The 57,671-nt window shown below is 59.6% G+C and carries 30 protein-coding genes, 1 pseudogene and 1 riboswitch (2 of these 32 cut by a window edge); of the genes and pseudogenes, 25 read left to right on the plus strand and 6 right to left on the minus strand.

Annotation, left to right across the window (positions count from 1 at the left end):
* Together E6C55_RS13535 and E6C55_RS13540 are read left to right on the plus strand one after the other, a co-directional pair.
* Positions 1–5,117, plus strand: partial view of a BNR-4 repeat-containing protein gene (locus E6C55_RS13535; protein WP_136370329.1) — the 3' portion only. Its footprint begins 118 nt before the window's first position; 5,117 of the gene's 5,235 nt are visible here — the last part of the coding sequence; the start codon falls outside the window, past its left edge; it ends in the stop codon at positions 5,115–5,117.
* Positions 5,118–5,130: 13 nt separating this feature from the next.
* Positions 5,131–9,123, plus strand: a complete 3,993-nt coding sequence (locus tag E6C55_RS13540; protein ID WP_168735630.1) for a glycosyl hydrolase family 95 catalytic domain-containing protein — start codon at positions 5,131–5,133, stop codon at positions 9,121–9,123.
* A 58-nt stretch (positions 9,124–9,181) separates the two neighbouring features.
* Here the strand turns inward: E6C55_RS13540 and E6C55_RS13545 are convergent, their stop codons facing one another.
* Positions 9,182–11,341: a transglutaminase domain-containing protein gene (locus E6C55_RS13545; protein ID WP_168735631.1), complete on the minus strand. Its 2,160-nt coding sequence runs from the start codon at positions 11,339–11,341 to the stop codon at positions 9,182–9,184.
* Positions 11,342–12,263: 922 nt separating this feature from the next.
* On the opposite strand from E6C55_RS13545, the gene E6C55_RS13550 reads away from it, so the two are divergent.
* From E6C55_RS13550 to E6C55_RS13570, 5 genes are all read left to right on the plus strand, one after another.
* The gene (locus E6C55_RS13550; RefSeq protein WP_136370332.1) at positions 12,264–13,238 is read left to right on the plus strand and encodes an Rpn family recombination-promoting nuclease/putative transposase; all 975 of its coding nucleotides are present in this window, start codon (positions 12,264–12,266) and stop codon (positions 13,236–13,238) included.
* Positions 13,239–13,482: 244 nt separating this feature from the next.
* Positions 13,483–14,379: an ABC transporter permease gene (locus E6C55_RS13555; RefSeq protein WP_136370333.1), complete on the plus strand. Its 897-nt coding sequence runs from the start codon at positions 13,483–13,485 to the stop codon at positions 14,377–14,379.
* A gap of 12 nt (positions 14,380–14,391) precedes the next feature.
* Positions 14,392–15,270 carry a carbohydrate ABC transporter permease gene (locus E6C55_RS13560; RefSeq protein WP_136370334.1) on the plus strand — a complete coding sequence of 293 codons (879 nt, stop codon included), beginning with the start codon at positions 14,392–14,394 and terminating at the stop codon, positions 15,268–15,270.
* A 38-nt stretch (positions 15,271–15,308) separates the two neighbouring features.
* Positions 15,309–19,115, plus strand: coding sequence for a glycosyl hydrolase 53 family protein (locus tag E6C55_RS13565; RefSeq protein WP_168735632.1), 3,807 nt, complete (start codon positions 15,309–15,311; stop codon positions 19,113–19,115).
* A 172-nt stretch (positions 19,116–19,287) separates the two neighbouring features.
* Positions 19,288–20,331: a glycoside hydrolase family 53 protein gene (locus E6C55_RS13570; RefSeq protein ID WP_136370336.1), complete on the plus strand. Its 1,044-nt coding sequence runs from the start codon at positions 19,288–19,290 to the stop codon at positions 20,329–20,331.
* Positions 20,332–20,567: 236 nt separating this feature from the next.
* Here E6C55_RS13570 and E6C55_RS13575 read toward each other — a convergent pair whose 3' ends face one another.
* Both E6C55_RS13575 and E6C55_RS13580 read right to left on the minus strand, forming a co-directional pair.
* The gene (locus E6C55_RS13575; RefSeq protein WP_136370337.1) at positions 20,568–21,152 is read right to left on the minus strand and encodes an LOG family protein; all 585 of its coding nucleotides are present in this window, start codon (positions 21,150–21,152) and stop codon (positions 20,568–20,570) included.
* A gap of 38 nt (positions 21,153–21,190) precedes the next feature.
* Positions 21,191–22,081: a LysR family transcriptional regulator gene (locus tag E6C55_RS13580; RefSeq protein WP_136370338.1), complete on the minus strand. Its 891-nt coding sequence runs from the start codon at positions 22,079–22,081 to the stop codon at positions 21,191–21,193.
* Between the two features lie 181 nt (positions 22,082–22,262).
* Here E6C55_RS13580 and E6C55_RS13585 point away from each other — a divergent pair, with 181 nt between their 5' ends.
* Genes E6C55_RS13585 through E6C55_RS13600 form a run of 4 tightly spaced genes read left to right on the plus strand, consistent with a single transcriptional unit; the run spans position 22,263 to position 27,190 of the window.
* Positions 22,263–23,393, plus strand: a complete 1,131-nt coding sequence (locus tag E6C55_RS13585; protein WP_136370339.1) for an extracellular solute-binding protein — start codon at positions 22,263–22,265, stop codon at positions 23,391–23,393.
* A 3-nt stretch (positions 23,394–23,396) separates the two neighbouring features.
* The gene (locus E6C55_RS13590) at positions 23,397–25,106 is read left to right on the plus strand and encodes an ABC transporter permease (protein WP_168735633.1); all 1,710 of its coding nucleotides are present in this window, start codon (positions 23,397–23,399) and stop codon (positions 25,104–25,106) included.
* The gene (locus tag E6C55_RS13595; protein ID WP_136370340.1) at positions 25,103–26,395 is read left to right on the plus strand and encodes an ABC transporter ATP-binding protein; all 1,293 of its coding nucleotides are present in this window, start codon (positions 25,103–25,105) and stop codon (positions 26,393–26,395) included. The genes E6C55_RS13590 and E6C55_RS13595 overlap by 4 nt, the downstream gene beginning before the upstream one ends.
* Positions 26,396–26,401: 6 nt before the next feature.
* The gene (locus E6C55_RS13600; protein ID WP_136370341.1) at positions 26,402–27,190 is read left to right on the plus strand and encodes a metallophosphoesterase; all 789 of its coding nucleotides are present in this window, start codon (positions 26,402–26,404) and stop codon (positions 27,188–27,190) included.
* 1,459 nt (positions 27,191–28,649) lie between these two features.
* On the opposite strand, the gene E6C55_RS13605 is transcribed toward E6C55_RS13600, so the two are convergent.
* Both E6C55_RS13605 and E6C55_RS13610 read right to left on the minus strand, forming a co-directional pair.
* On the minus strand, positions 28,650–29,966 hold the full coding sequence (locus E6C55_RS13605; protein WP_136370342.1) for a glutamate-1-semialdehyde 2,1-aminomutase: 1,317 nt from the start codon (positions 29,964–29,966) through the stop codon (positions 28,650–28,652).
* 349 nt (positions 29,967–30,315) lie between these two features.
* Complete coding sequence (locus E6C55_RS13610; protein ID WP_136370343.1) at positions 30,316–31,356, minus strand: LCP family protein; 1,041 nt, start codon at positions 31,354–31,356, stop codon at positions 30,316–30,318.
* Between the two features lie 223 nt (positions 31,357–31,579).
* Here E6C55_RS13610 and E6C55_RS13615 point away from each other — a divergent pair, with 223 nt between their 5' ends.
* The 7 genes from E6C55_RS13615 (at position 31,580) to E6C55_RS13645 (ending at position 44,916) form a co-directional block, all read left to right on the plus strand.
* Complete coding sequence (locus E6C55_RS13615) at positions 31,580–32,602, plus strand: ABC transporter ATP-binding protein (protein WP_136370409.1); 1,023 nt, start codon at positions 31,580–31,582, stop codon at positions 32,600–32,602.
* Positions 32,595–33,389, plus strand: coding sequence for an ABC transporter permease (locus E6C55_RS13620; protein WP_136370344.1), 795 nt, complete (start codon positions 32,595–32,597; stop codon positions 33,387–33,389). The genes E6C55_RS13615 and E6C55_RS13620 overlap by 8 nt, the downstream gene beginning before the upstream one ends.
* Positions 33,390–33,404: 15 nt before the next feature.
* Positions 33,405–34,190: an ABC transporter permease gene (locus E6C55_RS13625; protein WP_136370410.1), complete on the plus strand. Its 786-nt coding sequence runs from the start codon at positions 33,405–33,407 to the stop codon at positions 34,188–34,190.
* A gap of 62 nt (positions 34,191–34,252) precedes the next feature.
* A complete protein-coding gene (gene bcp / locus E6C55_RS13630) occupies positions 34,253–34,729 on the plus strand; it encodes a thioredoxin-dependent thiol peroxidase (protein WP_136370345.1) in 477 nt (158 codons plus the stop codon).
* Between the two features lie 239 nt (positions 34,730–34,968).
* Entirely contained in the window at positions 34,969–39,744 is a 4,776-nt protein-coding gene (locus E6C55_RS13635) for an S-layer homology domain-containing protein (RefSeq protein WP_136370346.1), read from the plus strand.
* A gap of 332 nt (positions 39,745–40,076) precedes the next feature.
* Positions 40,077–41,597, plus strand: a complete 1,521-nt coding sequence (guaA, locus tag E6C55_RS13640) for a glutamine-hydrolyzing GMP synthase (protein WP_136370411.1) — start codon at positions 40,077–40,079, stop codon at positions 41,595–41,597.
* A 184-nt stretch (positions 41,598–41,781) separates the two neighbouring features.
* The gene (locus E6C55_RS13645) at positions 41,782–44,916 is read left to right on the plus strand and encodes a hybrid sensor histidine kinase/response regulator (protein WP_230986677.1); all 3,135 of its coding nucleotides are present in this window, start codon (positions 41,782–41,784) and stop codon (positions 44,914–44,916) included.
* Here E6C55_RS13645 and E6C55_RS13650 read toward each other — a convergent pair.
* Positions 44,913–46,190, minus strand: a complete 1,278-nt coding sequence (locus E6C55_RS13650; RefSeq protein WP_136370348.1) for a vWA domain-containing protein — start codon at positions 46,188–46,190, stop codon at positions 44,913–44,915. The two genes, E6C55_RS13645 and E6C55_RS13650, sit on opposite strands and share 4 nt — an antisense overlap.
* 109 nt (positions 46,191–46,299) lie before the next feature.
* Here E6C55_RS13650 and E6C55_RS13655 point away from each other — a divergent pair, with 109 nt between their 5' ends.
* The 7 genes and pseudogenes from E6C55_RS13655 to E6C55_RS13680 form a co-directional block, all read left to right on the plus strand.
* Positions 46,300–47,166 (plus strand): AraC family transcriptional regulator, encoded by an 867-nt coding sequence (locus tag E6C55_RS13655; protein ID WP_136370349.1) that lies wholly within the window; start codon positions 46,300–46,302, stop codon positions 47,164–47,166.
* A gap of 80 nt (positions 47,167–47,246) precedes the next feature.
* Positions 47,247–48,239, plus strand: coding sequence for an L-glyceraldehyde 3-phosphate reductase (mgrA, locus tag E6C55_RS13660; RefSeq protein ID WP_136370350.1), 993 nt, complete (start codon positions 47,247–47,249; stop codon positions 48,237–48,239).
* A 360-nt stretch (positions 48,240–48,599) separates the two neighbouring features.
* Complete coding sequence (locus E6C55_RS13665; protein WP_136370351.1) at positions 48,600–48,944, plus strand: hypothetical protein; 345 nt, start codon at positions 48,600–48,602, stop codon at positions 48,942–48,944.
* A 67-nt stretch (positions 48,945–49,011) separates the two neighbouring features.
* Positions 49,012–49,112, plus strand: a riboswitch (purine riboswitch).
* A gap of 141 nt (positions 49,113–49,253) precedes the next feature.
* Positions 49,254–50,648 (plus strand): NCS2 family permease, encoded by a 1,395-nt coding sequence (locus E6C55_RS13670; protein ID WP_136370352.1) that lies wholly within the window; start codon positions 49,254–49,256, stop codon positions 50,646–50,648.
* A gap of 217 nt (positions 50,649–50,865) precedes the next feature.
* Complete coding sequence (locus E6C55_RS13675) at positions 50,866–53,943, plus strand: BTAD domain-containing putative transcriptional regulator (RefSeq protein ID WP_136370353.1); 3,078 nt, start codon at positions 50,866–50,868, stop codon at positions 53,941–53,943.
* Positions 53,944–54,163: 220 nt separating this feature from the next.
* A pseudogene (locus tag E6C55_RS35390) lies at positions 54,164–54,400 on the plus strand (S-layer homology domain-containing protein); the annotation flags it as partial.
* Positions 54,401–54,484: 84 nt separating this feature from the next.
* Positions 54,485–57,671, plus strand: the 5' portion of a protein-coding gene (locus tag E6C55_RS13680; RefSeq protein WP_230986678.1) for an InlB B-repeat-containing protein. Its footprint extends 3,161 nt past the window's final position; 3,187 of the gene's 6,348 nt are visible here — the first part of the coding sequence; it begins with the start codon at positions 54,485–54,487; its stop codon lies off the right edge, out of view.

Below are 57,671 nucleotides of genomic sequence, written 5' to 3' on the forward strand. Positions count from 1 at the left end.
AGACGGTATTATACCGGGATGGCTTCGAGGACGGATTCGGCGATTGGACGGCGGCATACGGAACGCCGTCGTCCAGTGCGGTGCGCACGCATAACGGCGCAAGCAGCTATGCAATGGACGAGGATCGCGACGGCCTGCAGCGCGTGTGGTCCTCGCCCGTGAACGGGGTCGCCGTCGTCTGGTTCTACGACAACGCGTCCGATATGTCGTTGCAAGCGGCGGCGTTCGCCGATCAGAGCACGACGAATGTGGCGCTCGGCGTCTTCAGCGCAACATCTGCGACCCATTATGTCTACCGGGTCGGCTCGGCCTTCACCGCCACGGATGTCGAGCGGACGACGGGGTGGCACAGCTTCGTCTTCGATTATACGTCGGGAACGGATGTTAAGCTGTATATCGACCGCAAGCTGGTGCAGCAGAGCACTTCGGCAACCGCGTTGACCAGAATCTCGCTCGGCGATTTCTGGGACAGCCACACGGCTGCAGGGTCGTACTTCGACGATGTGTCTATTCTGGCGGCGCTGCCATGGGAGCCTGCGCAGCTAACGCCGGCGGCGACGGCCTCCGCGCCGGAGCTGTGGCTGAATGAAGGCTTCGAGGACGGCTTCGCGCGATGGACAACGAAGCATGGCACGCCGTCGGCCGATACTTCGGTCTATCGCAGCGGCTCGAGCAGCTACGAGCTGGATGAGGACAAGGACGCCATCGAATTCAGGACGGCGGCCAAGCTGAATAAGGTTGCGGTCGTCTGGATGTACGACGATCTGGCCGTAACGCCCCGGGCAATGGCCTATGCCGACACCTATACGTCGGCCCTCTCGATTATCGGTCTAGGCTTGAACGCGGAGCTGTCGACAAGTCATTACGTCTATCGGATCGGCACGCAAGAGACCGTGTCAGCCGTCGCTCGGACGACGGGCTGGCATAGCTTAGCCTTCGATTATCGTTCGGGGTCGGGCGTCAAGCTGTACATCGACGGAACGCTTGTTGTCTCGGGAAGCGAGGAGACCGGCTTCAAGCGGATTGCCGTCGGAGATTATTGGGAAGACGGCCGGGCGGGCGGGGTCCGCTTCGACGATGTCACGGTTCAGGATTGGCTGCCCGGAGAGACGCCGAAGGTTACGGCCGCCATCGATCTCGAATTTAGCGACAGCTTCGAGAATGGATTCAACAGTTGGACCGCCGCCGCCGGAACGCCTTCCATGAGTCAGGCGCAAGCGCATGCGGGCAGCCGCAGCTACGCGCTCGATCAGGATACGGATGTCATCCAACTGTCGTTGTCCGCTGTTGCCAATCGGGCGGTGACGGTCTGGTTCTATGACGATGCCGCCGATACGTCGGCCCAGGCGCTTGCGTTCGCGGACGGCAATGCCAGCAGTGTGGCGCTCGGCGTCAACACGCCGACTTCGACGAGCCAATACATCTATCGCATCGGCAGCGTCTATACGGCTTCGGGCATCGCTCGGACGACGGGCTGGCACAGCTTCGGCTTCGATTACCGCTCCGGCAACGGCGTGACGCTGTATATCGACGGCGCTGTCGTCATTACGTCGACCGCCGAGACGTCGTTTAAGCGGATCGCGCTTGGCGACTACTGGGCCGGCAGCACAGGGGCGTTCTATTACGACGACGTAAGCATCGGAACCAGCTTCGAATGGGAGACGGCCGCGAGCAATCCCGGCGCGGGCTTCGCCGAGGACTTCGAACAGGGCACATCGGCGTGGACGACGCTGTACGGAACGCCGGTCGTCGCCCCGGGGAGGGCTTATACGGGCATTCGCAGCTACGTGCTGGATGAAGATCTTGACGCCGTGGAGTACGATCTGCCCGCTGCCGTACAACAGACGGCTGTCATTCGCTTCTACGATCCCGGCTCGGGAGATTCCCAAGCGATGGCTTATGCCGACGGTCCGCTTGCGCAGATCGGCTTGGGGCTGGATACGTCAGTCAGCGCCGGCGAATATGTATTCCAGGCCGGAGGCCTTACGGCGACCACGGGGATCTCCCGCACCGCGGGCTGGCATAGCCTGGGCTTCGATTATCGTTCCGGAGTCGGCGTGACGCTCTACATCGACGGCAACGAGGTTGCCGCCCGTACGGAAGAGAGCTCGCTGCAGCGCATCGCCTTGGGCGACTTCCAAGTCGGCACGGTCAGCGATGCCAGCTTCGACGCGGTGCAGATCGGGGATTATCTCCCTTGGGAGACGTTCCTGGACAGCTTCGAGCAGGGCTTCGGCGCCTGGACGACGGTGTCCGGTACGGCATCGACAAGCACGGCTCACGCGCATTCCGGAGCTTCCAGCTATGCGGTCGATCAGGATACGGATGTCATCCAGATCAGCTTGTCCGGATTGCTTAACAAGACGGCGCTTGTCTGGTTCTACGACGATGCCGCCGACACCAGCGCCAGCGTAATGGCGTTCGCGGACGGCAACTCCTCCACGGTGGCGCTTGGCGTCAATACGTCGACCTCGCCCACCCAATATGCGTATCGCATCGGCAGCACGTATACGGCTTCCGGGGTAACTCGCACGACGGGGTGGCACAGCTTCGGCTTCGATTACCGCAGCGGTACGGCGGTTCGGCTGTATATCGACGGACAGCAGGTTGCCGACTCGACGGCGGAGAAGTCGTTCAAGCGGATCGCATTGGGCGATTATTGGACAGGCAGTACGGCTGCCGTGTATTTCGACGATGTGCGGATAAGCGATTATTTTCCATGGGAGACGGCTGCTGCTCCGTACGCTCCAAGCGCGGTATCCGTTGCGGACGCGTTCGGCTTCGAAGCGGAAGGGGCATGGAACAGCGAAGCGTATGTGCTGGAGGACAACCCGACGTTCAAGGAATCGCAGCTAATCGTTTCGCAGACGGGCAGCTTGTCCGAGCTGAACGATGGCGTGTCGCTGTCGACAGAGTACGTTGAGCAAGGCACGTATTCGGGTCGCTGGGCGAACCATCCGTATTACCCGACGATCTCGACCCGCGACGTGCCGCCCGACTGGTCCGCGTACAACTCGGTGTCCTACTCGGTCTACTCGGAAGAGGCTACGAACGAGACGGTGACGATGCTCGTGTTCTCCGACAATCCGGCGACCTATTGGAAGGAATTTTATTCTTATACGTTCCATGTCGACTGGACGGGATGGAAGTCGTTCGAGCTTCCGTTCGCCGCATTCTCGGCATACGGTGATCCGGCCGGCTGGAATTCGGTTCAAGCGATCCACTTCTCGACCAAAGCGTTCGATGCGCAGCCCAACCCGAATACGGTGCTGTATCTGGATGATATAAGCTTGCACGACCGCTCCGAGGGCGAGCTGATCACCCTTCTGGCGGGACTCGGCGGAGCTCCGAACGACACCGTTAATTATATCGTTCGGTATCCCGAGAATGCCGGCTTCGAGAATATGCGGCTGGACGACTACCTGCTGTATGTCCGCAATACGCTGGAGTATCCTTCGGCTTCGCCGGGTAGACAACTGGAGCTGGCTTCGGATAATGAGGCTTTGCTGCTGAAGTATGGGACGGTATCCGCTGCTGTGTACGCCCCGGGGCAATTCGTCGATACGCAGAGCCGAATCGCCACGGTTCACGACATGGTTTTCGACGAGTCGGTCATGAATCACCCCTATAGCGAGCTGGAGACGGCGTCCCCCGATCCGATCCTCTACGAGCCCTATTGGAGAACAGAGCGGGCGTTATACGGCTACTATCCGAAGTTCAACCCGAATCAGGTGAGCATTGCGCCGGACGGCAGCCGCTATATCAAGGTCGGCAACAGCCGCATCGAGACCTACAACCAGGAGAAGGATCTGTGGCTGGAGTTGAACATCGATCCGGTGTACGAGAGCTACGCAAGCGAGGAGCTTGGCTGGTCGCAATTCCGCCATCGCGACGATGCCGCCTACAATGACGTCAATATTCGGTTCGACAATGACGGCGATGCCTACATTCTGGCGGTCATTCAACGAATTCTGGACGACGGCAGCCGCGGCGAATTCGCCAGCCTGCTGCTGCACTCCCGCGACGGAATGAAGACCTGGCAAGTGTATCGATTGCCGCAGAAGTTCGCCAAATTCGAGAATATGGAAGCGAACAATCAAGCTGCGCTGGATCGGCCGCCCGTCATCACGATGCATAACGGATTCGTCAATACGAACGATCAGGGCGCTTATCTGCTCCTTCCCTCGAAGAACGTTGACGGTACGCTTGATCTATCGGAGCAGATCAAATATGCCGAAGGCGTCATCGATACGTCGACCAAGCACTCCGGTGATTCGAACATCGCCGTGACGCGCGGCGGGAAGGTATATCTCATCTACGGGGTGATGGAGCTTGAGAACGCGCCTCCCATTCCGGACAATCATCCGGCCAGCTCGGTAAGCTGGACCAAGGGTTCGACGACTTATTACAGCAAGAACGGCGTTCCTGAATACGCGGTCGTTTACGATTTGCAAACAAAGCAGCTCTCATCGCCCGTATTCGTCGGCTTCGGCGGCAGCGCCCTCGACAACCACAACTGGCCTGTGCTCAGCGTAGACAGCGAGGGAACGCTGCACGCCTTCTTGAACGGCCATCATGATCCGGTTATGTATGCGGCTTCGACGTCCTCGGAGGACATCTCGTCCTGGACGATACCGGAGATGGTGGGAACGGCGAACTCTTACGCTTCGACGGTCATCGACGCGAACGATACGGTGTATTTGATAGCCCGGGATTCGGCCCGAGGGTACAAGTTTGATCTGACACTGTACCGCAAGAAGGCCGGGCAGTCTTGGGAGCCGGTGAAGTTCCTCGTACAACGAAGCCGCTCGTTCTATGAGGTGTGGAATCAGAAGCTCTCGCTCGACCCGTATACCGGACGATTGTACCTCACCTACTACAGCCAATCGCGGCAAGTTCAGATCTACAAGGATGAGTACGATGCGTTCCAATACATGTGGCCGGACAGGCAGATGCTGACGGACCCTGCCGGCGTCAATACGCCCTCCGGGACGACAGGCACGGCGACCAAGCAGTATCAGACACTGAACCTCAAACCGTCCGAGCCCGTGACGCTTATATCGGATGATGGCGGCGATACATGGCATCTGGCGGTATCCGAGGATTTCGCAGAGTAAGGGAGTGAACGAGATGGGCAATCTGGCGCTGGCGCCGATCTTTACGTCCCATATGGTGCTGCAGCGGAACAAGCCGGCGCCGATATGGGGAAGCGGAACGGAAGGGCGCAGGGTTACGGTAAAGATGCAGGGGCAGGCTGTCGCAGCGGTCGTTGCAGCCGGACGATGGCAAGCGGTGCTTCAGCCGCTTGCCGCCGGCGGACCGTTCGAGCTGGCCGTGTCGGACGGCGAGGAAGAGATCGTGCTGAACGATGTGCTGGTCGGCGAGGTGTGGCTGGCATCGGGACAGTCGAACATGGAACAGCCGATGCTGGTTGTGGAAGGCGGGCTGGAAGCGAGCGAGCAGGCGAATGATCCGCTCGTCCGTCTCTATACGACGCCTCGGCGTCCGTATCCGGGGGCGCGCATCTGCGGTTGGCACTTCGAGCCAAGCTTCTCGGACGATGCCTCATGGGAGCCGTGCTCGTCGGACAACGCTGCGCACTTCTCGGCCATTGCATTGCGTATGGGGCTGAGGCTGCGGGAAGCGCTGCAGATGCCGATAGGCATTATCAGTTGCAACTGGGGCGGCACGTCGGTGCAGGCGTGGATGAGCGAGGAGGCTCTGCAGGCGTCCGGAGATGCCGGACGGCGAACGCTGGAGGAGTACAGGATGCTTGCCGCCTCGCTCGATGCCGACGATTATGAACGGCAGTTCGAGCAGTATCTGCGGGACATGGCCGATTACATTGAGGAAGCGGGCGATGTGCGGGAGCGGGTCCGGTTGTACGGTCTTGAAGGCTATCACCGCAAATCGGGGGTCGGAAGAGCGCTGCCGATTCCGCCGATGGGGCCGAGATCGTTCCTGCGGCCATGCGGCGTCTATGGCACGATGCTGCGGGAGACGGCTCCTTATGCGGTTGCGGGCGTGCTCTGGTATCAAGGCGAGAGCAATGCGAACGAGCGGGAGGCTGCCGAATACCGGGGGCTGCTGGGGGCGATGATGCGTCACTGGCGGGAACTATGGAACGATTCGCAACTGCCGTTCCTCGTTGTGCAGTTGCCGGGATTCGCTGCCGGAGGCGAGGCGGACGGCCGGGTATGGGCGCAACTGCGGGAAGCGCAGGCTTTGGCGGTATCCGATACGCCGGGGACTGTGCTTGTGGTCGGCATCGATAGCGGGGAAGCGGACAATATCCACCCGATCGCCAAGTTCCCGCTTGCCGACCGCGCGGCGAATGCGGCGCTTGGCAGCGTCTACGGACTGCCGGTTGCCTGGCGAGGTCCGAGGTTTGCAGGGACGCAGCTTGCCGGCGCTGCGATCGTGTGCGAATTCGAAGACATGACGGGCAGGCTGGTCGGGCCGGAAGCTGCGCATCGGGCGCTGCGCGGCTTTGAAATTCGCAGCGGCGACGGCGTATGGCATACAGCGGATGCGCATATTGACGGCGACAACCGGGTTGTTGTGCGACATGCGAACGTACCCTTGCCTGACGCAGTCCGCTACGCTTGGACGAACCTTCCGCCCCATGATCTGAAGGATGAAGCCGGGTTGCCGGCGGCTCCGTTTCGCGCCGAAGTTGGGCTGGCGAGCGACAAGTCGCTTGTGCTCCGATACCGTCAGCCGGCCGCCGAGTGGACGGAGGCGCTTCCGCTTGGCAATGGGCGTATCGGCGCAATGGTGTTCGGCGGGATCGGCCGCGAGCGCATTCTACTGAATGAGGATACGCTGTGGTCGGGCTATCCGCGCGATGACTTGAACGAGAATGCTCATCGGCATCTGGAGCCGATTCGGCAGCTAATTCGGGAAGGACGGTATGTTCAAGCCGAAGCCGAGTTGGAGCGCCATATGCTGGGCGGTTGGTCTCAATCGTATCTGCCGCTTGGCGAGCTTGTGCTCGAGTGGGATGACGACGCGGACGAAGGCGAAGCGCATGAGTATCGTCGCGAGCTGGACTTGCGAACGGCGACGGCAAGCACCGTCTTGGTCAATGGCGGCTCGATTCATCGCCGCGAGATGTTCTGCAGCGCTGCGGATGGTGTGTTAGCCATTCGTATCGAATATGACGGACCGAGCGGCCTGAATCTGCGCATCGGCCTGGGCAGCGAGCTGAGGCATAGCCGACGCATGGACAAAGGCCGGTTAGTGCTGGAGGGCGAATGTCCGAGCCATGTCGAGCCGGATTATGTTGCCGATTGCCAGGACCCGATCCGCTATGAGCCGGGAAGAGGCTTGCGATTCGCCGCTGCGGTCCGGGTCGAGACGGTCGGCGGCAGCCGCGCGGAGACGGCTGAAGGCGAGCTGCTTATCGCAGGAGCCAATCAGTTGACGATTTATGTAGCTGCGGCTACGAACTTCGCCGGATTCCGTACGCAGCCTGCAGCTTCGCTGGCAGATCCTCTGCGATTATGCGAGGAAGCGTTGACGTCCGCAGGGCGCCATACGTACGAGAGCTTGCGTGAGCGGCACGTACGCGAATTCCGAGCGCTGTTCGGACGAATGGATATACGCCTCGGCGCCGCGTCGGCCGATGCCGGGGAAGCGGAGTCACTGGCGACGGACGAGCGCTTGCGGCGACTGGCAGCGGGCGCGGACGACCCCGGTCTGTATGCACTGTATGTACAATACGCCCGCTACCTGCTGATTGCCTGCTCGCGTCCGGGAACACAGCCTGCGAACCTCCAAGGCATCTGGAATGCCAGCATCCGTCCGCCTTGGAGCAGCAATTATACGATTAATATTAATACGCAGATGAATTATTGGCTCGCAGAACCGGGCAATCTGGGCGAATGCCATGAGCCGCTGTTCGATATGCTGGAAGAATTGGCCGACAGTGGACGGCTAACGGCCGAGGTTCATTATCGTTGCTCCGGTTGGGTTGCGCATCACAATGTCGATCTCTGGCGCAAGAGTACGCCTGTGGCGGGCAAAGCGAAGTGGGCGTTCTGGCCGCTTGGCGGAGCGTGGCTGTGTCGGCATCTGTGGGAGCATTACGCGTTTACCGGCGATGCCGGATTTCTGGGGGAACGGGCTTATCCGATTCTGAAGGAAGCGGCGGCGTTCTGTCTCGATTGGCTATGCGAGGATAGCAGCGGGCGGCTGATCACGATTCCTTCGACGTCGCCGGAGAATCTGTTCCTGACGCCGGAAGGCGAGGCATGCGGAACAAGCGCGGCATCCACCATGGACATGAGCATTATTCGCGAGCTGCTGACCTCTTGTTTGGAAGCCGCACGTTTGCTGCAGGTCGATGAGGAATTGCGGGATCGGTTGTCGGATGCTCTCGCACGATTGTATCCGCTTCGCATCGGCCGCTGCGGGCAGCTTCAGGAATGGTTCGAGGACTTCGCGGATGAGGAGCCCGGTCACCGTCACGTGTCGCATCTGTACGGCTTGTATCCGGGTACGCAAATCTCCGCCGCAACCACGCCGAGCTTGGCGACGGCTTGCCGCGTGTCTCTGGACAGGCGGCTGCAGCACGGCGGCGGCCATACGGGCTGGAGCTGCGCTTGGATCATCAATCTATGGGCCCGTCTGCATGACGGAGAGCAAGCTTACGCATTTGCCCGCACGCTGCTTGCTCGATCGACGTACCCGAATCTGTTCGACGCGCATCCTCCGTTCCAGATCGACGGCAATTTCGGAGGAGCGGCGGGGATGCTTGAGATGCTGGTGCAGAGTCACGACGGCGAGATCCGCCTGCTTCCCGCTTTGCCTTCGGCTTGGGCGGCAGGCTCCTTGCGGGGCATCCGCGCGCGCGGCGGCTTCGAGCTCGATCTGTCATGGAACGATGGACGCGTGACGATGCTGCGGCTCCGCACCTTGTCGGCGAATGCCGTCTGTACGGTTCGCTGTCCGAACGAGCTGTTGCCAATGGTTCCGGCACCGGAACAGGGCGCAACCGATTCGCGGCGCGTTGAGCCAACGATGGCCGGCGGGGAGGGGAGCTGGGTTTTGCGCTTCGAGGCGCGCAAGGGCGAGTCGTACGTCTGGTCGGCAGAGCACAGTGCTCGAATGCCTCAGTGAAGCTAAACGGCGTCAGAGATCCTCTCTCTGACGCCGCTTGCTTATCGGCAGATTGGCACTACAAGCTTACGATTACGTAACTGCTCAAGCTGCCCATGGAGGCGCGCTCCTGCTGCTCTTGAGGCAACGCTTCGATGACCTTCAGCGCCTCTTCCACGAGCTCGCTTTGTTCAATTCTGGCGGCCAACCGAATGACGATCTGGGTGTTGCCGGACTGCACCTGCTTGGTCAGAGCAGATCCGAAGTCGGAGGAGGTCTTGGCTTCCAGACCGTTCGAGACATAGTAGTCCTTGGAGCCGTCCAAGGAATCGAAGTCGGACAGTTCCGCGTCTGTCCAGAAGTCCTTGGACAACGTGAAGTTCAACGAACTTGCAATCTCGTCGCTGGAATAGAAGAGAAGATAAGGAATACCGCTGTTCGTCGCATTATTGGTCGAGTCGACATGCACCCATCCGCCGGCAAGTTTGACTTTGTTCCAGGCATGGGGGACGCCTTCCATATCGCCCGTGACGACAATCGTCTCCAGCCCGGCCATATCGCTGAGCAGCTTATACACAGAGGCGTAGGACGCGCACACACCAACTTTTTTCACCATGATGCCATAGGTTGTGAACGAATCGTTAAACTTCGAATCGACCTTCTGGAAGTCGTTGGCCTCCGCGTTGGCAAGCGCCGCATCGTCATACTTCGTATTGTCGTTCAAGTAATCATAGATCGCTTTATACTTCTGTTCATCCGACATGTCCGGTTTAAGGATGTCGGCAATGATTCGGTTGGCCTCGGCAAGCACTTCCTGCTGCTTCTGCTTGATCGCGTCTGCGGATTCTTCGTATTCCAGCTTCAACGTCAAGGAACCGTAGTCGTACCCCCAACTCTTCAGGCCGATGACCAGCGGATTCTGGTACATGACCTCCAACAGGACGTCGGAGAGGGTCTCGAAGTTCTGGGCCTCGGGAAAAGCCTTCAGCGAAATGCTGTCTTCAACATCGATCATGCTGACTGCCAGATACTCCTCAAGCGCCGTGTCGGCATTGACCTTGGCGTCTTTGGCAGCCTCGGGTGCGGGCACCGCCGCTTGATTGCCTTCTTCGACCTTCTGCTCCGTATTCTCCTTCTGAGCCTCTTCCACGCTCTTATCCTGATCCGCATCTGCGGAAGGGGCATCGATAACGGTAGGGACGTCAGGGGCTGGGACGTAGGCTGTCGTGTTGTCGGGTTCGACAAGGCCGGTAGAGCCGATCTGCTCCTGGGTTCTGGCCAGCCCTTGGAGATCGGCCTGCGTCAGATGTTCAACATGCACACTGCCTTGGATGGCCGTGCCTCGTATTCGGAGAGGAAGGTCGGCGCTCCCGGATTGCGGGATGGTTATGTTGGTGTCGTATACGATGCCTCTGGTCGCTGTCGATCCGTCGATGAAGGTGACGTTGACGTTAGTCGGCAAATCGAACACGCGGTTGAAGGATGTATAGAGAATATTGTTGTCCCCGTCGAGCTCTGCGGGCAACTGGGAGGAGAGGAGCGCCGTGCTTGCGGCATTGCTGAATACCGACTCGTGGCCGTCTTTGACCGCCGTCACGTAATACTCGCCGCCTACTCCTTGGTTCTGCGCCGAGATGCTGCCATCGCTGCCTTGAACCAAACCGCCGGTGCCGTTCAGCAGGAAGTCGTCGAACTCCGTTCCGGCAACCGTCGCTTGAAGCTGAGGGCCGGGTCCGACGTACGCTTCTTCGGCTCCCGATACCGCCAGATTCGTTGTCTCAAGCAGAACGATGTTGCTTCGCCGGTAGATTTTGTATTCCGTCGCGCCTTCCACCTTATTCCAAGAGAGCTTGAACCGGCCGTCGCTGGCAACGATCGCCTTCAGGCTTGGCACCTCAACGTCGGATTTGATGGTGAACGGAACGATAATCGGCTTCTTCAACCGGGTCGGCGTGGCCGCGTCCATATCGTAGTTGATACGGAGGTAGTAGATCGGCGCATTCCCCCAGCCTTCGTACCCGTTCAGGTGCTGGGAAGAGGTCAACACTCCGGCTATCGGTTTAACTTCCAACGTCCTGACATTATCTTGATAGTCCTTGGGAGAGACAGAGGCAAGGATGCGGCTCTTCTCCTCCGCTTTAATGTCGGTATGGACGGTGATGACGTCCTTCTCTCCCGACACGTCGCTATTGAACTTGAATTCGAACACCTTGTTCCGGGGAACGTTGTACAGAGGCATGATCGCCTTGTCCTGATCAGAGCCGTATTTCTTTTTCAGATCAAGAACCGTTGTTCCTTCCGCATGTACGGGAGCTGTCGTTTCGTTCTTTGTTCCGTTTCCGCTGTTGCCCCCACTCTCATTCTCGTTCCCGTTTCCGTTCCCTCCGAAGCAAGCTGTAAGCAATACCGCCATAACCAAGAGTAACGTTGCTGTCTTTTTCAATTCCCCATACCTCTCCATTCTCTTCTGTGATCTTCCCAACGATAATTGTGTCGGAAAATGTAAAGAAACATTAGAATTATACATAAAAATCCTATGATTAGGAATTAAAATTCCAAAAAAGGATGATTTTTCTCCGATTTCCTATTCTGTCAATCTTCGCGAAGCCGGGGCTGGAAGCAGCAGGCAACTGAAGGCGGATTTGATCGCGTACAGGTGGTTTACAAAGCGCTCCCATGTTGGTATACTCACAGCAACTTAATCCATGTCGCGAAGCACGCGCAAGCCTCGATATCCCGCCAAACAGCGAGATCGAGGCAGCGCGTGTTTTTTGTCGTTCGTACTGGTATGAGATGTGTGTAATAGCCGTGGTGCCGCGTTCGAGATTTATGTGAAAAATCGCATTCGTGCAGCTCGATAACGGGCAGGTTGGGCGATTCTATGTGAAAAATCACATCCGTGGAGGAAATTCCGGCTGGAATTGCCGGATATATGCTAAAAACCGCATAAAATGCCTCGATTCCCGCTCGATCAAGCTGGCGAATGCGAAAAACCACATAAAATCGCAAAAGACATGGGAGCGGAGGGCGAACAGGGGTGCAACCAGGGGGGTGAATAGAGGGGCAAACAGAGGCGCAAACAGAGGGGCGAATAGCGGTGTGAATAGAAGCACGAATCTGCCGGAGACGGGACGATATGTTATAATGGGGAGGACAAATGGATGACGAACAAACCAGCCATTGAGGAAGGCAAGCCTGCGCTTGCAACGGAGAGATTGAATCCGAAGAACGACTATTTGTTTCGGCGGTTATTCGGAGAAGAAGCGGGCAAGCATCTGCTGATCAGCTTGCTGAATGCGGTGCTCGGACGCAGCGGCAGCCAGCGCATTGCGGATGTGGTCATTATCGGCGAGACCCAGTTGGGCGGCGAGTGGATCGGCGACAAGGAGGTTGTTCTGGACATTCTGTGCAAGACCGACAGAGGGGACACAATCAATGTTGAGATGCAGATCCGGCGATTCCCCGTCATGGAGAAACGCAGCCTGTACTATGCGGCGCAGATGATGGTCGGTGCCATCCACAGAGGGGAATCATATGCCGATCTGAAGCGTGTGATCGGCATCAATATCCTGGACCATCGTTATCTGCCGCTCGTCAAGTATCACAGTACGTTTCACCTGTATGAGGACGAGGAGAAGACTTGCTTGCTGACGGATGCGCTTGAGCTGCATTACATCGAATGCCCGAAGTTCCAGGAGGCTGCCTTCCACATCGACGACCCGCTACACCGCTGGCTGAGATTTCTGGAGCAGGACGTGACCCCCGAACAATTGCAGGAATTGATGGAGGTGGATGAGATGATCAGAGAAGCGGAAGACCGCCTGAACCAGCTCGCCAGCGACGAGGTGACGCGGCGGTTGTACGAGATGAGAGAGAAGGCGCTGCACGACCGGGCCACCTGGCTGGAGGATGCGATGAACGAAGGCATGGAGCAAGGGATCAAACGGGGAATTGAGCAGGGAATTGAACAAGGAATTGAACAGGGAATTGAGCAAGGGATTGAGCAAGGGATTGAACGAGGTGTCGAGCAAACCGCCATACGAATGTTAGCGCGAGGCTTTACGGCTGACGACATTGCCGAAGCGACGGGGATGGACTTGCAGCGAATCGAGTCGCTGAGACGCAGTCGGGGTTGAAGACATCATGCGCAAATAAGGAATCATCAGGTCAATTATGGCGAACATCGCCATGATTGGCCTGTTTTTTTGCTGTCTTCGTTTTGGTTGCCATGCGTCCTCCCCCCTCCCTCGTCCGCAAACTGGTTGCAATAATGCCATCAATGTTGGTTTTGCGTGCTACTGAAGGGACGGAGGCGGTTGCTATAATTTGTCTATACTCTGCGCTTTGGGCTCTGCGCGGAACCGACAAGGAGGCTGCAAGATGCGCTACCTCAAAAGAACCTGGCCCTTCCATCTCATGCTGCTTCCGGCGCTTGCACTGCTTATCGTCTTTAACTATGTGCCGCTCGGCGGCATCGTGATGGCGTTCCAGGACTATAAGCCGTGGCTGCGGATCAGCGGCTCGGAATGGATCGGCCTCGATAACTTCCGCCTGCTGTTCGAGCGGGAGGACAGCCTCCAGGTCATCTGGAACACGCTCGTCATCGCCGTCTTCAAAATCATCCTCAACCTCCTCACGCCCCTAACCTTCGCGATCCTTCTGAACGAGGTCCGGCAGAAATACCTGACCCGCTCCATCCAGACGATGGTGTACCTGCCGCACTTCCTCTCGTGGGTCATTCTCGGGGGCATTCTCGTCGAATTCCTGTCGTCGGACGGCGGCTTCGTCAACCGGGTGCTCCATTCGCTGTTCGGCGTCAAGCCGATCTTCTTCCTCGGGGACGGAGACTGGTTCCGCTTCACCGTCGTCGTCAGCGATGTGTGGAAGGAGTTCGGCTACAACACGATTGTGTTCCTCGCTGCGCTGGCCGGCATCAACCCGTCGCTCTACGAGGCGGCGGAGATGGACGGGGCCAGCCGCTGGGCGCAGACGAAGCACATCACGATCCCATCGCTTATTCCGATGGCGATCGTTGTCGGCACGCTGTCTCTCGGCAACATCCTGAACGCGGGCTTCGACCAGATTTTTAACCTGTACAATTCCTTGGTTATTCACAAGGGCGACATCATCGACACCTTCGTGTACCGGACGGCGATCCAGGAAGGACAGTTCGGCTTCGCGACGGCGGTGGGGCTGTTCAAGTCGGTCGTCAGCATGATTCTGATCGTCATCTCCTACCGTCTGGCCTACAAGCTGGCGAATTACCGAGTGTTCTAGGAGGGAAGCCGCATGTATCACAAGACAGTCCCGTATCGAATCTTTAACGTCATCAACACGGTTCTCCTCGCCGCGATTGCGCTCATCTGCATCATTCCGCTTGTCCACGTGCTGGCCATCTCCTTCAGCGCCAAGTCGGCCGCGGACGGCAATCTGGTCGGTCTCTGGCCGGTGCAATTCACGACAATCGCCTACGAGAAAACAATCAACAACCCGATTTTCCTCCACTCGCTGTGGGTATCCGTCGAGCGGACGGTTCTCGGCACAATCGGCATCCTGCTGGTCGCTTGCCTGGCGGCGTACCCGCTGTCGAAGGAGAACGCGCAGTTCCAAGGACGCTCGGTGTACTCTTGGGTGTTTGTTTTTACGATGATTTTTAACGGGGGGCTTGTGCCCTTCTACATCGTCATCCAGCGGATCGGCCTGATGGATTCGTTCTGGGTGCTCGTTATTCCGGGGCTCGTGAACGTCTGGCTGATCATCCTGCTGATGAACTTCTTCCGCGGCATCCCGAAGGAGCTGGAAGAGGCGGCGCTGATCGACGGCTCCGGATACTTCGGCATTCTGTGGCGCGTGTACCTTCCGGTCTCGCTGCCGGCGCTGGCGACGCTCGGGCTGTTCGCGATGGTGTGGCACTGGAACTCCTGGTTCGACGGCCTGCTGTACCTTAGCTCCAAGGAGGATTACCCGCTCGCTTCGTTTATGCAGACGGTCATCGTGTCGCGCGACATGAGCTCGATGAACTTCTCGAAGATCGAATTCGAGATGCTGTCGCAGAAGACGATCAACGCAGCGCAGATCTTCATCGGAGCGCTTCCGATTCTGATTGTGTATCCGTTCTTGCAGAAGTACTTCGTCAAGGGGCTTGTCATGGGTTCGGTCAAGGAGTAAGCAGCATTCCAATTCTATCGTTGGCAGGGGGATTCGAAGTGAGAAGATCGACGATTTGGCGGAAAATGGAAAGCGTTGTCATGGCGACCGTGCTGCTCGTCTCGGGGGTTATGGCGGCGTTCGGGACGGCGGCGAGGGAGGCGGACGCATCGGCAATCGCGAACCTGGTCCTCAATCCGGGATTCGAGACGGGGGATCTGGAAGGGTGGACATACGAGGGCCCCGCTTCCACGCTCAGCGTGAGCGGGAGCGACAAGGCATCGGGCTCTTATGCGGCAAGCTTCTGGAACGCGAGCGCGTACCAGTTCACGCTGACACAGACGCTGACCGGGCTTGAGGATGGGGAGTATGTGCTTAAGGCGTACGCTTCAGGCAACGCGGGCACCCAGGATATTCGCCTGTTCGCGGACGGCTTCGGCGGAGACAGGCTGGAGACGGCCATCGCGAACACGGGCTGGGGCAACGTGCCGCAGTACGTCGTCAGCGGCATCCAGGTGACGAACGGGACGGCGACGCTCGGCTTCTCGGCCGACGTGCCCGCAGGGTACTGGGGCTTCTTCGACGACGTGGAGTTCTACAGGACGGGCGGTTCGACGGCTCCGGTGACGGCGGACGAGTTCATCAAGGGCGCGGACATCTCGACGCTGCAGGCGATCGAGGATGCGGGCGGCCATTACTATGAGGACGGAACGGAGAAGGACCTGCTGGCGATTCTGAAGGATCACGGCGTCAACTACATCCGGCTGCGGCTGTGGAACGATCCGGTCGAGGCCGGGGGCTATAACGACAAGGCGCATACGCTCGAGATGGCGAAGCGGGTGAAGGAGGCCGGACTCAAGCTGCTGCTCGACTTCCACTACTCGGACTTCTGGGCCGATCCGGGCAAGCAGGTGAAGCCGGCGGCGTGGCAGTCGCTGAGCTATGACGAGCTGAAGCAGGCGGTATACGACTATACCGCGGACGTGCTGAACGATCTGGCGGACGAGAACGCTTATCCGGATATGGTGCAGATCGGCAACGAGATCAACCCCGGCATGCTGCTTCCGGACGGCTCGGTCAGCAACTACGACAAGCTGGCCGGGCTGCTGACGAGCGGCACGACGGCAGTGCGCGACACGACGCCGGACGGGCAGAAGGCGAAGATCATGATCCACTTGGCGGAAGGGGGGAACAACTCCTTCTTCCAAACGTTCTTTAATGCGATAACGGCGCGCGGGGTGGACTTCGACGTCATCGGCATGTCGTACTATCCGTTCTGGCACGGCAATCTGCAGCAGCTTAAGACGAACCTGAACGACATGGCCGCGCGCTTCGGCAAGCAGGTCGTCGTGGCGGAGACGTCCTACGGGTACACGCTGGCGGACGGAGACGGCTGGGGCAACACCTTCACGCAGACCGAGGTGAACGAGGCCGGCTTCCCGGCTACGGTGGAAGGACAGAAGACGGTTGTGGAGACGGTGCTGAACACGGTGGCCCACGTGCCGAACGGCCTCGGCCTCGGAGCCTTCTACTGGGAGCCGGCCTGGATTCCGGTGCCGAAGGACGGCAATGGACACTATCGGGCGGGCTGGAAGGAAGGCGAGGGCAACGCCTGGGATAACCAAGCGATGTTCGACTTCGCGGGGAATGCGCTCGATTCGCTGGACGCCTTCCGGTTCGATATGGCGAGCCTGCCTGCGGAGCAGCCGTTGATGGCTTACGCTCCGGAAGGGATCACGGTGGAAGCGAACACGGCGGTCGAAGCGGCGACGGCGGCTCTGCCCGCTGCGGTCGATGTGCTATACAACGAGGGAACGATTCGTGCCGCCGCGGTCGTCTGGGATTCGCTGGACGAGGACCTTCTGTCCAAGGTCGGCACGTTCGAGCTCTCGGGGACGGTGGAAGGAAGCGAGGCGACGGTGAGCATTGCGGTTACGGTATCCGCACATCGGAACGTGCTCGTCAATCCGGGCTTCGAAGACGGCAACACCGGCTGGACGATCGAGGGAACAAGCGGCGCGGCCGTCGTCAAGACGGACTCGGGCAACGCTTACGCCGGTTCCAAGGCGCTCAATTACTACTCGGACGGAGACTTCGTCTTTACGCTGACGCAAACGCTGACGGATCTTCCGAACGGGACGTATGTGCTGAAGGCCAAGGTGTCCGGCGGCGGAGGCGACAATTCCGTGAAGCTGTTCGCCTCGGCGGCAGGAGCGGTGTACGAATCGGGGGAGATCGTCAACACGGGCTGGAAGGTATGGAACGACGCGACGCTTACGGGCATCGAGGTCACGGACCACACGGCGTCCGTCGGGCTCGCGGCAGAGGCGCCCGCCGGAACGTGGGGCTGGGTGGACAGCTTCGAGCTGTATCGGGAAGTCGATCTCGCCCAGTGGGAGACGGCCAAGTCGCTGACCGCTTCGGAGACGACTGCGGATTCGATCAAGCTGGCATGGAGCGGCGTGAAGGAGCCGGGGAACGTTCAAGGCTACCGGGTATACCAGGACGGCGTGCGGATCGCGACCGTGACGGAAGCCGTCTATACGGCGACGGGGCTTGAAGAGAATACGGCGTACACGTTCAAAATCGAAGCGTCGAACGACGGCGAGATTTGGACGTCGGACGGCCCTTCGGCGACTCTCTCGACCAGCGGAGAAGGCACGGAAGAACCGGGCACGGACACGCCGGGCACATCGCCAGGGACGACGACTGACGGTACGACGACTCCGGCCGTTCCGGAGGGCACGGCGGTTCTGACCGCGGCCGATCTGAAGGGCGAGGCGCAGTCGGGAACGGTTGCGGTCAAGCTGCCGGACGGAGCGACGTCCGTGCAGTTGCCGGCGAGCGCGTCGCAGTTGTTGGCCGGGAAGCCGCTGGAGCTGATATCGGGCGGGATCGTGCTTCGCCTGCCGGCGGACGTGCTGAAGGAGCTTGAAGATAAGCTCGGCGCCGAAGGCGTCATCACGGTTCAGATGAAGCCGCTCGGCGAGGAGGCTCGCAAGGCTGTGCTGGCGAAGCTGAACGGCCAGGCGGGGACGACGGTCGCTCTGCTCGGCGACGTGTGCGACTTCGAGCTGACGATCGCTTCGGCGGACGGGAAGTCGCAGCAATCGCTGACGCAGTTCTCCGTTCCGATCGGCCTGCGGTTCGCGGCCGATCAGCCTTCCGCGACGGCGGGAATCTTCTTCCTGAACGCGGCCGGCGAGCCGGAATACGTCGGCGGCAAGTGGAAGAGCGGCTACTATGAAGCCGAGCTGAGCCACTTCAGCCGATATGCGCTGTTGGACGTGGAGAAGACATTCGCCGACGTGAAGACGACGCATTGGGCATATGGGTCCATTCGCGAGCTGGCCGCGAAGCAAGTCGTGCTCGGCGTATCGGCGGACCGCTTCGAGCCGAGCCGCACGATTACGCGCGCCGAGTTCACGGCGATGCTCGCCCGCGCGCTCGGCCTTGCGGCGGGCGATCCGGCGGCGAGCGGCTTCGCCGACGTGCCCGCGTCCGCGTGGTACGCGGCGGACGTTGCGGCTGCGGCGGAGCGCGGCATCGTGTCCGGCCGCGGCGACGGCAGCTTCGACCCGAGCGGGGCGATCACCCGCGAGGAGATGGCCGTTATGGCCGCGAAGGCGGCTGCGGCTCTGCTCGGCGACGGCGAGGTGAAGGCGGCGGAAGGCGACGAGGCGGATGCCGCCGTATTCGCCGACAGCCTGCGCATCTCCGCCTGGGCGGAAGCCTCCGTCGGCCAGGCCGTCCGCCTGAAGCTCATGCAGGGCCGCGGCAGCAATCTGTTCGCACCGCAAGGCATCGTCACCCGCGCCGAAGCCGCCGAGCTGCTGTCTCGCCTGCTGGGAACGGGCAACGAATAAAAGAGTGGGCGGCACCGGGATCGATTCCCGGGCCGCCCTCTCGCCTTGTGCGACTGTCTTGCTAAAACATTGGAACGATTGCAAACGCGCCGTATCGCCCACCGCCGGATAGCGCTTACAATGTGCATGGAGATCGCGCGACTCCACTATTTTTTCCAGGGGAGGATGTATCATGTTCAAGAAAGCGGCATCGGGATTGATCGCTATTCTGCTTGTCTTGGCTCTCGTATGGACACAGACGGCCCAGCCTCAGGTGACCGTCGCGGCCCCGACCTTCGCGAAGGGGGCGGATATCAGTTGGGTTCCCGGCATGGAAGCGCAAGGCTACAAGTGGAAAGACAAGAATGGCGTGCAGCGGGACATCATCGATATTCTGAAGAACGATTACCAGATTAATTCGGTGCGAATCCGCGTGTGGGTGAATCCGTCGAGCAGCTACACGAACGGCTATATGACCAAGGAACGGGCGGCCGCGCTCGCCAAGCGCGCGAAGGACGCGGGCCTAAGCGTCATGCTCACCTTGCACTACAGCGATTCCTGGGCCGATCCCGGCCAGCAGACGAAGCCTGCCGCCTGGGCATCCTACACGTTCACGCAACTGATGGATGCCGTATGGAACTGGACCCGTTCCGTCATGACGACGATGCAGTCGTACGGCGTGACGCCGGATTGGGTGCAGATCGGCAACGAGACGAACAACGGAATGCTGTGGAATGACGGCAAGGCGTCGCTCAGCATGCAGAACTACGCCTGGCTCGTCAACACGGGCAACAATGCGGTCAAGTCGATCAGCAGCTCGACGAAGACGATCGTGCACTTGGCGAACGGCTACGACAACTCGGTGTTCACCTGGAACATCGGCGGTCTGATCGCGAACGGCGCTACCTTCGACATCATCGGCATGTCGCTCTACCCGAGCACGTCCGATTGGTCGACGAAGGTGACGCAGACGATCAGCAACGCGAACAGCATGATCTCCTCGTACGGCAAGCCGATCATGATCACGGAGATCGGCATGGCCTACAACTCGCCGTCGACGGCGAAGAGCTTTATCACGGACATCAAGACGAAGGTGCGCAACATCTCCGGCGGCAAGGGCCTCGGCGTCTTCTATTGGGAGCCGGAAGCGACGCCGGGATACAATTCCGGCTACAACCTCGGCGCGTGGCAGGCCGACATGAAGCCGACAATCGCTCTGGAAGGCTTCTTGAACTAACGGGCCGAGCGATGGGCGCGAGCTGCCAATGAAGCGGAACCCATTATCCCCTTGAGTCAGGAACCGGAGCCGGAGAAGCGGCGAGTCGGGGACTGAGCAGCAGGGATAATGGGTTCTCTGGCATTGCATCGCGGCCGTAAGATGAGGTTCCTGAGCCGCGGGGAGAAGAGGCCTAAGCGTCCAGGAAGGAATTGGCAGCCGCAGCGGAACCGCCGCAATATGGTAATTGTCGGCGCTTACGTCATCTGCTCGTTCTTCAGGTACGTTTTCACGGAAGGGGGGCTGTACCGCTCGAAGCGGTCGAGCAGCGAGCCGGGGTCGGTGTCGATGAGCAGCATGGGGCGATACTTCTCCTGCATGAACTGCTCCGACAGCATCGTCTCGAACATGGATGCGAGCGGATCGTAATAGCCGTTCACGTTGAGCAGGCCGCACGGCTTCCCGTGCAGGCCGAGCTGCGCCCAGGTGAACGTCTCGAAGAATTCCTCCATCGTTCCCGGACCGCCGGGGAGCGAGAGGAAGCCGTCCGCCAGCTCGGCCATCTTCGCCTTGCGCTCGTGCATGGAGTCGACGACGATGAGCTCGCTCAGTCCCTTGTGCGCGATCTCGCGGCTCTGCAGGAAGCCGGGCAGAATGCCGACGACGCGGCCCCCTTCTTCAAGGACGGCATCGGCGACGGCGCCCATGAGGCCGACGCTCGCGCCTCCGTAGACGAGGGCGAGACCCCGGCGGGCGATCTCGCGGCCAAGCGATGCGGCCGCCTCCTTATAGATCGGCGAGGCTCCGAGGCTGGAGCCGCAGTATACGGCAATGGATTGCATGGCATGCATCCTCCTTGGCAATTAAACATAGATCTCGATTATACCTCCAGCTTGCCCCGCATAAAAGCGATAAAGCGAGAAGCCTGAGGGACGAGCGGGTCCTCCTCCCGGCTGACGAGGCTGATCGTGCGCGCGGGAACCGCACCGGGAAGATCGCGGACGGCCAGCTCGCCTTCGGTCGCCTCCTTGATGACGCTGCGATACGGGAGGATGCCGATGCCGATCCCATGCTTGACCGATTCCTTGATCGTCTCGATCGCGCCGAGCTCCATCCGGATGTTCCAGCGCAGACCGTTGTCGCGGGCCCAACGCTCGGACAATTCGCGGGACGTCGAGCCGGGCTCGTGCACGAGGAAGGGCTGCATGCGCAGCTCGTCCATGGAGAGGGTCCGGCGCGAAGCGAGCGGGTGCCGGGGGGAGAGCACGAGCTTCAGCTCGTCGTCGGCGAGCCGGATGACGTTCAGCCCCGGCACCGGTCCGTCCGGGAGCGACACGACGGCGACGTCGAGCTCGTAGCCGGCGAGCATGCCGAGCACCTCGCCGGCCTGCTTGACCGTGAGCAGCGGCATCGTCTGCGGGTAATGCTCCTGGAATTCGGCGAGATAAGCGGGCAGGAAGTAGGTGGCCGGGGTGTAGCTTGCGCCGATGCGGAGCTTGCCGCGCCCCTGCTCCTTATGATCGCGCATAAGCTGCTCGGCTTCCTCGACGAGAGTGGCGATCTTGCGGGCATAAGGAAGAAGGCCTTCCCCTGCGAGGGTGAGCGTCAGCCGGCCGGCGCTTTTGCGGAACAGCTCGACCCCGAACGACTCCTCCAGCTTCTTCAGATGGAAGCTGACCGTAGGCTGCTTGAGGCCAAGCTCGGCGGCGGCCTCGGTCACTGTTCGGCAAGCGGCGGCTTTCTCGAACACTCGTAATTGCTGAACGTTCATCGCGACTCCTCCCACGTTGGCAAGCCTCGAAGGCTTTCTTTTCCCAATATAGAATTTATCTATGAAATGATCAATACCCATAGAAGTTATTTAATTTAGATTTAGCATCGCGTTTACAATCGACTGACATTCCCCCGGTAAAGTGAAGATAGGTCATTCAAACACACGGGGGAGGTTCACAATGAACACTCGGAACACGAAAATTCTCACGGCAGCAGCGCTGCTCGGCTTGACGGCAATCGTATCGGCATGCGGCAACTCGAACAACAACGCGAACTCGAACGCAGCGGCTTCTCCGGAACCGTCGGCATCCGCTCCGGCTGCGGAATCGGCAAGCCCGTCGCCATCGGAGAGCGCCAGCCCATCGGCCGTTAACGGCAACGGCGAGACGCTTACCGTCTATCTGAACGACTTCGACGAGATGATCAAGCCTCTGTTCGAAGAAGCGACGGGGTACAAGCTGGAGCTCGTGACGGGCAACGGAGCGGAGATCATGTCCCGCATCGAGGCCGAGAAGGGCAACCCGCACTGGGACGTCGTCTGGATGGATGCCATGCCTTCGATCGAAGGCCTCAACAAGGCCGGACAGCTTCTGGACGGATACGCTCCGGACAATGCGGCGGGCCTGACGGACTTCGCGAAGCAATTCGTGCCGGCCAACCAGGCTTACTACCCGACGGGCGCGCACGCGGCTGCGGTTATCGTCTACAACACGAAGGAGTTCGACGAGACGACGGCTCCGAAGTCCTGGGCGGACCTCGCCGACGCGAAGTACAAGGGCGTTATCGGCATGGCGGACCCGGCGGTCGCCGCTCCGGCTTATCCGTTCGTCGCCTGGTTCTTCCAGGATCAAGGCATGGACGGCGGCAAGAGCTACTTCGAGAGCGTGCTGAAGAACGGAGCGCACATCTATCCGAAGAACCCGAACGTCTCCAGCGCCCTGACCGGCGGCGAGATCAAGGCGGCTGCGCTCCAGGAGAGCAACGCGTACTCGCTTAAGAACAGCGGAGAGCCGATCGGCATCATCTGGCCGGAAGAAGGAGCGCCTGCATCGGTTCGCGTGGCGGCTATCCAGAAGGATACGAAGCATGCCGACGCAGCGAAGGCGTTCGTCAACTTCCTGCTTGACCCGGCCATTCAGCAGAAGCTGATCGACGACGGCGAAGAGAGCTACTTCCAGCCGAGCGTCAACGGCGTCAATGCGAAGTCGGACCGCGATCCGAACGCCAAGCTGGTCGTGGCGGAAGCGGCCTGGGCATCCGAGCACGAAGCCGAGATCAAGCAATGGTTCGCCGACAATTCGGTGCAGTAACCGATGATTCAACGCTTATTCGCTTACGGGAACAGGACGGGCTGGCTGGTGCTGGCCGTCCTTGTTCTACTTATATTGCTGCCGCTGGCCGCGGTTATCGTTCAAGTACTGCTGCCCGGCGTGTTCTTCGGGAACTGGGAGCTCGGGGATCTGTCGCTGCTGCTTGAGATATTCCGGCGGCCTCTCTGGTACCAGTCTCTGAAAAACACGCTGACGCTAGGAATCGGAACGACGGTGTTCGCCACGGTTCTGGGGGGAGCGCTCGCGACCGTTCGGGCCCAGTGGAAGTTCCCGGCCGCGAAGCTTCTCGATGTGACGGTCTGGCTGCTGATCATTACGCCTTCGTTTATACTGGCCCAGGGCTGGGTCATGTTCGCGGCGTCGAACGGGCTGGCCCGTCAATGGTTCGGCTGGGACTGGATGCATTCTGTCGTGTTCACGCCGGCCGGACTTATCGCGATTATGTCGCTGAGCAAATTTCCTTTTGCCTATCTGGCGGTGTTCACCGCGCTCGAATGGAAGGTCGACCGGCTGGGCGAAGCTGCGCGTCTGAACGGGGGCGGCCCATGGACGACCTGGCGGACGATTCAACTGCCGCTGCTGTTGCCCGCTTACTGCTCGGGAGCGATGCTCGTGTTCATGGACACGGTAGGCGACTTCGGCCTCCCGGCGTCCATCGCGGCGGTGTTCCGGTTCCCGACGCTTCCGTATTCGATCTATTCGGCGCTCTATACGTCCCCGATTCGCTTCGACATGGCGGGCGTGCTGTCGTTCTACCTCGTGCTGCTGATTGCGTTGGCGATGAGCGTGCAGTTCTACGTGCTGCGCAAGTCGCGCTTCGACTTCCTGAACGCGAGGGCAACGAGAACGGAGCCGATGCCGCTTCGAAGCGGCTGGAGCAAGTGGGCGATTGCGGCGGCAAGCGCGCTGCTGGTTGCGATGGCGGCGGGCATTCCGTTCGGCTCCAACCTGATGACGTCGATCACGAGGTCGAACGGGGCCTCGGGGGCGACGCTGACCGGGGAACATTATCGCAAGCTCTTCGAGAACGGGGGCCGGCTTGCGGGCGGGCTCGCCCATTCGCTCGAGATCGCGGCGGGAGCGGCGCTGGTCGGGCTTACGGTCGGCTTCTTCGTCTCCTACGTGCTGACCTATTCGCGGTTCGCGCTGCGGCAGACGGTCGATGTCATCTCGCTGATCTCGCTGGCCGTTCCGGGCGTCGTGCTTGGGATCGGATACATCTTCATCTGGAATCAAGCCTGGTTGGAAAAGATCGGCCTCCTGCTCTACGGCAAGCCGGCCATTCTGATTCTCGCGAGCGTGGCGGGGGCGATTCCGGTCATCACCCGGGTGCTGACCGGCGCGATGGCGAAGGTTCCGGCGGGGCTCTTGTCCGCCGCCCAGATGCAGGGGGCGGGCTTCGGCAGGAGACTTGCGACGATCATCGTTCCGCTGCTGCGCGGGGCTTTGGTGTCCGCGGCGATGGCCGCATTCGGCGCGAGCGTGTTCGATCTGGCGACGACGTCGATCCTGTTCCCGCCGAACTTCATGACGCTGCCGGTTGTCATCAACAAGGCGTTCGAGGACTTGAAGTTCGGCTACGCGGCGGCGGCGACGCTGACCGGCGGCGGAATCGTTATCGCGGCAATCATGCTTATCGAATGGGCGCTCAGGCCCAAGAAATCCAATCGGGCAAGGAGTAACCGGATATGACAAAGACGATTCTGGAAGTGCGGGAGCTGAATAAATCGTTCGGCTCGCACGCGGCTTTGCGGGGGCCCAGCTTCCGCGTTAACGCAGGGGAGATCATCAGCGTGCTCGGGCCTTCGGGCTGCGGGAAGTCGACGCTGCTGCAACTGATCGCGGGGCTCCAGCAGCCGGACTCGGGAGAGATTCGGCTGCGGGGAGAGGTCGTCTCGTCGGCTTCGAAGCTCGTTCCTCCGGAGAAGCGGGGGATCAATATGGTTTTCCAGGATTATGCGTTGTGGCCGCATATGACGGTGTTCGAGAATATCGCGTACGGACTTAAACGCCGGAAGGCGAGCGGAGCGGACATTCGGAGCAAGGTCGGCGAGCAGTTGGAGCTGCTCAGGCTGAGCGGACTGCAGGACCGGCTTCCCGCGCAGTTGTCCGGCGGCCAGCAGCAGCGCGTGGCCATCGCGCGGGCGCTGGCGACGGAGCCGGATCTGCTGCTTCTCGACGAGCCGTTGTCCAACCTGGACATGCGCCTGCGCGTCGAGATGCGGACCGAGATGGCGTACTTGTTCCGCCGGCTCGGGACGACGGTCTTCCACGTGACGCACGATCCGGAAGAAGCGTTCGCAATGGCGGATCGGCTCGTCATCATGCGCGGCGGGGCGATCGATCAGATCGATACGCCGCAGGCGTGCTACGGGCTGCCGGCGACGAGATCGGCCGCCTCCCTGCTCGGCGCCGCCAACCGGCTCTCCGGCGGCTTCGAAGCTTCGCGCTACGGCGCGGCCGTGCGGGCGGGAGAGAGCCTGCTTCACGGGGCCGTGCCCGGCGGTTCGTGGGGTGGAGGCACCGGGGACGGCGCGGTAGGCTTGTTCCGCCCGGAAGCGGCCGTGTGGAGAGAAGCGGATTGGCAGGCATTGACGGAGGAGTCTTCGCGCCCTGCCGTTCTGCCCGCCGCCTCCCCGGCACCTGTCGCTTCGGCCGCCGTGCTGTCCTCCGCGCGTTCCTCGGCAACGGCCACCCTGTCCGCCTCGCGCGCTCCGGCCCCTGCATCCGCCGCGAGCGCTGCGGGAGAGATGGCGGCGGGTGCGGAAGCGACCGGCGGCAGCAAGAAGGTCTACAACTATATCCGGGTACGGGTCATTCTCAGCTCGTTCGAAGGCAGCCGCTGGCGCGTTCTGGGCGAGACCCCGTCGGGCGACAGGCTGGCATTCTTCCACGACTCTCCGCTGTCTGCCGGCTCCTTCGGAGCGCTGGAAGTCGCTTCTACCGACGTTTACATTTATTCGCACGATGAAGAAAGGTAGATTCGCATGTCTCGCATCTTGGCGATATCGGATATTCACGGCCATGCGGAAGGGACGCGCCTGCTGCTCGACGCGGCAGGCTACGATCCCGCACGGGATGAGCTGTATTTGCTTGGCGACTTCATCGATTGGGATGCGCGCACGTGGCGGGCACTGGGGTACGTGAGGCAACTGGTCGAGGGAGGAGCCCGCGCAGTGCTCGGCAACATGGAGCGCTGGCTTCTGGACGAGAGCGACGAGCAGCGGGCAGTTGCCGGCGTTCCGGGCAAGGGAATTGAACCGCGATTGGGCGTTGCCATTGCCGGCAGAGGCGGCGAACCGCTGGCGGGTGCTCCCGTTCCGGAGAAGGAGAGGGAGAGGGAACGGGAGAAGGAGCGGGAGAAGGCGTCTCGCGTGGATTCCGCCGTGCCTGCGGCGGAGCTGGCATTCCTGCGGAACACACCGCTCTGCATCCGGCGCGAGCCGTACCTGTTCGTCCACGCGGGCATCCGTCCCGGCGTCGAGCTGGAGCGGCAGGAGCCCGCCGACCTGATCGGCATCCGCAAGGAATTCTGGGGCGACTCGCGCGAGCTTCCGTACACAGTCGTGTTCGGGCACACCCCCACCCACAAGATCGGCGCCCCCGCCGGCGAGATCTGGACGGGGCCGAGCCGCCTCGGCATCGACACCGGCGCGAAGCACGGCTGCCGCCTCACACTGGTCGACCTGACCAACCGCACCGCCTACTCCTGCTCGACGGGAGTCGCCGATTCCAAAGGCCTGTACAGTGACTTCCGCCGATCGTCGTGGGGCTGAGAACTCGCTATCCCATCGGGCTCGCGAGAAACCGTTATCCCGTCGGGTCAGAATGGCGGGCGGATAGGCGGGGAACCGCTATCCCGTCGGGTCAGAATGGCGGGCGGATAGGCGGGGAACCGCTATCCCGTCGGGTCAGAATGGCGGGCGGATACGCGAGAAACCGCTATCCCATCGAGTCAGAATGGAGCAATCCCATAAGGGGTCGCGAGTTCTGAGCGGAAGGGATAGCGGTTTTTGCGCTTCGACAGGGCAAACTCCGTCCGGAGACGGTACTTAGCAACCGGAGCTTATGGCCGCACGTCAACGAATATGAAATTTAGCATACATTTTCCTAATATGCGGTCATTTTAGCGATTTTATGTGGTTTTTCATATAAAATCGGCTGGTTCGGATGATTATTTGCGTGATTTATGTGGTTTTTCGCATAGAATGGTCAATTGGGCCGTCTTACGCCGGGTGCGAATGTGAAATTTAGCATAAATTCGGAAAGCCCCTGCGTCGGCACCAGGACCAATCGTATTACGGTGGGAGTTAGCGCAGATTCATCTAAAACTTCCGCCGCGCGCATTAACTCGACACCACGAACCCAACAAGCCCCGCCGAGCCTCACATATTCCGCCGAACCGAGTAACCCGATGCCAACCATCGAGCTCCCGCTGAGCCTCGCGTACCCCGCCGAACCGAGTAACCCGATGCCAACCATCGAGCTCCCGCTGAGCCTCACGTACCCCGCCGAACCGAGTAACCCGGTGTCAACCACCGAGCTCTCGCCGAGCCTCACGTACCCCGCCGAACCGAGTAACCCGGTGTCAACCATCGAGCTCCCGCCGAGCCCCACGTACCCCCCCTAACCGAGTAACCCGATGCCAACCATCGAGCCTCTGCCGAGCCCCGCGTACCCCGCCTAACCGAGTAACCCGATGCCGACCACCGGGCTCTCGCCGAGCCTCACGCATCCCGTCGAACCGAGTAACCCGATGCAACCATCGAGCCTCTGCCGAGCCCCTCGCAACCCGCCGAACCGAGTAACCTGATTCCAACCATCGAGCCTCTGCCGAGCCTCACGTACCCCGCACGCAACGGAATCTCGCGAAATCTCGGCTTCCATCGCTCAGCTCCCCGGCTTCGCGGAGTTCAAGAACGCGCGAAGCCGGGGAACTGACGCACGGAGGAGGGCCATATAGTCTGGAGTTTGGCGGAATGTTAGACGGTATTATGGAGCGGAAGGTGGTATACGGAACGAAGGTGGCGAACGGAATGTTAGCCGGCGAATGGAGCGCGGCCCGATGCGCATGGCATGGGGCCGCGGGGAGGGCGATATGTGACAGGCAAGGAGGGCGGCGAGATGCTCGTGGAGTGTCCTGCCGAAGTCGATAGCGGCGGACTGCGGAGCAGCATCTTGTTCTCAAGCTCTCGCGCCCCTCCGTCGCTATCTAGTTCGCTATTGCCCTCGTTCTTAAGCTCCCGCCATCGCCTTGAATGACGCGTCGGCGGCTTCCAGGGTGGCGTCGATGTCGGCGTCGGTGTGCGCGGTCGTGAGGAACCAAGCCTCGTACTTGGACGGGGCGAGGTAGATGCCGCGCTCGAGCATCTCGCGGAAGAAGCGGGCGAATTGCTCGCCGTCGGTGTCCTGCGCTTCCTCGTAGTTCGTGACCGGGTGGTCGCAGAAGTGGGTCGAGAATGCGCCGACGATCCGGTTGATCGTCAGCGGAACCCCGCGGCGGGAGGCCGACTCGGCCAATCCTGCCGCGAGGTGGGCCGCCTGGGCGTCCATCTTCTCGTAGACGCCCGGGGCGGCCAGCACGTCGAGGCAGGCGATGCCCGCCGCGACGGAAGCGGGGTTGCCCGCCATCGTGCCGGCCTGGTAGGCGGGCCCGAGCGGCGCGACCTGCGCCATCACCTCGCGCCGTCCGCCGTAGGCGCCGATCGGCAGGCCGCCGCCGATGATCTTGCCGAGCGCGGTCAGGTCCGGCTCGATCGCTGCGCGGTCCGGGAAGGCGGCGAACGTCTGCGTTGTGCCGTAATGGAAGCGGAAAGCCGTAATGACCTCGTCATAGATGACGAGGGCTCCGGCTCCCCGCGCCAGGCGGCAGACGTCCTCGAGGAAGCCGGGCTTCGGCATGACCATGCCGAAGTTGCCGACGATCGGCTCGACGAGGACGGCGGCGACGTCGTCGCCCCAGCGCTCGAGCGCGAGCTTCAGCCTGTCCGTATCGTTGAACGGTACGGTGATGACTTCGCTGGCGATGCTGATCGGAATGCCCGCGCTGTCCGGAATGCCGAGCGTGGACGGGCCGGAGCCCGCCGCTACGAGCACGAGGTCCGAATGGCCGTGGTAGCAGCCGGCGAACTTGATGATCTTCGTGCGCTTCGTCGCCGCGCGCGCGACGCGGATCGTCGTCATGACGGCCTCCGTGCCGGAATTGACGAAGCGGACCTTATCGAGCGAAGGGATCGCTTCCTTCAGCTTGCGGGCCAGCACGATCTCCAGCTCCGTCGCCGTTCCGTACAGCACCCCGTTCTGCGCGGCGCGGACGATCGCCTCGGTCACGTGCGGATGCGCATGGCCGGTAATAATCGGGCCGAAAGCCGCCAGGTAATCGATGTACTTGTTCCCGTCGACGTCCCAGAAGTGCGCTCCCTCGGCCCGCTGCATGAAGACGGGCGCTCCCCCGCCCACCGCCTTGAACGAACGGGAAGGGCTGTTCACCCCTCCGACAATGTGCTGCTGGGCTTCCTCGTATAATTGTGCCGATCTCACTCTTGGTAACATATTCTGTGTCCTCCTTCGGCTTAATGATCTATTCCCGGGATGTGATGTGCTGAGATGTGATGCAAAAATACATCTCTTATCCGTGCTCCCGTTCAAAAACAGCCCATGAGATGTAAAAATACATCTCATTCGCTTGGGTTCGGCGCAATTCCGGCCAATTCGCACAAATCAGATGTACTTTTGCATTACATTGCGCGAAATTAGCCGCTTCCTGCCAAAAGAGATGCACTTTTGCATTACATGTACGCTCATGGGGTCGCGGGCCGCTGATCCCTTCGCAGATCGTACGCGCTGATCGCCCCATACGCACAAGAGAGCCGTCTGCCAGACGGCCCTCCGGTCTTGCTATTTATTCGTTGGCCGACGAAGCCGATTCGTCCTCCGACCCGGAACCCGCAGCCGAGCTTGACGCGGATGCCGGCGGAGTCGCAACAGCCGTCTGGTCCTGGCTCAGCACTTCCTGCACATAGGCTCGCAGTTCGTCTTCGTCCTTGATTCCGATGACCGAGGCTCCGCCGACGTTCTTCTCCGTGATGAGTTCCATCGGAGGCAGTTGCGCCGAGCCGGCTTGGTGCGACTTGTAGCCGAGGCTGGCCAGCTTCAGCATATCGTTCGCAGACAGATTCGTCTCGATATAAGGGCTGACTTCGCCGATAATGTCCGGCAGCTTCACCAGATTCCAGCCGCTCTTCAGCTTATCGGCGATCGCTCCCAGGAAGGCGCGCTGCCGCTCCGTACGCGTGAAGTCGCTCATGGCGTCGTGACGGAAGCGGACATATTGAAGGGCGTGCTCGCCGTCCAGGTGCTGCTGGCCTTCCTTCAGGTCGATATCGAAGCGGTGCCCGTCGGCCGCATCGGTGTAGTGCATATCCTTCTCGACGTAGAAGTCCACGCCGCCGATCGCGTCCACGAGCTTGATGAACCCTTGGAAGTCGACGTACACGTAATACTGAATGTCCAGGCCGGTCAGATCGCTTACCGTCTTCATGGCGAGCTCGTTGCCTCCGAGCACGACAGCCGTATTGATCCGGTTGTCCTTGTAGCCCGGAATCTCCGCGTACGTATCGCGCAGGATGGAGAACAGGTGGGCCTGCTTCGTTACGGGGTCGAACGAGGCGATCATCATCGAGTCGGAGCGGGCAATCTCGTCCTTATCCATATCGCGCCGGTCGGCGCCCATAAGCAGAATGTTGACTCGTTCGGTTCCCGTCCACTCGGGAGGCTGATACTCCGGCTTGCTCTCGAATTGGTCGAAGATCGATTCGCCTTCGTCCTTCTGGAGATTGTCCAGCTCGTTGTAGGTCGCGTAGGCCTTCCAACCCACGAACACAACGGCGACAACGATAAGCGCCAGCAGGGAATAAAGGATTCGCTTCCATGTTTTCTTCATGCCGATTAGTTCCTTTCCGTGATCGTACCCAAGAGAGGCTCCCGCCGAAGTCTGCCGCAGGGTTAATCGTACAAGTTTACGATTCTTCAGCCTTCCTTGATTGCTGAAGCATGTTTGCTTATAACTAGACGTATTGTAGAATTATAAAGTTACATGCCGCTTTGAATCAAGTTGTGTCGACAAAAAAGGAGTTCGAAAATTGTCCAATTCAGTTTATTCCTCAATGCCGGCCATCGAAGTGACCCGGCTTCGCAAGCAATTTAACGTCCAGCGCAACCGCGAGGGACTCAAGGGTGCGCTGCTCGATCTGTTCAAGCGGGAGCATACCTTGGTGACCGCCGTGAAGGATATCAGCTTTAGCATTCCCCAAGGAGAAATCTGCGGCTACATCGGCGAGAACGGGGCGGGCAAGTCGACGACGATCAAGATGCTGACGGGCATTCTGGTGCCGACGTCGGGCGACATCCGCGTGAACGGGTTCGTTCCCCATCGGGACCGCGAGCGCTTCGCGAGGGAGATCGGCGTCGTGTTCGGCCAGCGCAGCCAGCTCTGGTGGGACATCGGCGTTATCGAGTCGTTCCGGCTGCTCCGCAAGGTGTACCGCGTGGACGAAGCCGACTTCAAGCGTCGGCTGGACGAACTGATCGAGACGCTGGACCTCGGCGAGCTGTTGAACCGTCCGGTGCGCAAGCTGAGCCTCGGGCAGCGGATGCGCTGCGAGCTTGTGGCGGCCCTGCTGCATCAGCCGTCGATTCTGTTCCTGGACGAGCCGACGATCGGCCTGGACATTATTGTGAAGACCCAAATCCGGGAATTTCTCCGCAAAATCAACCGCGAGCACGGAACGACGATTTTGCTGACCACCCACGATCTTCAGGACATCGATGCGCTCTGCTCCAGAGTTATTATGCTCGATGACGGCCATATCATCTACGACGGCGGTCTGGACGAGCTTAAGGATAGATGGAGCAAGGGGCGCGAGATTGTGTTCCAGTTCACGGACGCCGTGTCCCTGGAGCGGGTACGCTCTCTAACAGAGGGGCTCGATGTTCGCTGGACGATCGAGAACGAGATGGCCGCCAAGGTGTGGATTCCGCGCGAGATGAACGTGTCGGACGTTCTGTCCAAGGTCGTGAGCCGGGCGGAGATCAGCGACATCAAGATTCTCGAGACGAACACGGACGAGATCGTCCGCGAGATTTACCGCACCGGCAGCCCGGAGGCGGGGGAGGGCATTCGTGGTTAGCGCATACTTCGACTTCGTCCGCATCCGCTTCCTGACGATGCTCGCCTACCGGATCAACTATTACAGCGGAATCGTCATCTACACGATCAACATCGGTGCCTACTACTTCATGTGGAAGGCGATTTACGGCGACGCGGACACGCTCGGCGGCTTCACCGTGGCGCAGATGACGACCTATATCGCGGTGTCCTGGATGGCGCGGGCGTTCTACTTCAACAACCTTGATCGCGAGATCTCTAACGAGATTCGCGACGGCAGCGTCGCCGTGCAGATGCTCAGGCCGATCTCGTACCTGCTGGTAAAGATGATGCAAGGCTTCGGAGAAGGCTTGTTCCGGATGCTGATGCTCATGATGCCCGGAATGATCGTCGCCTGTCTGCTGTTCCCCGTCGACCTTCCTCATGATCCGTCTCTCTGGGGGATTTTCTTCCTCATGTTATGGTTCAGCTTCCTGATTAATACCCAGCTTAACATTCTGACGGGGCTGTTCGCGTTCTTCGTGGAGAATAACGAGGGCCTGATGCGGATGAAAAGAATGCTGATCGACCTGCTGTCCGGGGTGATGATTCCTCTTACGTTCTTCCCGGGGTGGGCGGAGACGGTGCTGAAGTGGCTGCCGTTCCAGGCGATCACGTACTTGCCGAGTTCGGTGTTCACGGGCAGGTTGGGCGGAGATGCGGCCTGGAACGCGCTGGGCGTCCAGCTTATCTGGTTCGCGGTGCTGATCGTGCCGATCCTTCTGATGTGGCGGGCGGCGCGCAAGCGGCTGTTCGTGCAAGGAGGGTGACCGGTGAAGAAGCTGCTGTTTACGTTGTCCCTGTTCAAGGAGTATATCGCCAATTACATGAAGACCAAGCTGACGTATCGCGCGGACTTCTGGGTGGAGGTCGCCTCCGATCTGCTGTTCTCGGCGATGAACCTGATCTTCATCTTCGTCGTCTTCCGCCACACGCCGGCTCTCGGCGATTGGAGCGAAGCGGAGGTCGTGTTCGTCTACGGCTACTTCATGATCCCTTACGGCCTGTTCAGCGCGGTCTCGAACCTGTGGAACTTCGGCGACCGTTACATTGCGAAGGGAGAGATGGACCGGATTCTGACCCGTCCCGCAGGCTCGCTCGCCCAGGTGCTGCTCGAGAACGTCGACCCTCCGTCGATCATCGGCTCCTTCGTCGGACTCGGCATTCTGGCGACGGCATGGTGGCGGCTCGGCCTGCCCTTCGATTGGTACGATCCGCTTGTCCTGCTCGTGATGGCGCTCGGGTCGACGCTCGTCTACATGGGCATCTATATCACGATTGCAGCGCTGTCCTTCTACACGGACGCGCCGACGGGCATCACGCCGCTCGTCTACAACATTCAGAACTACGGGCGATATCCGATCCAGATCTACAACCGGACGATCCGCTTCCTGCTTACGTGGCTGCTGCCGTTCGCGTTCGTCGGTGTGTACCCGGCCTCGTTCTTCCTGGACAACCATCGTAATTCCGTCATGGCGTGGCTGACGCCCGCCGTCGGCCTTGTTGTCTGCACGATCGGGATCGCGGTCTGGAGCCACGGAATCAAACGGTATCGCGGCGCCGGATCTTAGAATGTCGGATTCCAATGCCGGAGCTTATGTACCGGAACTTATATTAAGGAAGGGATGCTACTATGACGCAAGTATCGATCGGACAAGCGGTGCCGGACTTCGTCCTGCCATCGTCGACGGGAGAGAACGTAAGACTCTCCGATTATCAAGGCCGCAAGGTTATCGTCTACTTCTATCCGAAGGACAACACGACAAGCTGCACCCAGGAGGCGTGCGACTTCCGCGATGCCCATCCGCAGTTCGAGGAGGCGGGGGCCGTCGTGCTCGGCATCAGCCCGGACCCGGTCAAGAGTCACTTGAAGTTTATCGGCAAGCACGAGCTGCCCTTCCAACTGTTGTCCGATCCGGACCATGAGGTCGCCGAGCTGTTCGGCGTATGGCAGGAGAAGACGATGTACGGGAGACGCTACATGGGGATCGTGCGCTCGACCTTCCTGATCGACGAGCAAGGCAAGCTGGTCAAGGAGTGGAGAGGATTGCGGGTCAAAGGGCATGTGGAGGCCGTGCTGGAGGCTGCAGAGGCGAAGCTGGAGAACTGACATTGGTTAACGGGCATTAGAGTTGTATCGCGCGTTTCTTTTCATCATTCGCGTCCCTTTTTCTGGCGATTCTTTCATTAATCTTTCATAGCAGTGCGATATACTTATAGGATTGATTACCAGAGAGGGAGATTGCCTTGAGAAAATCGTTGATAGCCCTGCTAACATTCCTTTTATTTGTCGGCCCGCTCATCGTCCCCCCGAAGGCGAGTGCAGCGCCGGGGTTGACGTTTAAGGGCGTGTCATCGTCAACTTATCGAACGTTTGGGACATTCGCACTTGACGATGCGGGACATCTCTGGGCTTGGGGCGGCAATGCTGGCACGTTCGGAGACGGAACGACCAACAGTACCGTTACGCCCAAGCGCATCAATGTGATGGACGGAGAGACGTCTGTAACCTTTCAGGATGTGAAGCCAATACGAGCGATCTCGTTAGCGCTCGACACCACCGGTCACTTGTGGATGACTGGGGAAGACGCATACGGCGCCCAAGGCAACGGGCCGGGTGATTCCGGTACAGTTACTTCTTGGACCAAGCTTCCCATATCGGACGGAGGGGAAGATGTCACATTCACAGCGATCGATACGGCGATGTTTAACGGGTTTGCCATCGACAGCGATGGTGCGATCTGGGCCTGGGGCTGGCTGATTGGCGATGAACCGATGAAGTTGACGATAACGGATGGCTCCGGCCCGGTCTCCTTCAAGAGTGTATCGGGCGGGAACAATTACGCTCTCGCGATTGACACGTCCGGCCGGCTCTGGAATCTCTTCAGTAATAGCAGTGTTATCCCCCCTACGGAGTACGGGTTGTCGGCTAGATTCAAGGCGATCTCCACCGGCAATGGCGAAGCCGGCGGCAACGACTACTTGCTGCATACCGCTTTGGATACGGATGGCCATATCTGGACATGGGGCAATAACAGCTCTGGTCAATTGGGGGACGGGGGCGCTTCGGGAACGGCGGGCACAGGCACGCCGACGATACGCAATCTGGTGGACGGCGGCGTGCCTGCGGAATTCATCGCGCTGTCCGCCGGCAACCAGTTCGTGCTGGCCGTGGATACGGCAGGCGACATCTGGAGCTGGGGCCGTAACGCCGAGGGGCAACTGGGCGATGGAACGACCGTTAACGGATCGCCGCAGAAGCTGATCGTAACGGATAACGGCGATGCGGTCAGCTTCGTGTCGGTCGCCGCTGGTGACGGCAAGTCGTTCGCGCTCGATGATGACGGCCAAATCTGGACATGGGGCGCAGGTCAATTGGTACCTGTCCGACTGAAGTTCGCGCCATCGGCAACGCTTGGCGTATCGCCGGCATCGTTTTCGACCAAGCTGCAGTCGATCACGCTGACGGCGACGGTGTCCGGCGAGCTGGAGACGCCGACCGGCACCGTTCAATTCATGGACGGTTCTACCGTATTGGGGAGCGCTTCGCTTAGCGGAGGAGTTGCAACGTACACGACATCTTCCCTGGCAGTAGGACCGCATACGTTGTCGGTTAGTTACCTAGGAGACAGTCACTATGTGACGGCAAGCTCCTCAGGCGTCTCCCACTCCGTCAACATGCCGGCGGCGCCGAGCCTGACGTTAACCCCTTCGCCGCCGAGCGATACGTTCGATCCAGTGAACGTCGCCGTGACCCCTTCGATCGACGGCAGCGGCAATTCGCTCAGCCTGTTGAAGTGGCTGTCCGGAAGCAAGGTCGAGGCTGACTTCGCGAGCGCGGGGACCGATATTACGACAAGCAAGACGTTCGCCGCGTCGAGCAACGGAACCTACACGGTCTATGTGAAGGATGCGGCAGGCAACGAGGCTGTCAAGACGATTGACATAACGAACATTCTGATAGCCGGCGACCCGAATGAGTTGGAGGATGAGATCGATGCGGCCGAGCTGGCACTGACAACTCATCCGAAGGGAACGAATGTCGGAGAAGCGTTGGCAAGCGATTGGGACGCGCTGCAAGCGGCGATCGACGCGGCGCAACTGAATGTGGACGACGCCGCGCACCGAACGCAAGCGCAGTTGGATGCGGCCAAGACGACGTTAAGCGGCGCAATCGCAACGTTTAACGGGGCGGTAATTGTTGCCGGCGACCCGGCAACGCTGGATGCGGCAATAACGACGGCAGGGCAGGCGCTGGCGGATCATCCGGCGGGAACGAATGTCGGACAAGCGTCGGCGAGCGATCGGAATGCGCTGCAAGCGGCGATCGACGCGGCACAGGACGTGTTGGACGACGCGGCTAATCGGACGCAGGCGCAACTGGATTCGGCAGTGTCAACGCTGAATGGCGCCATTGCAACGTTTAACGGAGCGGTGATTGCGGCGGGAGACGCTGCCGCGCTGAACGCGGCGATCGTGACGGCAGGGCAGGCATTGACGGATCATCCGCAGGGGACGGGATTCGGACAGGCGTCGGCGAGCGACCGGAACGCGTTGCAGACGGCCATCGACGCGGCGCAGTTGGTAGCGGACGAAGCGGAGGATTGGACGCAGGATCAACTGGATGCGGCAATGACGACGTTAAACGACGCGCTTGCGACGTTTAACGGGGCGGTGATCGCAGCCGGCGATCCAACGTCGCTGAACAATGAGCTGGACGCTGCCGAGCAGGCGCTGACGGACCATCCGGAGGGCACGAACGTCGGACAAGCGTCGGCGAGCGATCGGAATGCGCTGCAAGCGGCGATCGATGCGGCGCAGCTCGTCGCGACTGATGCGTCGCATCAATCGCAGGCACAATTGGACGCGGCCAAGACGGCGTTAAGCGGCGCGCTCGCGACGTTTAACGAGGCGGTTGTCGTCGCCGGCGATCCGGCGGCGTTGAACGATGAGCTCGCGGCTGCCGAGCAGGAATTGGCGGATCATTCGGAAGGAGCCGGGCTCGGGCAGGCGTCCGCGAGCGATCGAAGCGCGCTGCAAGCGGCGATCGAAGCGGCACAGGACGTGTTGGACGACGCGGCGAACCGGACGCAGGCACAATTGGACGATGCGCAGACGACGCTAGTTGGCGCGATCTCGGCGTTCGAATTAGCGGTGGTCGTCGTCGTTCTGAACGTGCCGGACGCAGGCTTGTACGGTGTGGGAGACACCCTCGCCTTCACGTTGACTTATCGCGACGAGGTGAGCGTGGCCGGTGCGCCGCGGCTGTCGCTTGCGATCGGAGCCGATTCCTCCGCCGACACGGTGTACGCCGAGTATACCGGGGCAACGGACGAACCGACGACAAGCTTGACGTTCGAATACACGGTGGCCTCAGGCGATCTGGACGAAGACGGCATTGCGGTCGACAGTTTGCTTGATCTTCCGGCCGACGCGGCCGTCACGCTTGTCGCGGGCGGCGCGGATGCCAAGGCGAGCTTCGCCGTTCCCGAGACGGGCGGCATTCGGCTGATCGGTCTGGCGCCGGCGCTTGAGCTGAGCGCATCCGACACGCCGGGCACGACGGCCGATGTGTCGGTGACGGCAGTCGTATACGGAGAAGCGGCAGCCGGGAACTCGCTCGTGAAGCTGAATTGGCTGAGGGGAGCGCATGATGTCGCCGACTTCGCAGAGGACGCGGACACGGCCGGCACATCGATTATCGATACGAATGAGTTCAAGGCGTATGCGAACGGAGACTATACTGTATACGCCCAGGATGCCGCAGGCAACGAGTCTGCAGCGGTCATTGCGATCTCCTCCATCGTGTACCCGGCCAGCACGCCGCCCGGCTCCGGAACGAAGGTCGAATTGTCTCCGGACGGAGGCGTCGTGGTCCGTGTCGACGAGACGGACATCGTGAAGGAGACGCAGGCGGACGGGACGGTAACGGAGAAGGTTGAGCTGACAGACGAGCTGATGAATCGGATTCTGGAGCAGTTGAAGAACGCAGACAAGCCGACCGTGACGATCGTGATCGACGACACGGCTCAGGCGGTGGATGTGCGCTTCCCGGCCGATCGCCTCGGGGAGCAGCTCGCCGCTTACCCGAGCTTGCAGTATGAGGTGCAATTAAACGGCGCGAGCTTCGTGCTGCAGGTGAACGTGCTGGATCTGGCCGATCTGGCGTCCCGGCTGGGCGTCGACCTGCAGGACATGAAGGTGAGCATTGTGACGTCGCAGGTTGTCGGAGCGGCCAAGGCCGAGCTGGAACGGCTGGCCGGCGCGAAGGGGATGAAGCTGGTCGGACAGGCGGTCGATTATCGCATTGCGGTGACGGGCGGAGGCCGTTCCATCGAAGTGACGGACTTCGGCGGCACCTATATGGCTCGGGCTATCGTGATGGAATCGATCGAGTCGGGCAAGAGCTATACCGCCGTCGTATATGACCCGAGCGCTCCATCGTTCTCCTTCGTTCCGGCCGTATTGGGGACGAGAAGCGACGACAAGCGGCAGATGTCCATGAAGATGCCGCACAACAGCATCTACGCCATCATGGAGACGACCCGGCGTTCGTTCGACGACTTGAACGGTCATTGGGCGAAGGACGATGCGGAGCTGCTGGCGACGAAGCTGATCGTGCAGGGCGTGTCGGATACGAAGTTCGCCCCTGACGGCGACATTACGCGGGCGGAATTCCTCGTGTTGCTCGTGCGGGCGCTGGGCATCCGAACGGATGCGGACCCGGCGGCCTTGACCTTCGCGGATGTGCCGTCGTCCGCTTGGTACGCGCCGGAGGTAGCCGCCGGCGTGAAGGCCGGATTGGCGAAGGGGCTGGCTGCAGACCGCTTCGATCCAAGCGGCACGGTGACGCGGGAGCAGATGGCGGTCATGCTGGCCAACGCGCTTGCGCTGGCGGAGGAGGAGCGGAATGGCGAGTCTGCCGCCGTGTCCGGGACCGTCGACTTCGCTGACGCGAATCGCATCTCGTCATGGGCGCGCGCAGCAGTCGGGCGAGTTGCGGAAGCCGGCATCGTGCAAGGCACGGCGGACGGCCGCGTCGAGCCGCAGGCGAACGCGACGCGCGCGGAAGCGACGGTTATGCTGAAGCGGTTCTTGTTGGCCGTGCAGTTTATCGATGGATGATTGACGATAGGCGGCTTGGGCTGCGCTTCGGCTAGAGGCAGAGCACAACGAGGCGCAGGAGGCTATCCCGTCAGGTCCGCGAGGCCGGGGATAGCTTTCTTTATAGGTTGCGGCGTTTGTTGCGGCGTTCAGGTATCCCGAATCCTGCGAAGGCATCCATGGGCACGAAGGTGAAGACGATCAGGCTCGCCTTGACGCTGTCGAAGGCGCAAAGATATAATTACTTCAATTGATATGAATTCGCGAATCGGCGCAGGCCCGCTCCGGCAGGCCTGCGATCGCGTTCACCCCCAGGAGGCTCGGTTAAGACAGTGACTAATAACCCGCATGAAATGATCGTCGTACTGGACTTCGGCGGTCAATACAATCAGCTCATCGCCCGTCGGATTCGCGACCTTGGCGTGTACAGCGAGCTGCTGCCGTACAACACTTCCGCGGACAAGCTCCGCGCCCTGAACCCGAAGGGAATCGTCTTCTCCGGCGGACCGGCCAGCGTCTATGCCGAAGGAGCTCCCTCCGTCGATCCGGGCGTCTATGACCTCGGCGTGCCGATTCTCGGCATCTGCTACGGCATGCAGCTCATCACCCATCAGCAAGGCGGCAAGGTCGAACCGGCCAGCAAGCGCGAATACGGCAAGTCCGACGTCGACTTCGCGGAAGGCAGCGCGCTTGTGCACGGCCTGGACAGCCGTCAGACGGTATGGATGAGCCACGGGGACCACGTCACCGAGCTTCCGGCCGGCTTCAAGGTCGACGCCAGCACGCCGCACGCGCCGGTCGCGGCGATGAGCAACGCGGACCGCAAGCTGTACGCGGTGCAGTTCCACCCGGAGGTGCGCCACTCCGTGCACGGCAACGAGATGATCAACAACTTCCTGTATCAGATCTGCGATTGCAAGGGCGACTGGAGCATGACCTCGTTCATCGAGGACACGATCGAGGACATCCGCCAGCAGGTCGGCGACAAGAAGGTGCTGTGCGCCTTGTCCGGAGGCGTCGATTCCTCCGTTGTTGCGATGCTGATCCACAAGGCGATCGGCGATCAGTTGACGTGCATGTTCATCGACCACGGCCTGCTTCGCAAGGGCGAAGCCGAAGGCGTCATGGAGACGTTCGTCGGCAAGTTCGACATGAAGGTCGTCAAGGTCGATGCCCGCGAGCGCTTCATGGGCAAGCTCGCCGGCGTCTCCGATCCGGAGAAGAAGCGCAAGATCATCGGCAACGAGTTTATCTACGTATTCGATGAAGAGTCCGCCAAGTTCGACGACTTCGCGTTCCTCGCACAAGGGACGCTGTACACGGACATCGTCGAGAGCGGCACGGCGACGGCGCAGACGATCAAGTCGCATCACAACGTCGGCGGCCTGCCGGAAGACATGAAGTTCGAGCTCGTCGAGCCGCTGAAGGCGCTGTTCAAGGACGAGGTGCGCAAGGTCGGCTCCGAATGCGGCCTGCCGGACGAGATCGTCTGGCGCCAGCCGTTCCCGGGGCCGGGCCTCGCAATCCGCGTGCTGGGCGAAGTGACGGAGGAGAAGCTTGAGATCGTCCGCGAATCCGACGCCATCCTGCGCGACGAGATCGCGAAGGCCGGTCTCGACCGCGAGATCTGGCAGTACTTCACCGCGCTTCCGAACATGAAGAGCGTCGGCGTCATGGGCGACGGCCGCACGTACGATTACACCGTCGGCATCCGCGCCGTCACCTCGATCGACGGCATGACCGCCGACTGGGCGCGCATTCCGTGGGACGTGCTCGAGAAGATCAGCGTGCGCATCGTCAACGAGGTGCAGAACGTCAACCGGATCGTCTACGACATCACGTCCAAGCCGCCGGCGACGATCGAGTGGGAATAAATGACGAGATAACCAAGGGACCGGCCTATAAGTCATCGACTTAGGGCCGGTCCTTTTATCGCATCGGTTATGGAAGCCGCGAATCGACCGATTTCGGGATTATGCTCTCGGAACCGCGGGAAATTTCTCAAAAAAAGGAGTCGGCCCGTTGCTGTCGAACTATTGAGCTATGAGACACAAATGGATGCTATTTTTCCGCAACCCCTTCGTGTTGCTTGCTTTGTTTGTGCTGCTGCTCCTGGGAGGCAGAACGGTGTGGTACAACCACTACACGCTGCCCGAGCATCCCCGTGCCATTCAAGGGATATTGGATATGAGGAATTGGGACTTCGAGCGTTCCCGCATGATTCCGCTGGAGGGAGAGTGGGAGTTCTACCCGGATCGCCTCTTGAGCGAAGAGGAGGTGCAGGCGGGGAACGCCGGCTCGCCCCGCTATCTTCGGACGCCCGGAGATTGGCGCAGCGCCTGGTCGTCCGACAGCGGCGACCCCTACGGCTACGGAACGTACCGGCTGAGAATATTGCTTGACGGTTCGTTGGAGCAGCCGTACGAATTTTGGTTCGACAATGTTCGCACCTCATCGCAAGTGGAGATCAACGGCAAAGTACTGGCCCGACTCGGCCATCCCGGCGAGCGGCGACAGGATTATACGCCTGTTATGCGATCGTATACGGTATCGTACGCAGCGAACGGGGAGAAGGAGATCGATCTGCTCGTGCAGGTCGCCAACTTCGACGAACCGAGGTACGGCGGCATTACGAGCGCCGTCCGCTTCGGCTCGCAGGCGGCGATCGATACGGAGCGCTGGTATTCGATCGGTCTTCAGCTTGTCGCCTTCGTCATCTTCCTGCTCCACGGCTTGTACGCGCTTATTCTGTACGCATTGAACCCGCGCCAGAGATCGCTCATCGTGTTTGGCCTGTTCTTGATCTGCGTGGCCGCCACAATTGTTGCCAGTTCGGACCGTCTTCTTCTCCAATGGCTGCCGCTGTCCTATTCGGCGATGACAAAAACAGCACGTTTGTCTTACGTCTTCGTGTCGTTTCTAATGACGGCGATGACGTTGAAGCTGACCGGCCTGGACGTACGAAGCCGGTGGCTCCGTCTGTATGCCGTCGTTCTGGCCGTCAGCTCCGTATTTATGATTGCGGCGCCGATCCGGATCGTCGAGACGGCTCGTCTCTTGTATACGGTGTTATATTTGCTGCCCATCCTGGCGGTCGTAGCGCTGTTTGTTTGGAAGGTTCGCCGCAGTCCCAAGGACAACCTGCTTCTGCTGCTGGCAGCGACCGCCGCAGCTTCAAGCGTATTCTGGGGAGTCTTCCAGAGCTTCGGAGCCGCTCCGGCGGAATTCTACCCGCTTGACATGATCGCGGCGCTGATTGCCTTCTCGACGTTCTGGTTTCGCCAATATTTCTACAACGCACACGAAATCGTCCGATTAAACGATCGGTTGAAGCGGAACGACCGGCTGAAGGACGAATTCCTCGCCCATACCGCGCACGAGCTGCGAACGCCTCTGCATGGCATCATCAATGTCGCCCAGACCGTGCTGAACGAGGAGCGCGCATCGCTTCGCGCCCAGAACGCCGCGAACATGGAGCTGCTCTTGACCGTCGGCCGGCGCATGTCTCAACTGGTTAACGACTTGCTGGACCTCGCAAGGCTGCAGGAGAAACGAATCGTTCTGCAGCCGGAGCGGCTGTCTCTCCAGGCGGCGGCTTCCGGCGTTATCGCGATGCTGGCCTACCTGGCGGCCGCGAAGCCCGGCCTGAAGGTGCGGATGGATATTCCGGAATCGTTTCCTCCCGTATATGCGGACGAGAAACGTATTGTCCAAATTTTGTTTAATCTGTTGCACAACGCGATCAAGTATACGGAGAGCGGCACGATTGTCCTGTCGGCCGAAGCGGTTGGCGGCATGGCGGCCGTTCACGTGAAGGACACCGGAATCGGGATGAACGAGGAGACGCAAGCCCGGGTCTTCCGTTCATACGAGCAAGGGTCCCACGGGATCGGCGGCGGCATCGGGCTTGGGCTGACGATCTGCAAGCAGCTTGCGGAGCTTCACGGCGGACAGTTGACGCTGAAGTCGGAGCCGAACCGCGGTTCCGACTTTGCGTTTACGATTCCTCTGTACATCGGCGACCCGAATGCGCTTCGCGAGACGGCGGCCGCCCGGGAAGACGGCGGGAGCGACGACCGTCCGCCGACATTGAATTCGGTGTGGGAGGAAGCCAGACGAGCCGTCGCGCCGCTGACGGCCGCCCGCTTGCCGGAAGCTCCGCCCGGCTGGCCGCCGCCCGCTTCCGTGTTCCCGCCGGCTGCCGAATTGCCGAAGGTTCTGGTCGTGGACGACGATCCCGTGAATCTGGAGGTGCTGACCGGAGTGCTGTCCGCGGACCGCTATTGCGTCACGACGGCCGGCTCGGGCCCGCAAGCGCTGACGCTGCTCGGAACGATGAAGTGGGATCTCGTTATCGCCGATGTCATGATGCCCCGGATGTCCGGATACGAGCTGACCCTGGAGATTCGCAAACAATTTTCCATATCCGAGCTTCCGATATTGCTGCTTACGGCCCGCAGCCAGCCGGAAGACATCTACGCAGGCTTCGCGGCCGGGGCCAACGATTACGTGACCAAGCCCGCGGACGCTGCGGAGCTCCAAGCTCGCGTCTGGTCGCTGACCGCGCTGAAGCGATCGGTTCAGATGAGCTTAAGGATGGAAGCCGCCTATCTTCAGGCGCAGATCCGTCCCCACTTCTTGTTCAACACGTTGAATTCGCTCATCGCTCTCAGCGACATTGACTTGGATCGCATGCGCATGCTGGGCGAAGCGTTCACCTCGTTCCTGCGCATCAGCTTCGACTTCCTGAACACGGAGACGATGGTTCCGCTCGCGCATGAATTGGAGCTTGTACGCGCCTATCTGTACATCGAGAAGGAGCGCTTCGACGATCGGCTTCGCGTTGAATGGCAGGTGGAAGAGGGAGTGGCGGTGCAGTTGCCGCCGCTGACCATCCAGCCGCTTGTGGAGAACGCGGTCAGGCACGGGTTGTTGAATCGGGCGCGCGGCGGTACGGTGTGGATTCGGCTGGCTGCCTCGCCGGAAGGCGTCCGAGTCGAGGTGGAGGACGATGGGAAGGGGATGGACGAGCATACGGCACGGGAGCTGTTGGCGGATGGAAGGAAGAGCGGCGGAGGGATCGGCTTGCTTAATACCGACCGGAGGCTGCGGCAAGCTTACGGCCTTGGCTTGGCCATTCGCAGCGCTCCGGGGCAGGGCACTTCCGTCTCGTTTGTCGTGCCGGCGGACTAGATCAGTATGCCGTGGCGGCGAGCTTCCTTGATCCAGGAAGGGAATTCGTTAAGCAGCCGCTCGTACAGCTCCTCGTCGCTAATGGCCGAGATGTCGTCAAGAGCGAAGAAGCTGGCGTTGTCGATCGTTCGTCCGCGCATTTCGTCCAGTTGCTGCAGCACGCCATAATTGGCCTGTCCCAGCCCTACGAATTGCCAGAATAAATTTTTGGAGGAGCACTCGGTGATCAATCGCGTTATTTTTCCTTTCTGTGCAACCCCTCCATCGCTGAAAAAAATAATATAAGTCGGAATATGGGCATTCGGTTGCTCCACGGTATATTTGCGAATAATGTCTTTGATAACGGGAGGCTCGTTGTTCGTACCGCCCTTGCTGCCCAACTTATATGTCCGACTGATATAATCCTTGTAATCGAGCGCGGTAACGCTGGGCGCCCGCAAAAATTCGGAGGCAAAAAACCATACGTCCAGCTCGCCGTCGTCGTCGAAGGCTGCGGCAAGCGCCAATATGCGTTCGAAGGCTTCTTGGACAATCCCCTTGCGATATAGCGGGTACATGGAGCCGGAGGCATCGAATACAACCGCGACGCGGGCTTTGATCGGATCGATCTTGCTCTTCTCCAGCGTCAGCGCAACTTTGCGTTTGAGCAGGTCGATCTTGGACAGCTTCAGCGGCGCCGGAGCGGGACTCGGAGCAACGGGCGCGGCTGCTGCCGAAGCGGCGGGCTCGCCGGGTTCTTGGGAGGCGGCCGTCTGGGCGGCCGCCTCTTCGTCGACCTCTATGCCGAAGGACTCGGCGAGCGGCTTCAGTCCGCCGAAGAACCCGCGCCCGATCGCCCGCACCTTAAAGCCTTCGCGGTATTTGTAAACTTCAATGAAGATAAGAGCCGTTTCTTGCGTAGTTTGGGCGATGTCATACGTAATTTGCTGCGAGCCCGCTTGTACGATTGCCCGGCATTCGCTCACCTGCGTGAACGTTCCCGCCTCCAGAGTGGCTGCGAACACGCATTTGTCGACAGCGCTCTGGCGGAGCTTGCGGGTATCGATCTCGAAGCGGCACTTCAGGTTCTCGATCGTGCGCAACGTCACGGCGCCCAGAGGATCGGCAGTCTGGTTGTAGAACACGAAGTAGGCATCCGAAGGCACGCGGCCGCTGTCGTTTATCATAAAGCAACTGACATCGAGAGCGGAGGGAGCGGATGCGCATTGAATCGTAACCTGCAGCAGTTCCGCGTCTTCCAGACCGACGTTCTGACCCGCGCTTAAAATTGTCATAACGGCTTCACCTCATGTCCTTATAAAATGAATTGCAGCAATTTAATTTTGAGTTATATCTTTCCAGTCGTCAACAGGGGCGGCGTTAGAATGGGGAGGGGCGGGCAGCATGACCCAGAAGCACTTCTATTGCAATCCCGATCCGGAAGGCGAGGGAGCGAACGATCTCTACATCACTCACTGGGGCAAGGAGGACTGCGCTCCGCTGCACTCCTTCGGGCCGGGCATTCGGGACGTGTACAAGTTCCACTTCGTCCACACGGGGCGGGGGATCGTCCGGGTGGAAGGGAAGACCTATACGCTGACGGCGGGGCAGGCGTTCCTTATCCACCCGAACGTCGTCATCTTCTATCAGGCGGACGAGCACGACCCGTGGACCTACTCGTATTGCGGCTTCCGCGGCAATCTGTCGGAGAAGTGGGTGTCCCGCACGAGCCTGACTCCGGAGCAGCCGGTCTTCTCGATGGATCTGCAGGTGATGCCCTACTTATACGACCTGCTCACGGAGACGCTCGCCCACGAGAGCAGCCGGGACTTGCGGCTGAACGCCGTCATGTACCGGTTCCTGACGGCGCTTATCGAGCTGCTGCCGGCCGCGAAGACGGCGGAGGGCGAAGCGAGATCGCAGCACGTCTATGTTCACCGGGCGATGGAATACATTCACGCCCACTACGGCGAGGCGCTGTCCGTCACGCAGCTCGCCGCCGATCTCGGCCTTGACCGCAAGTATTTGTCGGCCATCTTCAAGGGCGCCAAAGGGCTGCCCCCGCAGCAATATCTGCTGCGATACCGGATGCGCAAGGCGTGCCGGTTCCTTCGCGACAGCACCTTAAGCGTGGGAGAGATCGCCCGCTCGGTCGGCTACGCGGATGCGCTGCTGTTCTCGAAGATGTTCAAGCGTACGCTTGGCGTCTCCCCCTCCGAGTTCCGCGCCGGAGCCGGAGAGGCGATGCTTGAAGCTGACATTGTGCCATAAATCTCTTCCATACTGACATCGACTTGTCCCTCCGGATTGGGTATCATGCATGTAGATCCGAATTCAAGGAGGACGAATGGATGAGCTATGCGGCCAATGCAAGTCGATATGACACGATGACATATAATCGCTCCGGCAAGAGCGGCCTGAAGCTGCCTGCGATCTCGCTGGGGCTGTGGCACAACTTCGGCGGCATCAACGTATACGAGAATGCGAGGGGCATGGTGCGACGCGCCTTCGACCTGGGAATTACCCATTTCGACTTGGCGAACAACTACGGACCGCCTCCGGGCTCCGCGGAAGAGACGTTCGGCCAATTGCTGAAGCACGAATTCGCTCCATACCGCGATGAGCTGATCATCTCGACGAAGGCGGGCTACTACATGTGGCCGGGACCGTACGGAGAATGGGGCTCCAAGAAGTACCTCGTCTCCAGCCTCGACCAGAGCCTCAAGCGGATGGGCGTCGATTATGTCGATATTTTCTACCACCATCGCCCCGATCCGAACACGCCGCTCGAAGAGACGATGGGCGCGCTCGACCTGATCGTCCGTCAAGGCAAGGCGCTCTACGTCGGCCTGTCCAACTACAGCGCCGAGCAGACGAAGGAAGCGTCCGCCATTCTGAAGAAGCTGGGCACGCCGTGCCTGATCCACCAGCCGAGCTACTCGATGATGAACCGCTGGATCGAGAATGGCCTGCAGGACGTCCTCGACGAAGAAGGAATCGGCTCGATCGCCTTCTCGCCGCTGAACCAAGGCATCCTGACGGATCGCTACCTGAACGGCGTTGCCGCGGATTCCCGCGCTGCGGGCCCAAGCGTCTTCCTGAAGGCGGAAGGCATCAAGGAAGAGACGCTCGAGAAGGTGCGCAAGCTGAACGAGCTCGCCGCAGAGCGCGGCCAGAAGCTGTCGCAGATGGCGCTGGCCTGGGTGCTTCGCGGAGGACGCGTGACGTCCGCCCTGATCGGAGCCAGCAAGATCAGCCAGATCGAGGACGCCGTGGGAGCGGTGAGCAACCTGGTGTTCACGAGTGAGGAGCTTGCGAGAATCGAAGCCATTCTGGCCGAATAAGCCGTTGATTGCATGACGAAGACCCGCGACCGTCGGACGTTCCGATCCGGCCTCGCGGGTTTTCGCTATGCTTGGCGCGGGCGGCGGGAGAGAGGAGCGGAGGAGAAGGGATGGAGCTGCGCGGGCGGCGATGCGGGGAGGAGGAGTTGGGGTAAGAGAGGGAGGCGGATAGGCGGCAGCGAGGCGGGGGACGGAGGTGGAGCGGACTTGTGTGAAAATCCATATTCGCGTTCCCCGGAAACGAGCGATTTGGTCGATTTTATGCGAAAAACCGCATTCGTGGGCCCGTTTCCGGCCGAAATTGCGATTTGTATGCGAAAAACCGCATATATCGCTCCGATCCGGATGGAACACGGGCGAATGAATGTGAAAAATCACATAAAACCGCTGTATAGAGGCCCCGAATCGCCTTGCGAATACGAAAAATCGCATAAAATCCGCGGCGAGAGGCGAGAGGGAGGGGGCGCAGAGAGGGGAGAAGGATGCGAAAAGGGAGAGGGCGCGGAGAGAGGAGAGGAGGGGGACGGGAGGGGGACGCAGAGAGGGGAAGGATTCGAAGATAAGAGGAGAGGAGGCGAGAGGAGGCGAGAGAAGGACACGAAGAGGGAGATAGAGACGAAGGTTCGGATCGGATGCCGGATTTATGGGTATTTACACCACCGATCTTCCATTGTAAGCGGAAACAATACGAATAAATATATGTAAACTATCCAAAAAACTTCGTTTATTCGATTGACGAATTCGGACTTAATACCTACAATGAGGAAGAATAATGTCGGAATTGAAGATTTGCCGTATAATCCCGGGAATAGGCTTGGGAGTTTCTACGAGGTCACCGCAAATGATCCGGCTACGGACAGCGACATCGGATAATCGGCAGGTCACGCCTGCTGCCGAGTATACCTTTGCGTTCTTATGCGGAACCTAGGAGAAACATCTTCTGGGTTTTTTCTCGTTTTCCGGGTTTGTATGCAATTCGATTCCAATTTATAAACAGAAGGGACACAATAAACCATGGAGCGATTCTTTAAGCTCAAAGAGTTCGGCACCAATATCCGCACGGAGATCATGGCGGGCATCACGACGTTCATGACGATGGCCTACATTCTGGCCGTCAATCCGCTCGTCCTTGGGCCGTCCGGTCTGGACACGTATGGCATCTTCCTCGCAACGGCGCTCGGCGCGGGCATCTTCACGCTGGCGATGGGGCTCTTCGTCAACTTCCCGGTTGCTCTTGCTCCAGGGATGGGACTTAACGCGTACTTCGCGACAACCGTCGTCGCGTCGCAGGCGACCGGCCATCCGATCAGCGCCTCGATGGCGCTGGCGGCCGTCTTCCTCTCCGGGATCATCTTCCTGATCCTGACGGTGACGAAGGTTCGCCAACTGCTTGTCGTCGCGGTTCCGGACGGTCTGAAGCACGCCATTACGGTCGGCGTCGGCCTGTTCATCGCCATCATCGGCTTGAAGACGAGCGGCGTGATGACGATCTCGCTCGACGCGTTCGGCCGCTCCTTCGAGCAAGGCAGCTACACGAACCTGGGAGGCAGCGAGACGGTCATCCACATGGGCAATCTGGAAGACCCGATGGTATGGCTGACGATCATCGGCCTTATCATCATCGCGGCTCTGATGGTTCTCCGCGTTCGCGGCGCGATTCTGTTCGGCATCCTGATCACGACTCTGATCGGCGCGATTCCGGGCATCGATGTCGTCGACTTCGGTACGCTTAAGGGGCAGGATTGGGCACCGGACTTCACGCAGCTTAACTTCTGGGACTTCGACTTCGCCGATCTGCTCTCGACCGGCCTTCTGACCGCTATCGCGACGTTCACGTTCGTCGAGCTGTTCGACACGTTCGGCACGCTCGTCGGCACGGCCAACCGCGCCGGCTTCCTGAAGAACAAGGATGAAGGCAACAAGCGCATCGGCAAGGCGATGCTTGTCGACTCCGTTGCGGTAAGCGGCGGCGCCATGCTCGGCACGAGCACGATGACGGCGTTCGTCGAGAGCTCCGCGGGCATCGCGGAAGGCGGTCGCACCGGTCTGACCTCGTCGACGACGGGCGTTCTGTTCCTTCTGTCGCTGTTCCTCGCTCCGATCGCGTTGCTCATTCCGACTCCGGCAACGAGCGCGGCGCTGATCGTCGTCGGCGTTCTGATGATGCAATCCGTCAGCGAGATCGACTTCAAGGACCTGACGATCGGCATCCCGGCGTTCCTGACGGTCGCGATGATGCCGTTCACCTACAACATCGCGAACGGCATCTCGTTCGGCATCGTGTCCTATGTCGTACTGGCGACCCTCGCGAACGTTCGCGGCGAGAAGACGCACAAGGTTCACTGGCTGATGTGGATTCTGTTCGTTCTCGTCATCGCGCGTTACCTGTTCATCGGCTCGGAGGGCTAAACTTAAGCCAAGCCTAAGCCCATCCTTTTGAACATAGCGGTCCATTCCGTTACATTCTCCAAAGCGTTCCCTCTGCCAGACGGAGGGGGCGCTTTTTCTCGTCATTGCACAAGGCGCTATTGACATAAATCTTCATAACAACCGTGTAGGAAATTACGTATCGGTGTCGAAAGTATACTTTATTACTTATTTATCGTCATTATTTCGGAGGGGTCCGATGATTTCTGCGACAAAGCTGCACATTCCTCTTGAACGGCATGCGTTGGTTACCCGCCCGGATTTGCTTCATCTGCTGGATGAGGGCATGGATACGAAGCTGACGCTTCTGGTCGCTCCATCCGGCTATGGGAAAACAACGGCATTAAGCGAATGGGCCAATCAGAGAGGCAAGCTTGTTGCGTGGGTGTCGCTGGGCAAGCAGGACAACGAATGGATCACATTCTGGAGTACGATCCTCGCTTCGATCCGGAATCGTGTCGGCGGATTCGGCCAGACCGTATGTCCGTTGCTGACAGAGGGGCCTTCCGCATCTTCCGCATCGATGGAGCCGGCGATGACTGCGCTGCTGAATGAGTTTAATGGCCTTCCGGACGAGCTGGTCATCATCATTGACGATTATCATTTGGCTGCGGCGCCTGTCATTCAGAAGTCGATGAGCTTCTTGCTCGAATTCCTCCCGGACCATATTCATTTCTATATCGCAAGCCGCCATGACCTCCCCTTTCCGACAGCAAGATTGCTCGCTAAAGGAGAGATGCAACGCGCAACGATCGAGCATTTGCGGTTCCGGCCGGAGGAAGCGGACGAATTCTTCCGGGAGACGACGGATTTGCACCTGTCGGCCGAGCAGATCAGGCTGCTTCACGACCAGACCGAAGGCTGGATTAGCGGCTTGCGGCTTGCAGCCATCTCACTGAAGCGAAGCGGCAATCTGGCGGAATCGATCCGTCAATTCAGCGGCCATCAGCAGCACATAGCCGATTATTTGCTCGAGGAAGTGATTAGCGATCTGCCGGAGGCGGTGCGAGATTTTCTGCTGCACACTTCCGTGTTAAGTCAGATGAATCATGCCTTGTGCGAGGCGGTGACCGGTCAAGCGAGAGGCCAGCAGCAACTGGAACAACTGGAACAACTGCAGCTTTTTATCATTCCGCTGGACGATCAGCGTGAGTGGTATCGCTATCACCACCTGCTGTCCGATTTCCTGCAGTCGATGCTCGCGCGAAGAGAGCCTAAGCTGTGGATTCAGGCGAATGTGCGTGCCGCGCAATGGTTGGAGAATAACGGCTTTGTCGAAGAGGCTGTGGAGCATTATTTGGCAGGCAAGCAGTATGAAGCGGTCGTACAATTGGTTGAGGCGCATGCTCATGAATTCCTTAGTGGAGGCAAGAACAACATAACTGCCCGTTGGGTCATGCAAGTGCCTGAGCAATATGTCTCAAGCCGACCGCTTGTCGAACTGTTTTGTTTGTATGCGATGGTCGGCATCGGGCAATTCAGCAGCATTCCGGCCCGTGCAGATCGGCTTCGAATCCGCTTCGAAGCGCTGAAGGATCAGCTTGAACCCGACATGTGGCGCAAGACGCTGGGAGAGATCTATTACATCTGCGCTTCTGCTGCCTATATAACCAAAGACCTCGATCGTGCCACTGCTTATTTTATCCGCGGGGATGAGCTTGCATCTGAGCATAGCGTATTTATTCAAGGCGGCAACAACAAGCATTATTCAACGGAAGAATTCGATGACCATCTAAGCTACATAAACGACTATCATGCGGCTGCACGATTCTTCGCCAGGATGACGGAGCATTGGCGGGACCGAGTAAACCATCCCTATGCGTCGCCGATGTGTGCTTCATACGCCAAGCTGCTGTGCGAGTGGAATCGGATAGAGGAAGCGGAGGAATGGATCGACCGCCTGCGCGGTGCAGCCGGGTTCGCGCCGGTTCCTCGCAATTTATATCAATTGGATGTGGCGGCTTCGAGAATTCAACAAGCGAAAGGCAATTCCTTCGAAGCGGCGATGCTGCTGGAGCAGCTTAAGCTGAAGATCGATTCTCCCGATTATGCCATCTTCCAGCGCAAGATCGAAGCGGAACAAGCGAGTCTGGCGGTGCGTCAAGGCGACCTGGTGTCCGCTCGGAAGTGGCTCCAGCAATGCGGAATGTCGTACCTGGACGAAGCAACGCTGGACCGAGTGCCCGAACAGTTGGCGCTCGTTCGTGTGCTTGCCGCCTGCGGACAATTCGAATCGGCGCTGTCTCTTGCAGAGAGGCTGTATCATCTTCTGACGAAGGAAGATCGCCTGCGGGATCGCATTCATATTCTGATCTTGCAGAGTATGGCGTTCTATCATAGCGGTCGGACTGAGCATGCGATGGCGAAGCTGGATATCGCGCTGCGCTTCGCGAAGCCGCAAGATTTCGTCCGCAGCTTCGTGGATGAGGGCCCGTCGATGGCGAAGCTGCTGTCTATGTATGTGCAATCGTATGTGGACAAAGGCGTGGAGTCTGCGGAAGTGTCCCATTATGCGAGCCGCTTGCTGCATGAGTTTAACGATCGTCATGCTTCGCCGCGAATGAGGATTCGATGTTTTGGCCGCTTGCGAGTGGAGACGGAGAACGGCGCGGCAATCAAGTGGCGGACATCCAAGACCGAGGAATTGATGGCCTTTCTCCTGCATCATCGCGGCGAGACGGTGAGCAGGGATCGCATTCTCGATTGTTTGTGGGAAGAGGTGCCGGTCGACCGGGCAGGGGCCCAGTTCAATACGACGGCTCACTATTTGCGCAAGGCGTTAAGCCAGCTTGGCTTTGACGGCATCATTCAGCATGTGGAAGACGGTTACCGAATCGATAGGAGTCGGTTGGACTGCGATCTCGATGAGTGGGACCGCTTGCTGGCCGCTCAATCGCAGATCGATGACAGCAAGCTGCAGGACTTTGCCAATGAGCTTGTTCAATTATATCGCGAGGGCTATATGGCAGGAGCTTCGTACGAATGGGCAGAGCCGACGCGGGTTCGCGCGGAGAGCGAATGCGTTGCATTGCTGCTTCGTCTCCATGAACGCGAGCTGAAGCAAGAGCGATACGATGCCGCTGCACAGTTGCTGAGGCATGCGCTTGCGCGAGATCCGTTGAATGAATATATTCATGAACTGCTCATTCAAACGCTGGTGCAAGCAGGCGACCGATTCTCGGCGATCAAGCAATACGAGGCGCTCCGGAAGATGCTGCAGACCGAGTTCAGGCTGGAGCCGAAGGAGGCCTTTAGGAGATTGCTGGACATAAACTGAGGTCTTATTTTTCAACGCGATCTTTATTTTCCAACGGGGAGTATCCCTTGGTCATCTTCGGAGACTGAGGGGTGCTCCTTTTCCATGCGGTGCAATTGTTTAGGAGTTGTTTAGACCGGATGTGCTACGGTGTAGCAAAAATCGGCATTTTCCGAGGGGAAGGGTGTTGAACTTGGACAAACGATATAAGCGAACGATCAGCTTCTTGCTCTTGTTAGCTATGTTGGTATCGATAATACCAACGGGGGTATCCGCTGCCTCCCCCCATACGATTGCGTCCACAGACTCCTCTTCCATTCCTATTGAATGGCATGATGCATCACAGAATGCAGGGGCTGCGGCAAGCGGATTCCAAGATGTCCAATCAACGGACTGGTTCTATGAGGCGGTAAACTATGTGCAGCAAAATGGTATATTCACGGGTACGGGAGCAGGCACCTTCTCTCCCAGAGGAACGATGACCCGTGCTATGTACGTAACGGTACTTGGAAGAATCGCAGGCGTTGATGCAAGCCAATACACCGCCCCTGGATTTGCAGACGTGTCCTCGACCGCTTGGTATGCGCCTTATGTGCAGTGGGCAGTCGAGAACGGCATTACAAGCGGCACGGGCAGCGACACCTTCTCGCCTGACGAGACTCTATCAAGAGAAATGATGGCGACGCTGACATTACGATATTTCGAGAATGCGAGCATCGCTTATCAAGCGGACACCCCAATAACGACGTTGCCGAATGACTTGGCGGATACTTCTCCTTGGGCGGCAGACGCGGTCACCAAGCTGTGGCAGGCGGGCGTGATTACCGGAGATGAGCATGGCAATCTCAATCCCAAGTCGAGCGCCACTCGTGCCGAAGCGGCTGTATTCTGCATGCGCGCCAACGAAGTTGTGAAGGCGTCGGCCAACCAGCAAGTCGATCCGGAGTCGTCGGCATCTCTGGAAGCAAGCGAGAACGCTGGCAGCGGAGGCGGTGGAAGTGGCGGCGGAGAAGGCGGCGGCGACTCGGGAGACAACGGCGCTGCAGCCTATACCATTACGTTTGAATCCAACGGCGGCTCTGCTATTGCCAGCTTGAAGCTCAACAGAAGCGATACGCTTAGCGGTCTTCCGGCTCCGGGAAAGCAAGGGTTCATCTTCCAGGGCTGGTATTACGACAGCGACTTCACGCAAGTCGTCGTCGAGGGGGCTCCGGTCACCGGCGATACGACGCTGTATGCCAATTATATAACGGGCCCCGACAGGGCTGTGGAGAGCATTCCCAGCGTAACGGTGCTGGACCAAGCGCCAACCTTCACCATTGATGTGATCGATGCGACTGGCAGCATGACGGCTGCTCAAGTGCAAGAGGGGATGACGTTCGAGGCCATGGCCAATCCCGCGTTCGCGGGTATCGTCGTCACGGGCGCGAATGGTCGCTTCACAGTGGCGTCCGCGGCTCAAGACGGCGAATTCGAGGAAGGCAACACGTATCAACTCACACTGACGGATAAGAATCTGTCCTACAAGGGTCAAGATGCTGCGACGGCCATCTATGTGTTCAGCATCGCCAAACAAGCGGTTCTGAATGTGCCGTTGAATCCGGACATGATCTATCTGGCATTCTCGGATGTATCGAATATGATGCTGAACGGCGAAGAGGTGGACTCCCCTGCGATTCCGGTGATCGCAACGGAGCTGGGAGGCGCCGGCTCGAAATTAAGCGAGGCGAATGTGGGCAGCGGCACCTTCGAATATGCCGGGAGCACGGCGATTCAAGAGGGTGACATCGTCGCGATCTATGAAGGGGTTCGTCCGGATCTTCGCAGCGTCGAGACAACCGAGAGCGGAGAGGTCGCTTATGTGCAGATCGCGGCGATTGAAGGCAACACCTACACCTATACCCATGCCGATTCCAAGGCGGTGCTCGCCAAGCCGGATATCCTGCCTGTAAGTATGGAGGCGGACACGGATGGAGACGAGACGAATCTCTCTATCAGGGTAGCGCATGACACCATGAATTATAGTGACAGTCGATATGCGCCGTTGGGCCTGAGCGAGCTTACGGTTGTCAATGAGGGCGACTTTATTGCGTTCTACAATGGCGAATTCGATAGCCATGCGAGCTTGGAGAGTTACGGCCTTATCACGTCAATAACACACGATGCCGAGATGGATATCATTACGTATACCGATGCCGCGCTGGAGCAAATTACGAGCGCTCTGAATGTGTATCAGCAACAAGCGCTTGATGGCGAACAGTTGTTGTCCGACGAGAGTGTCGCCGTATTGGAAGGGCAAGTCAAGCAGCAAGCGGTAGCCAGCGGGTTCGTCGTTCAAGCCGCCGATTATTTGTCCGAAGTAGCCGTGAGCACCGCCAGCTTCAAGGAGGAGTACGTCAAGATTGCCTCACTGTCTTCGACTAGCGTTGCTTCCAAGATTGACGTGGAGAATCTGACCGTCGTCCCTGCCATAACCAGCACGTTAACCAATCTCACGGGATCGGGCGTAAGCGTCTCGCTTCAAGTGGGCGCTGATGTTGTCATTCATATGGACGACGAGAGTGACATTGTCATCCACCTGACCGCTGCATTTATCGAAGAGATTCGCATGGATCTCAGTATCAATGGCGATACCCAAATCGGATGGTATTGGATCTTCCCGTACGTTCAAGATTACATCATCACCGCCAATCTGGATGCCTATACGTTCACCGGGATCAACATCACGGCCGAGATTGCCACCGTTGCCAACGATGAGCTGGAGGATGCGTTAGAGGATTGGCTTGATGCCAAGACCTCCGGCAAGTTAGGGAAGGTTCGGGATATCGCGACGGAGCTCAAAGCGTTGATCGACGGTGTGCAAGATACCGGAGTAGACGCGAAGACGCTGAAGATGAGTTACCGGAGCTTATTGGAGAACGAGACGGAATGGGTTCCATTAATTAACCAGAGCCTCATCGATCGAAGCCTAAGAGTGTGCCTTGGCATCGTTGAGATCAACTTCTCCGTCGATTTTGTCGTCAGTGCCAATGTGAATCTGTCGGTAGGAGCAGACTTCAATTACAAGAGTGCCAAGCGGTACTCCGCTGCCGTACGCATTCTTAGCTTCACGGGCAGCAGCAACACGGTGAGTCTTCCAGGCGATGGGGATTACCAGTTTAAGCTCTACGTACTGGGGACTCTCGGATTGCGAGCGGGCGTTGAGGTGACGCTTCAAGCGGGTATTGGAAGTGTCAAGTGGGACAGCATAGGCATCTCCGTTGAGCCTGGCGTGTACTTGAATCTGTGGGGGTACTTCTACTACGATTTGCAAAAATCGGGCTCTGTGCAAACAAGCGAGTCTCTTGGCGCCTTGTACGTGGAACTGGGCATTTATCTGGAATCGCAGGTCGGGGCGCAGTTGGGCGATGGGCTGCTCTCAGGCGATGTGACCCTGTATGACAACACCTGGCCGCTATTCTCTGTGGGCTCGGAAGAAAGCGTAGACGACTTCGCCTACCAGCAGAACGACACGCTCGCGATCAAGCTTTCGGGAGATATGGAAGCAACCAAGAGTATGGTCTTGCCGGCCAGCATGTTCACCATGAGTGTGATGGATCTGAGAACCGGGGACACGTACGCCAAGGCGTTCGATAAATCGAATTACACCATCACGGTTGACAATGCGGACTTCACGTACGATTCCAGGACGAACACGCTCAAGCCGACGGATTCGAACAAGAGCGCTGCCAGCGGAACCATGACGGTGA

The sequence above is a fragment of the Cohnella fermenti genome (genome assembly GCF_004801405.1).
Taxonomy (GTDB): domain Bacteria; phylum Bacillota; class Bacilli; order Paenibacillales; family Paenibacillaceae; genus Cohnella; species Cohnella fermenti.

Coding starts and splice junctions, on each gene's coding strand:
- E6C55_RS13675 (WP_136370353.1), top strand. CDS start 50,866: ATGATTTCTGCGACAAAGCTGCACATTCCTCTTGAACGGCATGCGTTG.
- E6C55_RS13600 (WP_136370341.1), top strand. CDS start 26,402: ATGTCTCGCATCTTGGCGATATCGGATATTCACGGCCATGCGGAAGGG.
- E6C55_RS13655 (WP_136370349.1), top strand. CDS start 46,300: ATGACCCAGAAGCACTTCTATTGCAATCCCGATCCGGAAGGCGAGGGA.
- E6C55_RS13670 (WP_136370352.1), top strand. CDS start 49,254: ATGGAGCGATTCTTTAAGCTCAAAGAGTTCGGCACCAATATCCGCACG.
- E6C55_RS13570 (WP_136370336.1), top strand. CDS start 19,288: ATGTTCAAGAAAGCGGCATCGGGATTGATCGCTATTCTGCTTGTCTTG.
- E6C55_RS13595 (WP_136370340.1), top strand. CDS start 25,103: ATGACAAAGACGATTCTGGAAGTGCGGGAGCTGAATAAATCGTTCGGC.
- E6C55_RS13550 (WP_136370332.1), top strand. CDS start 12,264: ATGACGAACAAACCAGCCATTGAGGAAGGCAAGCCTGCGCTTGCAACG.
- guaA (WP_136370411.1), top strand. CDS start 40,077: ATGATCGTCGTACTGGACTTCGGCGGTCAATACAATCAGCTCATCGCC.
- E6C55_RS13610 (WP_136370343.1), bottom strand. CDS start 31,356: ATGAAGAAAACATGGAAGCGAATCCTTTATTCCCTGCTGGCGCTTATC.
- E6C55_RS13645 (WP_230986677.1), top strand. CDS start 41,782: ATGCTATTTTTCCGCAACCCCTTCGTGTTGCTTGCTTTGTTTGTGCTG.
- E6C55_RS13560 (WP_136370334.1), top strand. CDS start 14,392: ATGTATCACAAGACAGTCCCGTATCGAATCTTTAACGTCATCAACACG.
- E6C55_RS13590 (WP_168735633.1), top strand. CDS start 23,397: ATGATTCAACGCTTATTCGCTTACGGGAACAGGACGGGCTGGCTGGTG.
- E6C55_RS13575 (WP_136370337.1), bottom strand. CDS start 21,152: ATGCAATCCATTGCCGTATACTGCGGCTCCAGCCTCGGAGCCTCGCCG.
- E6C55_RS13605 (WP_136370342.1), bottom strand. CDS start 29,966: ATGTTACCAAGAGTGAGATCGGCACAATTATACGAGGAAGCCCAGCAG.
- E6C55_RS13555 (WP_136370333.1), top strand. CDS start 13,483: ATGCGCTACCTCAAAAGAACCTGGCCCTTCCATCTCATGCTGCTTCCG.
- E6C55_RS13545 (WP_168735631.1), bottom strand. CDS start 11,341: ATGCCTCTGTACAACGTTCCCCGGAACAAGGTGTTCGAATTCAAGTTC.
- E6C55_RS13540 (WP_168735630.1), top strand. CDS start 5,131: ATGGGCAATCTGGCGCTGGCGCCGATCTTTACGTCCCATATGGTGCTG.
- bcp (WP_136370345.1), top strand. CDS start 34,253: ATGACGCAAGTATCGATCGGACAAGCGGTGCCGGACTTCGTCCTGCCA.
- mgrA (WP_136370350.1), top strand. CDS start 47,247: ATGAGCTATGCGGCCAATGCAAGTCGATATGACACGATGACATATAAT.
- E6C55_RS13650 (WP_136370348.1), bottom strand. CDS start 46,190: ATGACAATTTTAAGCGCGGGTCAGAACGTCGGTCTGGAAGACGCGGAA.
- E6C55_RS13580 (WP_136370338.1), bottom strand. CDS start 22,081: ATGAACGTTCAGCAATTACGAGTGTTCGAGAAAGCCGCCGCTTGCCGA.
- E6C55_RS13665 (WP_136370351.1), top strand. CDS start 48,600: ATGAATGTGAAAAATCACATAAAACCGCTGTATAGAGGCCCCGAATCG.
- E6C55_RS13585 (WP_136370339.1), top strand. CDS start 22,263: ATGAACACTCGGAACACGAAAATTCTCACGGCAGCAGCGCTGCTCGGC.
- E6C55_RS13615 (WP_136370409.1), top strand. CDS start 31,580: ATGCCGGCCATCGAAGTGACCCGGCTTCGCAAGCAATTTAACGTCCAG.